Here is a 57,671-nt window from a genome sequence, read left to right as displayed (position 1 = left end):
ACCATAAAGACCAGGCAACGCTTCTAAGGGCAGTGGCTAAAATCAAAACCGAAGTCCCCTTTCTCTTTTTTATAGTCGGTGCCGGTGAATTAGAAAAAGCTTTAAAACAGACTGCGAAAGAACTCGGAATTGAAGACAGGGTTCTGTTTACCGGATACAGAGAAGATGTATTAGCTTTTTTTGCTTTATTTGATGTATTTACTCTGACTTCCAAGGAAGAAGGACTCGGAACTTCTGTCTTAGATGCAATGGCTTCCCACTTACCCGTGATTGCTACTCGCGGAGGTGGGATTTCAGAAATGCTTATCCACGATAAAGGTGGCTTCTTATCTAATGTGGGAGATGACGAGACCCTTGCAGAGCAATACAGGGCTTTAATTGAAAATCAGGAACTCAGAGAAAGATTTGGAAAATTCAATCGCAACTTCGTTAAGGAGTTTTCGGTTGAAGAGACAATTAAAAAAACTAAAAATATCTATGATATCTTATTGAACCATGAATAAATTAATAGTGATTGATGGACACGCTTTCGCATTTCGTGCCTACTATGCTTTTCAAACAGCGGGATTACGAAATTCTCTTACCGGTGAGCCAAGTGGAGCTGTATTTGGCTTCTTTAGAATGTTATTTAAAGTTTTGAATGATTTCGAGTTTACACACCTTGCACTCACTTTTGATCCGGGAACTCCTCTCGAAAGAAATAAAATTTACAGCGAATACAAAGCAAATCGAAAGCCTATGCCGGAAGACTTAAAACCACAGATTGCAAAAATACTGAGTATGTCTAAAAATTTAGGCTTCCCGGTTCTAAGTATTCCCGGTCACGAAGCAGATGATATTATCGGAACTATAGCTAAAAACTTTTCTGATTCGAAAACAAAAGTTTATATTTTTTCCGGTGATAAGGATATGTATCAACTTTTAGAAAATGAGAATATTCTTATGCTTCGAGGAAAAAAAGGAGTAACCGAGTTTGATCTGATTGATAAAGATCGAGTCAAGGAGCTCATTGGCGTTCCCTACAACCAGGTTACAAATTATATGGGGATAGTGGGAGATAGTTCTGACAATATCCCGGGGGTAAAAGGACTCGGAGAAAAAGGGGCGGTCTCGCTATTTTCTGAGTTTAAAGACCTCGAAGATATTTATGCCAATCTGGATAAAATAAAAAGTAAAGCAACAAAAGAGAAACTGATTACGTATAAAGACAATGCCTTTATGTCGAGAGAACTCGCAACAATCCGTACCGATCTGGATTTAGAATTAAAACTGGAGGATTTAAAACTCAGCGATTATCTCTCCGAAAGAAATGTCCTCTATTTTAAGCAGGAAGGATTCAATGCCCTGCATCGGGACCTGGCAAAGCAGGCGGGTGTCAAAGCTTCCCCGGAAGCTCCAAGTGCTTTAGATATTCAAAATATAGAAACTTCCAAAGCGAACTATACCCGAATTAAAACCCTGAAAGATCTGGAAACCCTGGTTCAAAAACTTTCTAAATCAAAAAAACTTTGCGTAGATACAGAAACAACTTCGGTAGATGCCATGCAGGCAGATTTACTCGGAATTGCCTTGTCTGATGCAGAAGGTAGAGCCTGGTATCTTGCTTTCGAATACGGAGAAACAAATCTTTTTACAGAAAAGTTATTACCCTTAAAAGAAAGCATAAAACTGATAAAGCCTCTATTAGAAGATGAAAAGATACCCAAAATCGGTCAGAATATTAAATATGATATTATGGTTTTAAGAAATCACGGAATAGAGCTTCAAAACATTGCATTTGATACAATGCTGGCTTCTTATAGCATTCAACCGGAAGGCAGGAGGCATAATATGGATGACCTTGCTCTTTCGCACTTAAATTATAAAACTATAAGCTATTCTGATTTGACCGGTACCGGAAAAAATAAGAGAAACCTTTATGAGATTGACCCGGAAGAAGTAAGCCGATATTCCTGTGAAGATGCAGACATTACATATCGCTTATACAAGGTATTAGAGCCACAGCTTAAAGAACATTCGGTTACTAAAATCTTTTCTGAGATCGAGATGCCTCTAATTCCTGTACTGGTTGACATGGAGTCGAAGGGAGTAAAAATTGATGCAGAATATTTTAAAAAACTCTCCGGAAACTTTCAAAAAGAAATTATAAAACTCGAAAAAGAAATCCAACAACTTGCCGGTAAAGAGTTCAATATTGCGTCGACCAGAGAACTGCAACAGGTTCTTTTTGAGGACTTAAACCTTCCGAAACAAAAAAAAACCTCCACCGGTTATTCTACCGATCATAGTGTAATGGAAGCTCTTCTCGGAATGCACCCGATTGTTGAGCATATTTTAAACTATCGTAAATATACAAAATTAAAGTCTACTTATGTAGATTCTCTTCCTGAGTTAATAAACCCTAAGACAGGAAGAATACATACCAGTTTTAACCAGACAATTGCTGCAACCGGTAGATTATCTTCCACAGATCCCAACCTGCAAAACATTCCAATTAAGGATAAAGAAGGCAAGATGATTCGTTCGGGCTTTATTCCGGAAGAAGGAAATTATCTTTTAAGCCTTGATTATTCCCAAATTGAACTTCGTATTATGGCTCATTTTGCAGAAGATAAAAATATGATAGAAGCCTATGAGAAAGGTCTTGATATTCACAGTCGAACTGCTTCGGCACTTTTTTCTGTCCCGGAGGACAAAGTCGATTCAGACATGAGAAGTAAAGCAAAAGCGGTAAACTTTTCCGTGATATACGGAGTGACTCCTTTTGGCCTGAGTAGAAACATAGGTATTTCGACAAAAGAGGCTAAAGAATTTATTGATAAGTATTTTTCAGCCTACCCCGGAGTCAAAGCCTATATGGATAAAGTCTGTAAAGAGGCAGAAACCAGGGGCTATGTTGAAACCTTATCGGGGAGAAGGCGCTACGTACCTGATCTTCGTTCCAGTAATAAGCAGATACAGGAAGCGGCCAAGCGTGTAGCTATTAATAGCCCGATCCAGGGTACTTCAGCAGATATGATAAAACTTGCCATGATAGCCATACATAAAGAAATGAAGCAGAAAAAATATAAATCTAATCTAATATTACAAGTTCATGATGAACTTGTATTTGAAGCAAATGAAAAAGAGAAAGAAAAAATCTATGCTCTTGCGAAAAAAACGATGGAGAATATTTTCTCATTAAAAGTTCCGATTCTTGTAGAAGGAAAATCCGGCAGAAATTGGGATGAAGCACACTGAGGTATTTATGCAACTGGTTAATAAAATTTTACGTCTTTACAGGGATAATAACCTGCACGCAGGAGATGTATTACCCAAAGATAAGCTGAGTGGCCTGATACAGGCTTTGCCTCTTGAAGAAAAAGCACAGCTACGAGATAGTTGGCATGTTCTTATTGGAAATGGAATTTTACAGGATGGAGACCCGAGAGGACCAATTTTAACTGTGAAAGGAGAGCAGCTTGTTTATAATGAAGAATAAGTTTATTCTAATATTCTGGATCTTTATTATGTCTTTTTGCTCGAATCCTATAGAAAAAAAGATGCAGGAGTTGAAGAAATGTGAAATTACACTACAGGATATTCGCGTAGTGAATTACAAAATTCTTTTAATTCCGCCGGTTCCAAAGATCAAATTCAAAGCCGATGTAGAAGTTTATAATACAAACGAAATTCCGGTTACTATCGAAAGGTTTCAATTCCAGATTTTAAAAAAAAGCAAGAAGAAGGATGAAATTATGCTGGCAAATGTAGTTTCTGCTGAAGAAACCCTGATTCCTGCTCTGGAAAGAAAGCTAATTACTCTGGATCTGGAAACAGCCCTGGAGGAAAATAAAAAGTCCGATATTGTTTTTTTTATCAAGGAGTTTTTAAAATCCTGGCTTGTTGATAGAGAAATTGAGCTTATCTTCGATGGCTCTGTAGAGTTTAATACCATCCTCGGCAAAATGAACATTCCGATTCGTGAAACAAAAGTTATTTCGGTAAGAACAAAAAAAGAATAAAAAGCGAACGTTCGCTCGTTTTTTTATTGACAGTTTTCTATTATAAGATAGAATAAGTCCTATTATGGATTTTGCAATTTCAAACAAAATGAAAACTGTTCTGGATATGATTCACACCTTTCTTGAAAAAGAAGTTTACCCACTTGAGCCTTCTTTTTTTAGAAAGGAGTTTAAAGAACTTTTACCCGAATTACAGGCTCTCAGAAACAAAGTAAAACAAATGGGACTCTGGGGGCCAAATTATCCTGAAGAGCTCGGAGGCATGGGTCTGAATCTTGTCGAACACGGACTGGTTTCGGAAGCACTCGGACGCTCTCCATTAGGCCACTATCTATTTGGCTGTCAGGCTCCCGATGCAGGAAATATCGAAATTCTTCACATGTTCGGTACAGAAGAGCAAAAGGAAAAATACCTGAAACCTCTAATAAAAGGGGACATCCGAAGTTGCTTTGCTATGACCGAAGTAAATACGGCGGGTTCCAATCCTTTACTTATGGAAGCTACTGCTGTTAAGGATGGAGATGAGTATGTCCTGAATGGCCACAAATGGTATACAACTGGTGCGGATGGAGCTTCCTTTGCTATTGCCATGATGGTAACGAATCCGAATGCGAACCCTGCCTTGAAAACCAGTATGTTTATCGTTCCCTGCGATAATCCCGGCTTTAATTTAATACGAAACATTTCGATTATGGGTGAAACCGGATCCGATTACAACAGCCATGGAGAAGTCATGTTTCAGTCCTGTCGCATACCTAAAGAAAATCTTTTAGGCAAAGAAGGACACGGTTTTCGTCTGGCTCAAGAAAGACTGGGTCCCGGAAGAATTCATCACTGTATGCGCTGGTTAGGGATTTGTAACCGTTCTTTTGATCTTATGTGTGAAAGAGCCAATGAAAGAATCATTACAGTAGATGGAAAAACTCTGGCCGATAAAGAAGCCGTTCAATACTGGGTGGCAGAATCAAAAGCTGAAATTCAAGCAGCAAGACTTATGACCCTAAAAGCCGCCTGGACAATTGATAACGAAGGAATGAATAAGGCCAGAGAAGAAGTAGCAATGATTAAATTTACTGTGGCAAATACTATGCAAAGAGTAATCGATAGAGCTCTCCAGGTTCACGGTGGACTCGGTATGTCAGATGATACAATCTTAGCTTATTTTTATCGGCATGAAAGAGCAGCCAGGATATATGACGGAGCAGATGAAGTGCATAAATCTTCTCTGGGTTCTCGAATCTTGAAAGAATATAAGAACAAACTGAATAAGAAAAAGTGAATATATCTGAGATAAACTATCAGCAGTTTTTGGATGAATACCCTATTTCTATAGAGGAACTTTGCAGGAATATTTATCTAAATAATGCCGATTCCATTAAAATCAAGAAGGAAGGATTGGCTGTAAAAAACCTTCAACTTATCCTGGAAACGGTTTTTCAGATAAGCCTTAAGAAAGGTTTCCATGCTATGAGTCTACGGGACTTGAGTAAGGAATCGGGTTTAAGTATGGGAGCTTTATATAATTATTTTTCAAGCAAGGAAGAGCTTTTAAAGATGATATTTGCAGAAGGTCAGAGTCTCATACGAGATGTGTTTAAGGAAAATCTGGACTTGCAATTTTCTTGCAGGATCAAATTGAAAAGGGCGATTTGCTACCACCTGTATCTAAGTGAAGCTTTGCAGAAAGTTTTTTATTTTTTGTTTATGGAAGCAAAAAATCTCGAACCGGATGTAAAAAAGAAAACTCTATCCCTCGAACAATCAACTGAAAAGGTATTTGAAGACATTTTAAAACAGGGGATTACAGCAGGAGAGTTTAAAATGAAAGAGCTGAGTTTACACGTAATGGCGATCAAAGCCCTTCTTCAAGACTGGTATTTAAAACGATACAGGTTTTCTCAAAAAAAAATCAATATAGAAACCTATGCCTCTTTTGTAACAGAGTATGTATTTTCTAATTTAGGAAGATGAAATGGACTTACAGGATAAATTAAAACAATACTTAGAAAAAAGACTAAATACTCAGGTTGAAATTCAGGATTTCATTTCCCTGAGCGGAGGTGGTGGAGCCTGCCAGGATAATTATAGTCTTCGTTTGGAGGTTTCATCAGGTGAATGGGAAGGAACGCATGAGCTGGTTATGAGAACGGATAAGGGAGCTTCTCTGTATGCAAGTATTTCCAAGAAAGATGAATTTCGAGTAACTTCTATAGCACATGAAAGAGGAGTGAAAACACCCAGACCCTACTGGCTCGAAGAAGATGGATCTTATACAGGCAATCCCTTTTTTGTTATGCAAAGGATAAACGGAAAGGCCAATGGACGTTATCTGGTAAAAGATAGGACTATTGAGAAAGCGAGAAAAAACCTTCCCCATGAACTAGCTGAAAACCTTGCAAAGATACACTCCATACAACCTACAGATTGTAAAGAAGAGGATTTACATAAAGTCCTTGGTGCCGGTAGAAAGTTGGACAAGGATTACGCGGCAGATGAAATTAAAACTCTAAGAGAAGAAGTTGCAAAGCTTAAAGAACCCCACCCGGCTATAGAGCTAATACTCAATTGGGCAGAAAAGAACAAACCCGAAGTAAACGAAATTGTTCTTGTGCATGGTGATTTTCGAACCGGGAATTTCATGGTTTCCGAGAACGGCCTCGAAGGAATTTTAGACTGGGAATTTGCTCACTGGGGTGAACCTTATGAAGACATAGCCTGGCTCTGTATGCGTGACTGGAGATTTGGTCGTCTTAATAAGGAAGCAGGAGGCATTTGTACAAGAAAAGAGTTTTATGATCTTTATTCTAAATATGCAAAAGAACCGGTAGATGCCAATCGGGTACTTTTTTGGGAAGTAATAGGAAACTTACGCTGGGCCATTGGTTCTGTAGGACAGGCAGAAAGGCATCTCTCAGGAAAAGACAGGGGAATTGAGCTTGCTGCCATTGGAAGGCGTAGCTGTGAAATGGAATTTGAAGCAATGAGGTTGATTGAAAATGCAGGATAGACCGGACGCAATAAATTTGTTGGAAACGATTCAGGCTCTTCTTCTAAAAGAAGTTATGCCGGAAGTTCAGGGCAATGAATTTCTCTCGTATAAAACCCTCGTAAGTTGGAATATGCTGGGTGTAGTAAGCAGAGAATTAAAATATGGAGAAAAGTATCTAAATGAAGAGTTGAAAAGATTGAGCGGGTATTTGAACCAGGATCTCCCTTCTTTAGAATCTACATATATAGAAAAAATGAAATATGCCGAAGATTTAAATCGAAAACTTTCAGAGAAAATACGGATAGAAAAGTTAGATAATACAGATAAGATTTCCTGGGAGATGGTTAAGCAAACATTGAAAGAAAAGCTGGAGATTTCTAATCCGCGTTTTTCTACGGGAAATGAGATAAAAGAATAAGATTCATTTTTCACTCAGCTGCTTATTAGAAGCAGCTGGTTCTGTTTTATTGACAGAGGGAGTTTTATTATCTGTTTTTTCCGCCGGAAGTTCCGCTTTTTTTTCAGGTGGCTTTTGAGGTTTTACTTCAACTTTCTTTTCCTCTTTTTTTTCCGGAATCGGGCTTTGCTTTTCTTCTTTTTTTACGTCTTCGGTTTTATTTTCAAGTTTTACTTCTTTTGTCTCATTAGACTTTGTGACTTGCTCATTTTTTTTAACTTCCGGCTCTATACCTTTACGACCGATAAAGTCCTGGTATTTTTTTTGTGAGAGATACTCACCAAATTCTTTATCAGACAGAGCTTCCTTCCAGTAGCTTTCTTTTTTATCAGCAGCTTTTTTTAAAAATTCTTTTAATTTGTCAAAGTTTTTAAGTGCCGCATAAGATTTAGCTATATAATAAAGAGCTTCTGAGTTATCACTTAGTTTTTCTAAATCCAAAATTGCTCTTGTATAATTTTTCAAATGGAAGTGAACCCTGCCTTTTAAAAATAAATATTCAAGTGAATTTTTATACATTTCTTCAATTGTATATAAGTATTTAGAAGAAGATTCATAATCAGATTTGTAAAAATAGAAATTCGACAAATAGAATAGACTTTCATGGTATTCAGTTGGTATGGAAGTTACAGGGTTATAGCTCTTCAGAACCTTTTCTTCAAAAAGCAAAAGGTTTTTGTATCCTTCCACTTCTTTTTTCATATGAAGCTGGGATAATCCTCTGTACATCAAGGCTGAAGTTTCATCCGGAGTTTCTTTTAGAATTAAATCTGTTGATTTCAATGCGTTTTCATAGCGGGCAGCTGTATAATCAATTTTACAGATAGCAATACGTGCTCCGGAGTGTTCTTTAAACTGCAAGGCTTGTTCAAAATGAGCTCTGGCCATCCCATTATCTTTTAACTCAAAGTAAGTCTTCCCCATATTCAAATGTAAGGAAAAAAGAAGCCTAACATCACTTTCATCGGTTAAACGAAGACTTTTACGAAATTTATCGATAGCTTCTTCGTGTTTACCGAGACGCAACTTAACTACACCATGCTTATATAAATACATTTTATCGGAAGGGTGTTTTTCATTTAGAAAAGAAAGATACTTATCAGCAAGAGTATATTCTTTTTGAACAAAATGGATAAGAGAGATTGACCAGAGAGCACTCTCATCTTCCGGTTTTTGACTTAGTAATTTATTATAATATTCTAAATCTTTAACTTTTACAGATTTCTTTTCTGCTATATGATTCTTTTTTTTATTTACAACTTTCTTAACAGGTTTTTCTTTTTTAATTACTTTTGGTCTCTCTGAAACTTTTTTCTTATTCGTATTAATAACTACCGTTTCTTCCTTCTTTTTTGTTTTGTTTTTTTCTGTTTTTACCGCTAACGAAGTATTTTTATGGCTTGTTTCCTTGCTATGTTCTTTTGTTATCTTCTTATCATCTTTTTTTGTCTCTTCCTTTTTGGTATCTTTATTATATACTAATACCGGAGTATCTTTTCCTCTTTGTGCATAAGCTTTACTTCGTATTTTAATAATATTTTTATTATTCGGACTCATAGTCAGATAACGATTTGAATAATGAATAACATGGTTCCAGGCTCTCAGGTATTTATAAAAGAGAATAATTTTTAAATAACAGGTCAATTTCTTCTTAGCAGGAAGCTTTAAATCAACAGCCCTTTGAAACATTTGAATAGATTGAGGATAGTTTTTTTGTGATTCATATATATATCCCATATACATATAAGGTTCACCCGAAGAAGGATTCGCACTTGAATAACTTTTAAATAATTTAATAGCTTTAGCAAAATTTCGTTTGGAATAAGCAATTTTCGCTTCTTTTATTGTATTAGCTCGGAGTCGATCCTGAAATATAAAGAAAAGCGTTAGAATAAATAGACCTACTATAAATAAATTTGATTTTTTAAGCAATGTGGTTCTCCATCCAATCCAAGAATTCTCTTGATCCAAGAGTCTGTATGTTTTTAACCTATTTTTATAATGTCGAATTTCTTGAAAATCATAATCTTGTTTTTTTTTACAGCCTGCGTAAGTCTTGAACAAAAAGAAAATGCAAAGGTGTTGTTATCGGGGGATAACTATATCATCTACTCCTATCCTGCCAGTTTTCCTCTGTTTAAATCAAAGCTTCAAACTTTTAATGAGAGACAAAGACAGATATTAACTGACTTTATAAAAAATCTTTATAGAACCCAGCAGAAGATGATAGGTGATAATAGAGAGAAGCTTTTTAATTTAACTGAATTATCTTTAATATCGAATGCCTTAAATACAGAAGAAGACAACTTATATTTTTATCATTTTATTTTTCTTCGAGAAGATAAGTTAAATCCATATAAACGTTTTTTTAGAACATCAGTATGGATATTTTATTCTGAGAATAAATGGAATCTTGTATTGGAAGATATATATAAGAACTATATATATGACGATTTATTCAAATTTAAAGATTGGGCCTTACCCGAAGAAAAGAAAATTTATTGTTCAGGAGAAGAACTTATATTCTATGAGGATAAGTGGAAAGACAGTTTTCATTATTCCCAAAATACATCCTGTGAATTAAGAGAAAGTTTTTCTTCTTTATTCAAAGAACAGAAAAAACTTGAAATAAATTATTCCTGGCTTATCCTGTTTCAGGCTCCCCTCGATAAACCGGCAGAAGAAAAGAAAACCGGAACAAACAGCAGTCAAAAACTGAAAGAATTAAAAGAATTACTGGATAAGAAATTAATCACAAAAGAAGAGTATGAAGAATATAAAAGAAAGATTTTGGATTCTTTACTTCAATAAAAATCAGGACTAATATATGTCTCATTAAGTTAAAAAAAAAATAATTAATTTAGTAAATTTTTTTCATTTTTTCTTGTCTTATTATTGATTCTATAATCTACTTAATAGTACAAAGGGACATTCATGAATGTGGATAATATAGATTTTCCAAATCGACAGGACTTAAAAGAACTGGCAATGGAATCCGTACTTACCGAAGAGCAGGCTGAGCTTTTAATTAATAATAAAATCAAGGATGCCTGGCTTCTCAAATTAAAAATCCAGATAGAAAATAAAACCGGCGTAATTGTCGTACTGCTATCAGATTATAAAAAAGAAATACTGGATATTTTCTCGGTTTTTAGTAGTTCTCCTATTCTGAATAAATTAAATACCTATGAAAAATTTCATAACATCCTGAAGAGCATGCTTGATGCGAGTAAATCAGACTTTGACCGGGGGATTTCTGAAACTATTGGTAGAATCATTTACAGAAGTTTTATCAGCTCTGAAATCGAAAGATTGATTCCTTTCTGGAAAAAAGAAAAGAATGCGGATTCCTTTATTGTACTTTTAGATAATGCCTTTCATAAAGAATTGCGGACACCCAATTACAGCATTAAAGCTGATGTAGAAATGGTTTCCAGTTTAAAATTTAGAACGGAAAACATTTTAAATAAGGAGATCCAACCCGTCCGAAGCCCTTTTGAAAAGAAAGTAGAAATTAGGGCCAAGGTTCTAACTGAACCCAGGGTAGCTCTGAGTTCAGCTTCAGTCAATACCCTTTCTGAGTCAACTCCTCCATCCGATATCCCTGCACCTAAATCCGGGACCGAATTAAAAATGGAAGAGATTGAATCGGGCTTTTCCAGCGTAGTTCGTTGCAAGACGGTTTTATCACCTGTTTCCGGAATTGAATTTTCCCGTTTAAGGGAAGGACAGGAAATTCTTATTACCCTGCCCTATAAAACCGATCAGGAAAAAATCTGGGCCAATCGACTGGGGGCTGTAGGAGAAGATGGAATCGTCCATCCACTTATTGTGAAATTTTACCGATATATAGAGATGAGCAAGGGAGAATACTATATCTATGCGAAAGGTCCGGAAAACGTACTCCTAAAAGCTTTTGAGGAGAGAAAAGTAAGAATCGCGGTTCCCAAGGACAAAAAAACAGCTCTTTTTGAGGATGTATCTGATAAACTACAGTTGAACTGGATATTTTTTGTAAGTATTGCCGGCTTACTTCTGACAATAGGAATGATTATTTTATACCTGAGTAAATATAGTTGATATGAAAAAAGGAATATACTGTACCCTGATAGGTCTTCTTATTATTTCCTGTGGAGATAAGGAAGAAATAGAATTAGAAAAAATTATGCGCGAAAAAGACCATTTTGCTGTATCTACTTATTGTGGAGAACATAAGGTCAAGCGCTATGAAAAGGAATGTAAGGAGGCTGCTCTAAAAGCAGAAAAGGAAATTGAAGAAGTCATTTCCCTGAAAGCTGATCTTCCCTATTCCCGCTTAATTATTGAATCAGAAAAAAAAGAGAAAATTGAAAAATTACTTCAAAAAAATGTTCATCTCGACATTAAATATGGAAGTATCTGGAGAGAATTGATACAATAATTAGCCACATAAATTCTGTTATTTCTTCAGAAAGCAAAATTTCTATAGACAAAAATTAGAAATCTTAGAAAATTTTCCTATGAAAGCAATTTTAAAGCTGGAGCAACTCTTAAAAGACGCCGGCCTAAAAGTTACAAGAAATCGTGTGGCTGTATTAAAATTGCTGTCGGTTGCAGAAAAGCCGGTAAATCACTCGGATATTATGCAAAACCTTCCAAGCGAAAAAAACTGGGATAGGGTAACAATTTATCGAACCTTATCTGAATTTGAAGACAAAAGTATTGTAAAATCTTTACATTCTAATAACCGTGTTAAATATTACGAACTACAGGATTCTGGCGTGAAGAGCCATGGACACATTGTTTGTGACTCCTGCGGTAAAATCGATTGCCTTGAAGGAGAGCTGTTTCCAAAAATCAGTTCAGAAATTAAAGGTTATAAGGTTCATAATGTCGAAGTCTTAATAAGGGGACTGTGTAAGCATTGTCAGTAAAAAAAGAAAGAGTTATTAAAATCAACCGTTGGACTGAAGGAATAAAGAATTCCAACGAAAAAAGAGTTCTAAATCATCTGAAAGGTCTTCTTATAGAAAGTCATTATAGATCCATATCCTGGAATAAGGAGAGGTTTCAAAAATTCTTTTCAGATGTTCTCAATAACCTGCCAACAAGGTATAAGCAAAAAAACTCTATTGAGATATCCGGGCGCCTTAGTAATGAAGTAATCATTGATGCTATTCGAGAAAGTTTAAAAGACATTCTGATTTCAGAAGGCCTTCCCCTGCCTCCGGAATCTTCAGAAAAAAAACAGCAGGATGAAATAAAAATCGAAGAGTCTCGGCCTGAAGAAGTCGAAGTGCTTACTTCTACAGAAACAGAAAGTTTTTCCGAATTACATACTGAATCCGAGGAAACTAATACAAGTCCTGTCTTACCTCCTGAATCGGAAGATACCGAAACTGATCCTGTCTTACCTTCTGAACCGGAAGATAGCGAAACTACTCCTGTATCACCATCTGAATCACAAGAAGTAATAGAGGAAGCAAAACCTGCAGAGAATAAAGAAATCGAAGAGGGTTATGATTGAGTCTATTCGTGACGCAATAATTCTAATTCCTCCCAAAAACCTCGAAGATTTGCAATTTATTTCCCGGACTCTAAATGAAGCTGGCTACAAATGCTATCTTGTAGGAGGTTCTGTAAGGGATCTGGCTATAGGAAAAGTTCCGTACGAATACGATCTTACCACTTCAGCCAAACCGGAAGACGTAAAAAAGATATTTCGAAAAGTAGTTGATACCGGAATTAAACACGGAACAGTTACCGTAATTGTAAATGGTGAGGGTTATGAAGTTACAACCTTTCGTCTCGATATAGGATACTCAGATGGAAGAAGACCAGATGCAATTATCTATGGTGAAACCCTGAGTGATGATTTAAAACGCCGTGACTTCACCATGAATGCTCTTGCACTAGATTTACTCACAGAAGAATTTGTTGATGAACATAACGGCTTAGAAGACATTCAGAATAAAATCATTCGAACTATCGGAATACCGGAAGAACGATTCACCGAAGATGGGCTTAGACCCATTCGAGCCCTACGCTTCATTTCTACTCTGGGCTTTTCTATTGAAGAGGCGACTTACCGGGCAATTTATAAAACTCGTTCTATAACAGCAAAGATTTCGGTAGAACGTTTTCATGATGAATTAAATAAAATTTTAAAAGTCGAGAAAAGCTCTCTAAGTATTCGCGAATTAATAAAAAATGAAATATTTCCTCTTTTTACCGGAGTCGCACTAAATATTCAAGCAGATGAGAGATTATTTGATTTGCTTGATTCAGCAAATACTGAAATTCCCGGAATCAAACTCTCAATACTCCTTCATATTATTCTTGGAGAAAATGCCTTTGACTTAAGTATTTCAGAAAGCCTGTTGAAAGATCTCAGATATTCAAAGAAGAACCTGAAAGACTGTATCTTTTTTCTGGATAGGTGGAGAAACTTAAAAGAATTACACACTGAAGAAGACACAAGAAGGTTTTTGAATCACTTTATATCTTATACAGGAAAAGAGAAACATATTGAGTATGTAACCAGCTTTCAGCTTACTTTCTATGGAAAAAATAGCCGGGAGGAATCTCTTATAAAGGAAGTTATAGCTCAAAACCCTCCTTTATCTGTTAAGGATTTACAAATAAATGGGAATGAAGTCGTTCAACTCCTACCCCTTCTTGAAAAAAGAAAAATTGGGGATACTTTAAATAGTTGTATGGACTATGTACTTAAAAATCCGGAAAAGAATACGAAAGAGAGCTTAAGAGATTTTTTATTGCAAAATTATTTATATATATAGATATTTTTAAAAATAGCCCCTACATGGAGATAAAATGAAGTTCCAAATTTATCTGTTTCTTTTCCTGTTATTTCTTATAAACGCCTGTGCAAGTACCGGTTTAAAAAAATCAAATATTTTGTTTTTTGATGCAGTCCGTGCTGGCGAGAAAGAAAAAGTAAAAAAATTTCTAACCGACGGAGTTTCAATAGAAGAAAAGTTACTCTTAGAAGATCGCTTCTCTAAAATAAAAATTCCTTATACAGCCCTGGCTTTTGCTGCGGAAGCAGGAAATGTGCAGATGTTAGAGTTTTTATTAGAAAACAAGGCCCAGGTAACTCCCCTGTCCTTAGAACTTGCTCTAAGGAATAATCACTTTACTGCTGTAAGGTATTTACTTACACATGGTGGAGATCCGGATAAGCTTTTATATTATTCCGTATTGCTCGAAAAAAAGCAGTTCACCTATGAGTTAATAGAAAAGTTTAATGCAAATGTTCATGTGAATGATAAGGATAGATTTCATGATCCGATTCTTGTAACGGCTGCTTTTCGTAACGATGATAAGCTCGTGTCCATAGCCTTAGATAAAGGGGCTGATCCGAATATTAAACGTAAATCTCATGAATCTGCCCTTCATTATGCGGTTAAAAATAAAAATTATAAAATGGTTCAGGAACTGATAAAAAAAGGTTCAAAAGCTGATTTTACAGAAATGATGCCCGCATCTCCTTTGCATTTTGCCAGTATGAATTGCGATGAAAAAATTAGCAAAGCCTTACTGAATGCAGGTGCCAGTATGAACTCAGAACACATGGATTATGAACTTCCCATAGATGATAAAACTCCCCTTCAAATAGCTCAAAAAAAATGTGATACCAAATTTATTAGTTTTCTAAAAAAGCAATCAAAGTAAGAAAGCTTTTCTTCCAATTCAGCCGGACACTGTGCTTCGGCGCGCTTTGCTTGCTCAGCAACCGCATCCGGCCGGGAAAAAACGGGGAAATTCTATCTCATTTATATATTTCTTTTGCCTTTTTTACAAGTCCTAAAAACTCTTCTCTATACCCATATCTATCCTGACCTTTTGCTGCTTTAGCAAGATTGTAAACTTTATCAAAATTCATATCACCGATATATTTTGATTCCCTGAGTAGAAGAGAAAAACTTGCGACTGCAGTTGCAAAACGCATATTTTGTGAACTGTTTTCAAGACTTCTTTCTTCATATTTTACCGGGTATATTAAGAGTTCACTCTTCTTCGCATCAGGCTTTTTATACCGCAGTTTAACAGTCACTGCTTCTGATTGGTTGTTTCCCGGATTTGCTTTTTTCTGGTATTTTAAAGGAATTTTATCAGGAATCTTTGTATTGCTATTTACCGGAATTAATTCATAAAGAGCTGTAACAGAATGCTCGGCACCAATATCACCGGCATCCTTTTTATCATCAGCAAAATCTTTGTCAGCAAGCTTCCTGTTTTCATAACCTATAAGTCTATAAGCCTTAATCAGATTCGGATTAAATTCCACCTGGATTTTAACATCTTTAGCAATAGTAAATAAAGTGCCATTCATCTCACGCACCAAAACTTTTTTTGCTTCATTCAATGTATCAATATAGGCATAATTTCCATTTCCCTTATCTGCAAGTTTTTCCATACTTGAGTCTTTATAATTTCCCATTCCAAAACCAAGAACGGTTAAAAATACACCTGACTTTGCTTTTTTCTGGATCAAATTAACAAGATCACTCTGGGAACTAGGCCCCACATTGAAGTCACCATCCGTAGCAAGAATCACACGGTTAACTCCATTTTTTATAAAATTCTTTTCAGCAAGACTGTAGGCAAGTTCAATTCCGGCACCACCATTGGTACTTCCACCTGCGCTTAACTTTTCAAGTGCATCCAGGATCTTATCTTTTTCACTACCGGGTGTGGGTTTAAGAACCATCCCGCTCGCTCCAGCATAAACAACGATAGAAACCCTGTCATTTTGTGTGAGTCCTTCCGAAAGCAAGCTAAATGCTTTTTTAAGAAGTGGAAGTTTATTGGGACTATCCATAGAACCGGAAACATCTAATAGAAAAACAAGATTCAAAGGTGCTCGTTCTTTATCAATGCCTCGACCTTTTATACCGATCTGCAGAAGTAAGTGCTCCGGGTTCCAGGGAGTCTTTGCCATTTCAGTATGAACCAAAAACGCTTCACTACCGCCGGGAGGTGCGTAATCATAGTTAAAATAATTTACCAGCTCTTCAGTACGAATAGCACCCAGAGGTGGCCTGTTTCCGTAATTGAGATAACGTCTCATATTACTGTAGGAAGCAGTATCTACATCTATAGAAAATGTGGATAATGGCTTATTAGCAACACTTAAAATTCCATTTTCCTCTACGGAGTCGTATTCCTCTGTATTAAAAACCCGTTTCTCTTTTTCCTTAAACCTTGCTATTTTAGGTGATTCACCATCAGATATACCACTTGCACCCGATGAGTAATCATAGTAGTCTTCCTGTTCATAACTCGAACTTTTGAGTTCATAAACCTGTCCACTTCTACCACAATATAAAATAGCAAAGAAAAGAAAAATTAGGGTGATACTTTTATTATTCATATTTATTCCTCAAGATAATAGAGTAGAAAAGAAGATTTTTTTTTGAATTTTACTATCAAAATAAATATTTTATAAGCTACCGATTCACCTACGAGAAAGGAACACTTCCAGCTTTCTTTTCTTGCTAAGAAATGAGCTTTTCTTAGCCTTGATTCCCATGAAGAGTTTATGCCACATTGCATATTTATTACTTCTTTTTTTATCCTTCACTGTATTTTCCGCTCCGATTAAGCAATATAAAATTGTAATCGATCCGGGACATGGAGGAAGTAAGCAAATCCCCTATGAAATGTACGGAGATAAATACGATATCGTGACCGGTAAATACCTCGAAAACTATAAAAGCGGGGCTCAATTTCACGATAGAACAGAAATGGAAATCGTTATGGATCTGGCAAGGGAAGTGCAGTATATCCTTGATTTGACTCGCACCAAAAGAGGGTTCAGGAAATTCAAATCCTATATTAAGCTTTTTTCCCGTTCTGATGCTCCCTGGATCATTCTTCACTCCACCTTAAGTCGCTCAGATAATTTTACTGATAGAAATTTCCGAGAGAAAGATGATAAAAATGCTCCTTATCGTATGTATGATTACCCGGATTTTAAAACCGGTATTCTTCAGAAAGGTAGAATTTCCAAAATCAATGAAGAAAAACCCGAGCTGGTGGTTTCTTTGCATATCAACTCAATCGGAGGCTATTTTCAGGGAATGGGAGTCGTTTTAAGCCCCTCTTATCGTACCTTTGAGCTACTTCGAAAAGTTTCTTCCGGAGAAGAAAGTGTAAAAACTTTCTACAATACAAAGTGGAAGAACTGGATGCGCTTCCAGGCAGGCTGGAATACCATCGAAAATGCCATGGCTGATGCCTGGATATATTTTCACGGTTACTGGTCTGATAAATCCGGTACAAAAGCAGATTTAAAGCGATTTGAAGGTTTTCGCCAAAACATGATCTCCTGGGCCTATAGAGATTCACCGGGCTGGACAAACCGAATTAATACTCCGGGACCTTATGCCATCAAGCACGAGGATTTTGAAGCCACAGGACCTTTCTGGGAAAGAGAAAAAAGCGATCTGGAGCTGATGAGAAGAGAAGATGGACCGGAAGGATTTGGTGGAGACAACCATTATGCCGGTATGGAACTGCTCCGTTTTATTCAATACGGCTTTAGAACCGAAGTCCAACAAAATCCCCACCCCAGTTTTGAATCTCCCGATAAAATTCTTCCTCCCTTTATCTCTACCTACAGCCTTCCGACGTTTATTAATGGAATCAGTGCTTATTTAGAATTGGGAAATATTTCCAGCGATAAAGACATGTACTTTGTCCAGGTAAAAAGAAGAAAAATGGCGATAAGTATTGCTGTAGGAATATATTCTCTTTTTCAGGGCCTGGAAGTAAAAAACCCCGACATTCTTTATGCTCCAAAAGGAAAAAAAATCGACTTCAGCAAGTATATTACTGACAGTGGCGAAAGTTATTTTAAAGTAGTGACAAAAAGCTCAGAGAATTAGAATGGAAAGCCATTTAGACGAACCCGAATTTGCAATTTTAATCGATGCTTACAGGAAATCCCTTGTTAGGCGTTATTCCGTAGAGAATCTTGCTCGTTACCCGGAATTTTCCGGTTTACCCAGAGCTACGGTAGATAAACTCATTCGCTATTTCTTAGAATTACTCTATCCGGAATACGAAATTAGACTGGAATTGGACAATGCTTTTACTTCCCTGGCCGGTTTTGTTAAGTCTCCTCGTAAATTTCTGGGCGTAATCGGCAACATGGGGTATGCTGTCGTAAAATTTGGAAAACACCTCTTTGCCGGTATCAAAGCCGGAATTGCAGCCTTATCTTCCTACCTGACTGCCCATAAATTTGAAAATACCCTGTATTCTTACGCCAAACCTTTAATACAGAAAAAAATCGACATCAGCCAGGAAGACCATTTTAACTCCCTGATAGCCAAGATTCCTTACGAAGAAGCTACTGAGTTCCGGCATGATATTATTAACCTATTCAAAACTCTCGCAAACCGAGAATTACTCAAGAAAATCATTCTTATCAATGATCATGTGATTGAAAAGATGAAAGAGAATCCAAAAGTTTATAATCCCTCGGAAGTAAAAGGCATAGAAATGGGCCTGGATATAATGAAAAAAGGGCGTGAGTTATTCGATGAGCTTACCGATCAGGAAATAACTTTGATTATCAGGGGAATTGATATTATAGAAAAAGATTTTTATGAAAATTCTTTAAGAATAGAAGAGATGAATCGAGCAAAATAAGAAATATACCGACGGCCGGAATCGAACCGGCACGGAGTTGCCCCCGGTGGATTTTGAATCCACTGCGTCTACCTGTTTCACCACGTCGGCTTAATCATTTCTCAGTCACCGGATTCCATGTATTTACCTTTTCCTCTGGCAACTATCTTACCTATCTCATTTTCTATCTCGGCTCTATTTTCAATCACTTTTTTATTCTTTTTTACAAACCATCCCCTGAGGTGAAGAGGCTCATTAACATGGGCAGGTTGGAGGTAGCGAATTGTCAATTCACCAGTAAGAGTGTCAAAGTTCATAGCTTCATTAATTTTCACCATGATCTCATCCAGAATAGTCGCAATAATTCCGGGATGAACCGTGTCCGGTTGGCCCTGAAATTTAACAGGACAGGTATAATCACCATAAGCGGTTTTTGTATCTTCATCGAAAGTTATTCTTAATTGTAGACCATCAGGATTATCAGGACTTGAGCCAAAACTCAGATTTTTCTTCTTGGTAGCCGTTTTCATAGGTTGAATAAGTTCAGAAAAAATCATTCTTGTCAAGAACTTTTTATGCTTGAATTATAAGTAGTAAATTTATATTGGCTTTTGCATACCTTCAAAAAAATCGGGGTTACGGAAAAATCACCAGTGCTTCGCTTCGATCTCCGGAAAAAATGAGGGCTTACTGGCTTTTTAATCCTTAAAACCGATTTTTTCCTTATTCTATATAGACTAATTCCTTAAAATTCTCGATAATAAAGTACTGGAAATTTCCCTATACTCCCAAATAATAAGAGAAACACGTGACGGAATCCGGCTTAACATATAACGCAGAACAAATTTTAGAAGGTTCGAAACGCTTCTCTTTTCACAAAAGAGCCCTTTTAAATGCAGAATCCCTATTTGCAAAGCAGCATTATAAAAGTGCTATAGAAGTCTATACAAGAACCCAGCAGAGGATTCACGACCCGGATATACGTGCCAAAATAGCTAAAAATCTTGAAGATATCCAGAGACTTATCTCGGACTCAAATGCTACCAGCGGTATTGAAGGTATTAGTGCCAGCTCAAGTACTCACAAGAGAAAAGAGAGTTTTGATGTTCAGCAAAAATTGAAAGAGTTAGCTGAAAAACTGGCCAGTTCCTTATCTTTTCCTTCTACATTTCCCGGAGCAGAAAATAGGGAGAAGGAAGAAATCAGGGATAAAACCGAATATAAGGAAAGACCTAAAGATCGTTCTTTACCGGAACGTGATGTAGAATCTGGTTTAAATTCCCCCTTCCTTTATGAATTTAACACTTCTGATGATGCAAATCGAATGTCTCCTATTCGAGAAGGTGAAGGTGGAAAAGAAGCTCATATAGATACAGCTTCCATTAAAAACCTTGATTCTCTCAGTATAGAAGGAGTTAAAGAAAGTCATAATACATTTGAACCGGTTGATTCTTTACAGACAGGCCATTCGGAAACCAGAGACTCTTCGGCTTCTGGCCCGGCAGCAGATTCAAATAGTGCTCGTACACAACAGGCTTACCAGGAAAGTGAACTAAAATCCCCTATGGATTCCGGGTCGGAAAGAATACTGGACTCGCAGTCCCCTTCACAGTCTCAAGATATTCGGGAGGAAACTTCCTCTCCTTCCTCCATCCCGGAAACCTACCGACAGGAGCTGGCAAGGAATAAAAATCTTCCTGAGAATTATAATGTTTATAACCCCATTAATGAGCTTTTAAGCAGCCTGTATTTCTCAAGGGACTTTGAATCTTTTCGGAATCTTCCTTTAAAAGATAGGCGTTCCGGTAAAGAAAGGCGAAGCTACCCGAGTGTACTACCTCCCGGTATTCAAAATCGTAGAAGTGGTGAAGACAGGAGAAAAGTAGATCTATTCAAAAAACGAGATGAATATTTAAATGAATGGGTTCAGCAAAAAAAGACAAATGCTCCGGAAGAAGTTCCTCAGGATATTTTTGAACCCAGAACGGTTCAGGATCTCTTTCCTTCCGGATTGATTAGCCCTTATTCTTACAGCCTTCCCGGTAGTGCAGCTCCTCCTACTACAGAACCACAGGATACTGGAGAGACTGAAAAACCTGAGGCTGAGTCCTCCTCTGTACCTACTTACCCGCCATACTATCCATTTGCCGGTCTGGATTCCAATTCCAGGCATGAAGGAGTTCCCTATACGGGTGCTCCTCCTTCCGGAAAAGCAGGTGCGGCTAATGAAGAGTATATCAAAGATATTGATATTGAAAAGGGCCTAATTAAAATAGGACTACCGGATCCTATAAATGCAGACGATTACGAATTTTCCTCCTTGATGAGCGGTTTTAAAACTATCTCTCTTCCGGACCCGGAAGATATCTTTAGAAAGATAGGAGAAGATGGAAAAGAAGAAATAGACGATTCTACAAAAATTGAAGAAACAGAGGGGCCCGAAGTGGAATTCATGGGCGGCAGTTTGACCGAAAGCCCCTATGCCGATGAATATGAACCGGAAGGAGAAGAGGGAGAAGTTACGGAAGCCGAGGCCCCGCCTGAACCGGAAAGAACCATTCATGGTGTATTAGAATTAAAACCTCCGGAAGAAGACGATGCACCTTTCTTAACCTTAACCTATGATTTTACTAAAATACCTCATTCATTCAGACTTTCTAAGAATTACAGTATAATGGAATATTCCTATTATAAATATAAGCCTATGCTAACAAAAGCACAGGAATTTGCTCGCAGAAAAATGCTAAAAAATGCATTAAATTATTACAGGGTAATAAAATCTCAGAATATTCCTCCTGAATTAAAAAGCATGATAAACCGAAATATCAAAGATATCACTGAATTCCTGGAAAAATTTATCATGGCAAAGGGTAATTAAAGTATTCAATAAAATGCTTAAAAATCAAAACCAAAAACTCAATGCTATTACCTGGTTGATTATTCCGAATGTCCTTCTCTGTTTTTCCCTTGGTTTTATAGGGATTATGCTTTTACGTCAGGCCTATACTGAAATTAAGGCGATTGAAACGGAAGATATTTATTTTTTAAGCTTTAAATTATCCATCCTATTCTTCTTTCTAATTGGCTTTGGAGTTAAGAAATTTGTAAAACATCATCATAAATTCATTATATATACAGAGCTTACAACCATTCTGCTACTATGTTTGCTTATATTAACTTTGAAGTATTTTTCTTCCAGTAGCATACAGGTAGATTATATTTTTTATACAAACTTTTTTTATTTTTTTGTAGCTATCATCTCTTTTGCCTTTGGAATTTTTACGGCGGTTTTACGAAATTTCAGACTCTGGGGATTTTTACTGGGAATACTCAGCTTTCTAAGCTTTCATACATTCAATGAAAATATTATAAGCCTGAAACCGGAAGAGTATATTAATAATTTCTTAATTCTCCTTGCCATTGAAATAGCACTTATCTCTTTTCTATCACGTTTTAAATCTATCTCCTTTCTGAAGCACGAACAAAATAAGCATCCTTTAACAACCATATTTTTCTTTTCAGGAATTGCTTTATTTGTTCTGCATTCGATTTCCTTTTATGTAAATACAGAAAGTGAGTTATTAAATTCTTTAATGGGTTTTTCTATAGGTCTGCTTATCTGCAATATTATATATTCCTATGGGTATTTAAAAGGAAAGATTCGCCTAAAATACTATCTTGGACTCACTCTATTATTTACAAATGTTGTCCTATCTTTGAAACAGGCGACTCAGGAAACCTATCTGCCTTTTCTGTTCTTTATGGATACAGCTTTAATCGCCATTTATTCACCTTACAGAATCAATTATTATAAGCTCGGTTTATCGATTATGAATGGTTTCGCACTTTTTATATCAGCTTTTTATAGTAATCAATACTATGAAATTCGATATATTTTATTATTCATATTTGTGGCTTTAATATTATTACCTATTTTATTACAAAAACTTATTAAGCCATATTATCGAATCTTAGCACTTAGTTCTACCCTTGCTCTTGTTTTTTACTCTTTTACTCCATTACCTATCATACATGATATAGATTTTACGGAAAAAGAAGAAATTTCTCCTGTACCTTTTCTTTTTACAGGGATTCAGTTTAATGAAAAAGACTTTGTATATTACAATACTTCCTTACCCTTTCCCAAAGTAAAAAAATTACCAAAGAAAAATGCTATTCAAAATAAGACTATTGTTCTGGGTTTAAAAAAGAAAGAAAAGCAGGTACTCACTTATGTAAAGCAGCTTGATAAATTCGGTTTTCCTTTTCTTATATTTCAGGAGAAAAAAGATCCTGTTATCAAAACAAACTTAAATTTACGTTACCTGGAATATCCTCTCTTTCGAATTTATTATTCCGAAAAGGGTTATCAAGCCTTAAAGCCAACGAACCTGGATGCCTTACGGCTAAAAAATAAAGAAATTGATTATATAGAATCGAGAATAAATATAATTTCGGAACCTGCTAAAATTTCAGAAGCACTTACAAATATCTATACATACAGTTCCAGTTCTTTTCGTGAAAAAGCAAAAGAGTATCAGAATATTTTCTATAATTCTTATAAAATATACCTTGAATATTATTATGAGCATGAATACTATAATCAAGCTACCGAATTAGCCGGACTCTGCCTGCTCTTTTTTGACAAGGATCCATCTTTTTATAAACTGGCTTATGATTCTTTAATCCATATTTCACCGGAAGAATCTCATATGAACCTGATGAATCGCTTAATTAATAAACCTGAATATAAACTTTCTATATTAAAACGACTTTATCCGCTTTATTTATCTCAACAAAAATATAAAGAAGCTATTTCAATAATAGATACACTTCTACTCATCCTTGAACAAGATAAAAAAAACGAAGAATTAGATAACTTAAAAATAGAAAAAGCAAAAATCTTCCTTCAAAATTCAGATCTCTTAGAAGCCGGCTTACTTATAAAGCGTGAACTTTCCCGGAATCCGGATTCTTTATTATGGAACAAATTACTGGAAAATTTAAATTTCCGGATAGAAGAAAATAGGATTCGTTTTCGAAATTACAACGGCTAAAACCGGAAATAGAAAAAATCCTTCTTATCAAACGAAGCCAGTAGCATATACAAAATTGAAAAAAGAATATATAGTAATATAATTATAATAGGATTCATCTTTGATTTATAGTAAAGTTCTTCCGATTTATTATAAATTCGCAATATATCAAACACAAAGATAGGAAAAGAATATAGTAATAATTTTAAGTATAAGTCTATAGTGTAATCAAATCCCCCCTGAATTCTAAAAAAGTTTACATAATGGGATAGAGAATCTACACGAAATAGTAATATTCCAAAAGCAAATAGATAGAATGTTGTAAGTACCCCTAAAAATTTTAAAACCAATTTTAAATATACATTAGTAAAATTATATATAACAGTTTTTATTGAGTTATAAGCTACCACCTGTACGCCGCAAGATATTCCCCAGAGCAGATAACCGTAAGTACCTCCGTGCCATAGTCCTCCTAACATCCAAACGATCATCAAATTTATATTCTGTCGGAGTAGGCCAATCCGATTACCACCGAGAGGAATATATATATAATCCCTTAACCATGTAGAAAGGCTAATATGCCACCTTCTCCAAAATTCAGAAGGATTAGAAGAAATATAAGGGACATTAAAATTACTGGACAATTCAAAACCTAAAAGGCGGGCAAGGCCTCTTGCCAGATCTGTATAGGCACTAAAGTCAGCATAAAGCTGAATGGCAAATATAGTAGAAACAAGAATGTAAAGTTTTAAAGAGTATTCTTCGGGTACAGATAAACAGGAATCGACCAGTAAAGCCAGATTGTCTGCCACGAAAGCTTTTTTGAAAATCCCTTCGGAAATTAGTAAAAAACCGGAAACGAGCTTATCTCTATCTACTATTCTTTTATTTTCAATCTGAGGTATTAATTTTTCAGCTCTTTCGATGGGACCGGCTAAAAGAAGAGGAAAAAAGATTTCATAAATACTGTAATGTAAGAGATTTTTACATAGAGGAATTTTTTCATGATAAACATCTACGAGATAGCTAATATTATGAAAGGTATAAAAAGATATTCCCACAGGTAATAATAGCTGCAAACTTAAGGGTAGGTTTATACCGGGTTCAAATATATGAATTATATCTTTTACAATAATAGAAAAAAAAATAAAATATTTAAACAGAATAAGAAAGAACAGGTTTAGAAATATTAAAAATGTTAACAGGTGTTTTTTATAAGTAGTTCTTTCTAAACTTCTTAAATAGACAGCTCCATAGAAATTAAAGAATATACTAAATAATAAGATAGGTAAAGTTTTTAAACTCCAGGTTGAATAAAAAAAACAACCAGCCAATAATAATAGAACATTTTGAATACGTAAAGAAGAGAAGTTATATAAGAAAAAGAAGATAATGAAAAAACTAAAAAATTCGAGTGTCTGAAATAACATTCAGGCTTAAGTTTCTTCTAACATTTCAAGGAATTTTCTCTTATCGGTTGTTTGTTCGGGGTATATAAGCAGATATATTTGAATTGAAATATTAAAACCTTTGCTACGAGCATTATCTATAGATAAGGCACCTGTTTTAATCCGATTAATAAACATTTCTGCATCTTTTTTACCAGTGTCACTGAGAATTGTCGCATATTTTCCTATACCAATACGAACTAAAATATCTTTACTGCCAATATTGGAATGTATGATTTCCCATAACTTCCGGTTGTATTCGTTGTAAAAATCCATTCCCAAAAGATTAATGATACGACCTGAGTTTTGTATTTTAACAACTAATAGACTAAATTGAGTACTTCGAACTGAAGCTATTTTTATCTGTTTATCAATAAAGCCTTCAATTAAACCAAATGGGTTAGACATGTATTCAGATTTTTCTTGTTGTAGTATCAAACTTGCAAGTGTGGCTGCTATAACCCCGGAAAGATGTAAGATTTTATCTTTCTTCAAACTGCTCCAATTTTCACCCAGATCATGCAGGGCAATGAAGCCCAAAAGCCAACCTGAATTTATGAGAGGAAATACTTTAAAATCTTTTACATGGGAAATTTCATCATCAGGAATCTGGGCAACGAATTCATCCTGTTCTGAAATGGAAAATTCATATAAATCAATTCCTTTCTGTAATTTTTCCAGAAACTCGGAATCTGAAGAATCTAAAATAAACTTCTCAGAAGTCTTCTCCTGGAATTGATTTGTGTATACAATCTTATAAGAGGTTTCAAAGTTACCGGTATTTAAAATGATAGTAAGGCGTTTAATTTCAAGAACAGAGCTTAAATAACCTGATATAATATCATAAGCATCTTCTAATTTGTTACAAAAAGTAAACTTATCTGTCAGGGTAAATGTTTCAAGACTCGAACGTGCCAGGTCTGTAAGATTTTCGAGAGTCTTATTTTTTTGTTCATATTCAGAAACGTTATTGAAGAAGTTACCGGCAAACTCACAAAAAATCTCTATTATTTCAAAGTCGGAGCCAGTATAATCATCTCCGCTAATCATTTCTCCCATCAAGATTATACAAAAAAGCTTTTCATTCGAAAAGAGAGGTATAATGATCCTGGTATTCGTTTCTTTCATGAAGGAAAATTCAGATTCGTCAATAGAAGAGGAAGATAAAGTTTGAAATTCAATAATACCTTTTTGCTCTGTAAGTAAGTGTTTTAGTTTTCCCTGGTATTTTAACTTGAATGAGATCTCTTCTTCGAGACCATCCTGTTTGATAAGCTGATAATCTTCTTCTAAATTTAGATTTGAGAAGAGCATAAAACTATCAACCCCATATTGACCAAGAATTCCATACATTATGTTTTCGAAATATTCCTCAAAAGAACCGGATTTGATTATTTCTTTTGAAATTTCAATTAAAGCCAAATACTCTTCAATTTGCCTTTGCTTATCTTCTTCTAATTCATTATCCTGTGGGTGGGATGTAGAAACAAATTTTTCCTCGGAATCCGGAGAGGATATTTCCCTTGTACTTAGTTCACTTTTCTTTTCTTCAAACCCCTGTTCTTCAAGGGCCTCTTTTTCCCAATCGTCAAAGGGATCTTTTTCATTTTGTAAATTAGGTTCTTCTCCTGGAATGGGTAGCTCAAATGTTTCCTCATCAAATTGTACAGGTTTTGCATATTCTTTTTCGTAGAACCTGGCTTGAATCTCTTCTAATCTTTCATAGAGTGTTCTTTTTTTTTTAGAAAACGCCTCCGGCGCTTCTTCAATATGAAGTTGTATAAATTTTTCTGCTTTCTGTAGGAGACTAGCCATTTTCCTTCAGTCCCTCTAAAAGCTTTTTGTAGGTTTCAAAATGTTTTGATTTACTAAACTCTAAAATTAGGGCATCGGGTAAATTTGCCAGAAGTTCATCAAGTTGTTCCATTAACTCTTTAGCTTCTATTTTGTTAACCCCAAAAACAAGAGAATTTTTATCAGTAGTTTTATTAGAATCCTCAGACTCAACTAATGCACCGGCTGCAGCGACTCCTGCAATAGCTGCTGTAGTCGGAAGTAGGGATTCTTCCTCTTCTTCCCCTTCTGATAAAATTGGAGCCAGATCTTCGAATGATACCGGTTCCTTTTCATCTTTAGCCAGAATAGCTTCTTCTTCAGGACTGAGCTTTTCTTCTTCAAACTCACCACTTTCTAAGATATTACCCAGTTCGTCTTCAGACAGAGAAATGTTCTCTTCTTCCTCTATATCTTCAGTCAGGGGAAATTCAGGTTCATCGATCCCATCCGGACTTTCTTCTTCGAACTCGCCACTATCTAAGATGTTGCCCAGTTCGTCTTCAGACAGAGAAATGTTCTCTTCTTCCTCTATGTCTTCAGTCAGGGGAAATTCAGGTTCATCGATCCCATCCGGACTTTCTTCTTCGAACTCGCCACTATCTAAGATGTTGCCCAGTTCGTCTTCAGACAGAGAAATGTTCTCTTCTTCCTCTATATCTTCAGTCAGGGAAGATTCAGGCTCATCGATTCCATCCGGACTTTCTTCTTCGAACTCGCCACTATCTAAAATATTGCCCAGTTCATCTTCAGACAGAGATATGTTTTCTTCTTCTATGTCTTCCGACTCTTCAGCTTGATACACGGATTCCTGTGATTCCAGACTTTCTTCACCCGGATCCAGATGCTTTTCTTCTTCAAATGAAGAGGTATCAATATCGGTTACAACACCGAGAGTATCAATTTCTTCGAACTCACCACTTTCTAAGATGTTACCCAGTTCATCTTCAGAGAGAGAAATGTTTTCTTCTTCCTCTATGTCCTCATTCAGGGCAGATTCGGGCTCATCGATTCCATCCGGACTTTCTTCTTCGAACTCGCCACTATCTAAAATATTGCCCAGTTCATCTTCAGACAGAGATATGTTTTCTTCTTCTTCTATGTCTTCCGACTCTTCAGCTTGATACACGGATTCCTGTGATTCCAGACTTTCTTCACCCGGATCCAGATGCTTTTCTTCTTCAAATGAAGAGGTATCAATATCGGTTACAACACCGAGAGTATCAATTTCTTCGAACTCACCACTTTCTAAGATATTACCCAGTTCATCTTCAGAGAGAGAAATGTTTTCTTCTTCCTCTATGTCCTCATTCAGGGCAGATTCGGGCTCATCGATTCCATCCAGACTTTCTTCTTCGAACTCGCCACTTTCTAAGATATTGCCCAGTTCGTCTTCAGAGAGAGAAATGTTATCTTCTTCCTCTATGTCCTCATTCAGGGCAGATTCGGGCTCATTGATTCCATCCAGACTTTCTTCTTCGAACTCACCACTTTCTAAGATATTACCCAGTTCATCTTCAGAGAGAGAAATGTTTTCTTCTTCCTCTATGTCCTCATTCAGGGCAGATTCGGGCTCATCGATTCCATCCAGACTTTCTTCTTCAAACTCACCACTTTCTAAGATATTACCCAGTTCGTCTTCAGACAGAGAAATGTTCTCTTCTTCCTCTATATCTTCAGTCAGGGGAAATTCAGGTTCATCGATCCCATCCGGACTTTCTTCTTCGAACTCGCCACTATCTAAGATGTTGCCCAGTTCGTCTTCAGACAGAGAAATGTTCTCTTCTTCCTCTATGTCTTCAGTCAGGGGAAATTCAGGTTCATCGATCCCATCCGGACTTTCTTCTTCGAACTCGCCACTATCTAAGATGTTGCCCAGTTCGTCTTCAGACAGAGAAATGTTCTCTTCTTCCTCTATATCTTCATTCAGGGCAGATTCGGGCTCTTCCAATCCATCCAGACTTTCTTCTTCGAACTTACCACTTTCTAAGATATTGCCCAGTTCATCTTCAGAGAGAGAAATGTTTTCTTCTTCCTCTATGTCATCATTCAGAGTAGATTCGGGCTCATCGATTCCATCCAGACTTTCTTCTTCGAACCCGCCACTTTCTAAGATATTGCCCAGTTCATCTTCAGAGAGAGAAATGTTTTCTTCTTCCTCTATGTCATCATTCAGAGTAGATTCGGGCTCATCGATTCCATCCAGACTTTCTTCTTCGAACCCGCCACTTTCTAAGATATTGCCCAGCTCGTCTTCAGACAGAGATATGTTCTCTTCTTCGGAAGTATTCGACTCATCTTCTAAAAGTCTATCGAATTCATCCTCTTCTCTATCCGCATTTTCTAAGATATTACCTAATTCTTCATCTGAGAAACCAGTTTCGGTTTCAAAATCATCTTCTTCAACAAACTCCGCACTTTCGAGGATACCACCTAATTCGTCTTCTGAAAGAGATATTTCTTCTTCTTCAGTATCATCATAAGAATCCTCTTCCAGAATATCCCCCAGTTCATCTTCAGAAAGGGATATGGGTTCTTCTTCCTCATCATCCTCTTCCTCATCAAAAACAGAACGATTTTCAAGATCGGTTATCTCTTCCATGCTATGGGCACCGATAATTTCATCGACTTCTTCATCTGAGAGTGATTCTGGTTCATCATCTTCCAGATCATCAAAAACAGATGCACCCAGCTCTTCGTCCTCTAAGTCGGGTTCTTCTTCTACATCTTCTAAAATATTTCCTAATTCTTCATCGGAAAGGGAAACGTCTTCATCGTCTCCAGGTTCAGTGTCTTCGAGAAGGGAAAAGCCTTCTTCTTCGAGATCATCTGAAAGGGACAGGTCTTCATCGTCAATATGGTCTAATTCACCTGTATCAAAAACAGAACGTCCATCCGGTTCATCATCAAACTCAGAATATTCATCTTCGTATTCGAAACTATCGTCCTGTTCAGAATCCGGTTCACTTTCAAATTCATTATCCTCGGTTAACTCCAATGATTCGGGTGATTCTTCAAAATTATCTCCGTCTAAAATATTACCTAATTCTTCTTCGGAAAGAGATATATCAGAATCATCAACTTCGTTTAGCTCCAGGCCATCAGCATTCAAGAGAGAGTGATCTTCATCGCTCAGCTCCTGTTCTTCCTCAGTATCTTCTACCTGAGATGAGGCTTCCTCAGAGTCATCAAACTCTTCATGAAAAGAAGTTTCTTCCGTTTCAAAAAGTTCAAGATCTTCTAATTCCAGATCAAAGTCTAATTCATCAAAAGAGATCTCTTCAAGAGTATCCGGGGAGGAAAGAAAATCAATATCTTCCACCCGAGTTGAAATTTTGGATTGCTTGTCTGTATGTTTATTTTCTGACATTTATTTTACCTGAGCCAAGAAATATTACCTGGCCATCCACTAAGGTAGCTTCTGGATTATAGTTCAACTTATCATTAGCATCTAACAATCCACCAGCTTTGTCAACTAAATGATGCAATAAACTCCCTTTAATCAGGAGATAAATTCCGGGATTCTTTACGTTCCCGGAAATTTTTACGTGGATTTGCTGTGAGGGATAAATTTTGTATATGAGGGGTCGATACAGGTATAGTAATAAACCCGTTATAAGAAAGACCAGCAGGTACATAAGCCTGGATTTTACAACTTTTTCGAAAATCGGATTACCCTCTGGGAAAATATCGGCTTCTTACTGGCTTTCGATTAATTTAATTCTGGTATTTGCTTTTCTTATTTCTAGGTTTTTTTCTTCCAGATCTGCAATATTTCTGGCATTTTCCAGCAATTTGCGGGCTTCCTCTTTACTAATTTTGTCCTTGCTGGCTCCGCCATTAGCCAGAACATTGACTCGATTCGCTCTCACTTCAACAAAGCCCCCATCGATAACCATCTTAACCACGGAACTCCCTTTTTTTACTTCAAGAATCCCTACATCAAGACTTGCGAGCATAGGAGCATGGTTTTTCATAACTCCAAAGGAACCTTCTGTACCCGGAAGCTTTATATAATCCGCTTCTCCGGAGAAAAGAACTCTCTCCGGAGAAATAACCTGTATTGTTAAGCTATTCTGTGCCATTGTTGTCTACTTATTTCAGGTTCTTAGCCTTTTCTACTGCTTCTTCTATTGAACCAACCATATAGAAAGCTTGTTCAGGAAGATGGTCATAATTTCCATTAATCACTTCTTTGAAAGAACGAACAGAATCTTCCAGTTTTACATATTTTCCGGGGAAACCTGTAAAGACTTCGGCCACATGGAAAGGTTGAGATAAGAATTTCTCAATTTTTCTTGCACGGGCTACCAGAAGCTTATCATCCTCTGAAAGTTCATCCATACCGAGGATCGCAATAATATCCTGAAGGTCTTTATAACGTTGTAGAACTCTCTGTACTTCCCTGGCTACACTATAGTGTTCTTCACCCAGAACATCCGGACTCATCACACGAGAGGTTGAATCCAGAGGGTCAACTGCAGGATAAATACCTTTTTCAGAAATGGCCCTGGAGAGTACGGTTGTTGCATCAAGGTGAGTAAAAGCAGTAGCCGGAGCAGGGTCAGTTAAGTCGTCAGCAGGAACGTAAATTGCCTGAACGGAAGTAATAGATCCTCTTTTTGTAGATGTAATCCTTTCCTGAAGAGCACCCATTTCGGTAGAAAGAGTAGGCTGGTATCCCACAGCGCTCGGCATACGACCTAAAAGGGCGGATACTTCAGAACCTGCTTGAGAGAAACGGAAGATATTATCTACGAAAAGGAGAATATCACTTCCGGTACTATCACGGAAATATTCAGCCATAGTTAGAGCACTCAGAGCTACCCTTAGCCTTGCACCGGGAGGCTCGTTCATCTGACCGTAACAAAGAACAGTTTTGTCAATAACTCCTGACTCTTTCATTTCTAACCAGAGGTCATTACCTTCCCGCGTTCTTTCGCCCACTCCGGCAAATACAGAGTATCCTCCGTGCTGTTTGGCGATGTTATTAATCAATTCCATGATGATAACAGTTTTTCCCACTCCCGCACCACCAAAGAGACCGGTTTTTCCCCCTTTGATATAAGGAGCCAGTAAGTCGATAACCTTAATTCCGGTTTCGAAAACCTCTGTTTTGGGCTCGAGTTCTTCATAAGTAGGAGGGTTACTGTGAATTGGCCTTCTTTCTTTGACCTGAACAGGACCCATTTCATCCACAGTATTCCCGAGAACGTTAAAAATCCTTCCTAAGGTTGGTTCTCCTACAGGAACCTGAATAGCAGCGCCGGTATCTACAACCTTCATCCCTCTGACCATACCATCAGTAGAAGAAAGTGCAACCGCACGTACGGTATTATCACCAAGGTGCTGTTGGACTTCTGCAATTATCTTTTCTACTCCGCCGTCTTTTTGCACTTCAATTTCAAGAGCGTTATAAATCTCAGGGAGTTCTGCCCCTTCAAAAGAAATGTCCAAAACCGAACCAATTACCTGCTTAATTTTTCCTACGTTCATCTATCGATTACTCCAAATAATACTATCTTACTGTAAAGAATCTGCTCCACCCACAATTTCGGAAATTTCCTGGGTGATTTTTGCCTGGCGAACCCTGTTATATCCCCTGGTGAGGAGTTTAATCATTTCAGAAGCTGCATCTGTAGCAGATTTCATTGCAATTCTTCTTGCAATTTGCTCGGAACAAACAGCTTCCATAATTGCCTTATAAAAACCTGTCTTGATTACCAGCGGGAGCAGGGACTCCAGAATTTTTTGAGGATCGGGTTCATAGATTATGCTATCCTGAACCGAAGCACTACTACCTTCTGAGCTTTCAAGAGGAAGAATTTTTGTTAATTCAGGTGTCTGGCTGGATGAGGAATGATAAACTGTAGATACAATCTCTACTGCATCAATCGATTCATCAGCAAAAAGCTTCATAAACTTTTTTGCAAAGAATTCAGCTTCTTTATAACCTGAGTTATCATCTATATTTGTATAACTTTCAACTACGTTCTGTTTGATATATTTGAAGAAAGAAATACCTTTTTTTCCGATTACATACAGATCACAGGTAATTCCTTTCTCAGTAAATTCTTTCAGTCTATTCCGGGCAATCCGGATAGTATTCGAATTGTACCCTCCGCAAAGACCGCGATTCGCAGTGATTACAAGGAGGGCAACTTTTTGAATTTTCTCCGGTTTTCTTAAAAGTGGACTCTGCACCTGAGAGGAAAGAGAGGAAAGTGAACCTACCATCTCCTTAACTTTGTCAGAAAACGGCTTGGAAGCATTTACCTTATCACTCATTTTCTTGGACTTGGCGGTTGCAACCATCTCCATAGTACGGGTAATTTTCTTCGTATTTTTAACCGAATTGATTCTCTTTTTTATTTCTCTGGGTGATGCCACTTTAGAAGTCCTATTCCCTTATTTCTTTTTGAAAGCTTCAACTGCCTCTTTTATTCTGTCAGCCAAGAGGTTCTCATCTTTAATCACTTTTTCATCACGAATCTCTTTCATGTTTTCGGGATGGTGGCTTTTGATATGGTCAATGAGATAAGTTTCAAAAGCCCTGATTTTATCTACTGCAATAGAGTCCATAAGTCCTCTGGTTACTGCAAAAATAGCAATCACTTGCTCTTCTACAGGAATGGGTTTTCCCTGGGCCTGTTTCAGAACTTCTACGATTCTATAACCTCTATCTAACTGAGATTGCGTAGCTGCATCTAATTCAGTTCCTAACTGGGCGAAGGCTTCAAGTTCTCGGAACTGAGCCAGGTTAAGTTTCAGAGGTCCGGCTACTTTTTTCATAGCTTTGATCTGGGCAGCTCCACCCACTCGAGATACGGAAATACCCACATCTACCGCAGGACGAACGCCGGAAGCAAAAAGGTTACTTTGCAGATAAATCTGACCGTCTGTGATGGAAATTACGTTTGTTGGAATATAGGCAGAAACCTCACCTTCCTGGGTTTCAATTACCGGAAGAGCAGTTAAAGAACCTCCACCATTCTTGTCACTCAGTTTGGCAGCTCTTTCAAGAAGCCTTGAGTGAAGGTAGAATACGTCTCCAGGATAAGCTTCACGACCCGGAGGACGTCTGAGAAGTAAACTCATCTGCCTGTAAGCTACAGCCTGCTTGGAGAGGTCATCATAAACTACCAGGGTGGCTTTGCCTTCATCATACATGAAATACTCTGCCATAGTGCATCCGGAGTAAGGAGCAATATACTGCAAGGGAGCCGGATCAGAAGCACTGGCTGAAACCACGATAGTATATTTCATGGCACCTGCATCTTCCAGACGCTTTACTACGCTCGCAATAGTGGATGCTTTTTGTCCGATAGCTACATATACGCAGATAACACCGGTTTCTTTTTGGTTAATAATTGTATCAAGTGCAATAGTCGTTTTACCGGTTCCCCTATCCCCGATGATTAACTCTCTCTGTCCCCTTCCAATCGGGATCATAGAGTCAATCGCTTTGATACCTGTTTGAAGAGGTTCATTCACCGGTTGACGTTTGGAAATACCGGGTGCAACAATCTCTACCGGCCTGGCTTTTTTAGAAGCTATCGGGCCTTTTCCATCAATAGGTTCACCGAGGGGATTTACTACTCTTCCGAGCAGCTCAGGACCTACCGGAACCTCAAAAATCCTTCCGGTCCTCTTGGCAGAGAAGCCTTCTTCGATATGTTTAAACTCACCGAGAATAACCACACCCACAGAGTTCTCTTCAAGGTTAAAGGCCTGTCCTTTGACTCCATTTTCAAACTCAATAAGCTCACCAGCCATTACATTTTTTAAACCATAAATCCTGGCAATCCCATCCCCAATTTCCGTTACGGTTCCGGTCTCATCTATAGATAAGTCCTGCTTATAGTTAACGATTTCTTTTTTAAGTATCGAGGTAATTTCGTCCGTTTTAATTTTCATAGATAGTCCCGTTTTGCAATTTACTCAGCAGTAGGCCTTTTTTAATCTTTTCGAGGTGATTTTTCATCGAACCGTCAATTACAATATCATCATATTTTACAATAAAGCCGCCCACGAGGTCCGGCTTTACCCTGGTTTCCACAATACATTCAGATGAAAGTTGGGTATCCAGGGTTGTTTTAATTTCTTTTAGCACATCCTGTTTAAGCTCTGCAGCAGAGTGTACAAAAACCCTTTTTCTGCCCAGAAGCTTATCATGAGCATAATAGAACTCTTTTACTATTTGCTCTAAATACAAAATTCTGTCATTTTTAATCAAAATCAGCAAAAAATTCAGGATATGATCCGAAACCTTGGATGTAAGGACCTTTTCGGCGATATCTGTTTTATCCTTTTTACTTACTTTTGGGGATAAAAAGAAAGCGAATATATCCTGATTTTTTATAATGATCTCTTCCAGGGTTTTCAGCTCTTCTTCGTACTCGGCCAGCTTTTTCGATTCACTGGCTATTTCTAAAAGAGCTAAAGCGTATACTTTTGCTACGTGTATTTTGTCCATTTTTACAGTTTCGAGTCTTTCAACCTTTTAAGCTCTGCGTTTACAAAAGAAGCATGATCTTCGGCACGAAGCTGCTTTTCCAAAATCTGCCCGGCTATAGCGACAGAGAGGTCTACGACCTTGGTCTGCAGCTCTTCAATTGCTTTCATCTTGGACAGTTCGATGTCTTTTGTTGCCTGCTCTTTCAGAGATTTTATCTCTACCTGGGCTTCATCTAACATCTTCTTCTTGAGGTTTGAAGCATCCGAACTGGCTTCATTTACAATCGCTATAGCTTCTTCTTTCGCCTTTTCTAATTTAGCCTGGTAGGAAGATAGTGTTTCCTCAGCTTCTTTCTTGAGCTTTTCAGCCCTGTCAATATCGCCATGGATCTTTTCCGCTCTTTCATCCAGAGCCTTAACTATTGGTTTCCAGGCGGTAAGCCCGAGAATACCAACAACAATTAGAAAGGTGAGTACGGTCCAAACTAATAACCCCGGATCAACGTGTAATAATCCACCTGCGGCTAATATCAAGTTTCTTTACCTATCTCTCTCGTTTTGCCTTACTTCTTTTCAGCAGGTGCTGTCTGTCCGGCAGGTGCCTGTTGAACTTGAGCAGCCTTGTTAGCAATAGCTTTCGGAAGTTCGTTGTTCAGAGCTCCACCAGCACTGAAAGTAATAACGAGAGCAAACATCGCAGCACCTTCTATCAGGGCGGCAGAGATGATCATAGCCAGCTGAATCGCACCAGCAGCCTCAGGCTGCCTGCTCATACCTTCAACAGCAGAACCACCGATTCTACCGATACCAAGCGCAGCACCAATAATTGCCAGACCAGCTCCAATTCCAACACCAATGTAAGCTAAACCAAATTCCATGTTTTCTCCTATACCTTAGAAAGTTATAATTTCCTAAAAATTAGTGCCTGTGCATTGCAGAACCCACAAATAGGGAAGTAAGCAATGTAAAAATATATGCCTGTAAAAAGGCAACCAGTAACTCTAAAAAGTTAATAGCAACTGCTCCTAAAACAGAAATTGCAGCTACTCCATAATTCATATATTGAAAAATAAAACCTAAAAGGGCAAGGATCACTACGTGCCCTGCTGTCATGTTTGCTAAAAGACGAATGGTAAGCGCAAAACATTTTGCCAGCGGCGAAACCAGAAACTCCAGAGGCCAGAGTAAGGGATAAAGAAGGAATGGAACACCATTAGGAACCACTCCCCAGAGATAAGATACTTTTTGATACGCAAAACCGGTTACAAAAATCAGGAGGAAAGTAAGAGATGCAAGAGCTGCCGTTACGGAAATGTCACCGGTTACTGTCATACCATTCCAGACCATGGCAAGCAGGGAATGGTGGTTTCCACCTGAAAGGATTTCTCCCAGAGGAGGAACCAGACCCAGAAGGTTTGAAAATAGAATAAAAAAGAAAAGAGTAAATAAATAGCTATAATAGGGTTTTCCGTGTCCGTGCATATTGGGATCTATCACATCTTTACGCAGATAGTTCACAAACACTTCGACCATACCGGTAAAACGAGAAGACACCCTGTAGGGGTTTGCTGCGATTTTCCTTGAGGCCGGTATAAAAATAAGCATCATAAGGAATGCCACAATCCACATCATGGAAACACGCTTAGTGATGTGCATATCCAGACCACCCACATAGTGAAACTTCTTATGCGTATTATGGTCCTCAAAAATTGCATGATTACCTTTATCAAAACCTGATTCACCCTCATACACGATCTTTCCTCCTATGTTAAAAGGAAAGTTCGCATGATCCAGAAGGTGGTGGTCGATTACCTCAGATAAGTTAAAAGGCTTATCTTCTCCGCCACTGGCATAGAGCGCACTTGAAAAAGAAAATAATGAAAATACGATCGCGATTAAAATTTTTGTTCTTGAGTTCAAGGGTCTTTGTCCCTAAAAAAAAATGCTGTAAAAACTAATAAAAAAAGAATCTCGTGAAAGGCAACTAAAAAACCCAGTATCGAGCCCAAACTCCCCCCCTGTACCATTATGAGAAATATCACCAGCAGGTTGAGTAGCAGAGAGGAAAACAGAATCACCATCTGACAGGAAATACAGGAAGCTTTCTTACGGGCAAAAAAAACTTTTAGACTAAGAAAAACTCCTTCTATCAGAAACCCAAGGTTAAAACCAAAAAGAAACCCATAAAAAGCTGGGTGAGCCATTTTTAGCTTCCAGAAATAGAAAAGATTTAGAGACAGAAGGTAGAGTATTAAATAATAAATGAGTAATTTTTTTGGAGGGATTTTAACTATATCAAGGGTATTTTTTAGCATACAGTTTCTTCAGAAAAGCATCCTTAGAAGAAATAGAACCCGTTTTCCTGCTCGGTATCCAGTTCTTCGACTTGCTTCAGAAATTTCGGTAGTTCTATTTATGAATTTCCGGATCTTTCGTCAAGGCTATTTCCGGATTGAGTATTTTTAGTCGGGTGATTTTTTGATTTCCTTCAAAACCCAGAACCGAGTTTAAAAGGTCTGCCAGCAAGTGCGGATACTTTATGCAAAATATCTTAAATACAATATCGCTATATAAGAGCCTGTCTGAAAATGATGCTCCAGGCTCTTGCAGCTTGCTTTTCTTTAGCATATAAGCTTATTTTAAGACACGCTGTAAGGGTAAAAGCCCGTTCTGTTTTTCTGCATCTTTTTTTTAAAAGTCACATAAAGTATCCATTTATTGATTTTTATCAATGAAAAAATTTAAAATCTATGAATAGCCTATGATTCAGTATGACTAAAAAATATATAGTTCTCAATTCAGTACTAAGTCTTTTCTTAGTAGCACAGCTATTGAACTGCAAGGGACAGCTAACAGAAGAAACCGCCAAATTAACATTTGCTCCGGAAGTGCCGCCTCCGATTACCAGAAGCGGTCCGGCCCGTGTTAAAGTGGAAATCGAGACGGTGGAAAAAGTTATGAAACTGGCAGATGGAGTGGAGTATACATTCTGAACTTATGGTGGTAAAGTTCCGGGGCCATTCATCAGGGTACGAGAGGGAGATATTGTTGACTTTAAGTTGAGTAATCATCCTGATAGTAAGATGCCGCATAACATCGACCTCCATGCGGTAACCGGCCCGGGAGGAGGAGCTGCCTCTTCTTTTACTTCACCCGGTCACTCATCCAAATTTTCTTTTCAAGTTCTAAATCCGGGTTTGTATGTATATCATTGTGCAACTGCACCGGTGGGTATGCATATAGCAAATGGAATGTATGGTCTTATATTAGTAGAACCTAAAGGAGGCTTACCTAAAGTAGATAAAGAATACTATGTAATGCAGGGTGAGTTTTATACCAAAGGTAAACATGGTGAAACCGGTAGACAACCTTTTGATATGGATAAAGCTTTTCACGAACAACCTGAATACGTAGTTTTTAATGGAGCGGTAGGTGCACTTGCCGGTGATAATGCTATCACAGCTAAAGTGGGGGATAACGTAAGGTTATATGTCGGAAACGGTGGGCCGAATTTAGTATCATCGTTTCATGTGATTGGAGAAATCTTTGATACGGTCTATCCGGAAGGTGGTGATACTATAAATAAAAACGTACAAACCACTATAGTTCCAGCAGGAGGTTCTACGATTGTTGATTTTAAACTTCAGGTTCCGGGAACTTTTATCATTGTAGATCATTCAATTTTCCGTACCTTTAATAAAGGTGCCCTCGGTATGTTAAAAGTAGAAGGACCCGATGACAAGCAGGTTTATTCAGGTAAAACAGAAGACCAGGTATATCTTCCTGAAGGTGCAGCTAACCAATCTCTTGAAGATAAGGTGGAGAAAACTACTAAAGTCTTCACTTTTGAAGAGCAGTTAACAGATGGAAAAAGGGTATTTACACAAAACTGTATGGCCTGTCATCAATCAGATGGAAATGGTATCAAGGGTTCATTTCCCCCTCTCGCCAAATCTGATTTCTTAATGAAAGACAAGAAACGTTCCATTCAGGTAATCTTAAATGGATTAAACGGTGAAATAGCTGTAAATGGAGAAAAGTATAATGGAGTAATGCCGGCACAAAGATTAAATGATAACGATATTGCAAACGTATTAACTTATATCCGTAATTCCTGGGGAAATAAAGGAGAAGCGGTAAAACCGGAGGAAGTGAAAGCACTTAGAAAATAAACCATTTAAATGAAAATACAAAGATTTCTATATATTCTATTATATCTTCTGTCGGATGTCCGCTTGCCCGCTAAATCTCCGACAGAAGGTATGATTTTTATCAAAGGAGGTAAGTTTAAACCTCTTTTTTTTGATAAATCAAAAAGAGAACAGGTAATCGTCGAAAGTTTCTACATTGATAAATATCCTGTAAGTAATTTAGAATATATGAATTTTATAAAAGAAGAATCAAAATGGTCTTTAGAAAATGCGAAATCCATTTTTGTAGAGAAAGCTTACCTTTCTCATTGGAAAGGAAATACTCCCGATAAATCCATACACAATGCAGCCGTAGTCAATGTGTCATGGTTTGCAGCAAGAGCCTATTGTCATTGGAAGGGAAAAAGACTTCCTTCTACAGCCGAATGGGAATTTGTAGCTTTAGCCGATGAAACACAAAGAGATGCCAGTTATAAAAAAGATTATTCCGCAAGAATATTAAAGTGGTATTCGAGACCGGGAGGAGTGAATCGTTCAGAAGTAGGTTCTACATATAAGAACTTTTACGGAGTTTATGATATGCACGGTTTAATCTGGGAATGGGTGGAAGATTTTAGTACGGCCATGGTTACGGGAGATTCGAGAGGGGATTCAAGTCTCGATAAAGGTTTATTTTGCGGAAGCGGAAGCCTCGGTGCTTCCAATTTTAATGATTACGCTGCTTTCATGAGATATGGCTTTCGTAGCAGTCTTGATGCCAAATATACCGTTAATAACCTCGGCTTTCGATGTGCCTATAATAACTGAATAATTATGGAGAAGAAAGAATGAAAAAAAGTATGTTAATTATTTTGCTTCTTGTTATGAATGCTTGCAAGGAGCAACAGGATCACTCAAAGCATGCTCATCATGAGCATCACAAAATGGAATCCGGAAAAGTTAGCGGAGAGTCCGTGTATAATTTGGAAGGAAAATCACTAAAAAATCAAAACGCTGAAGCTATCAGCCTGAGCGATTTCAAAAACTCTAAGGTATTAGTGAGCATGATCTTTTCGACCTGTAAAGATATCTGTCCTCGCCTGGTTGCTGATATGCAAAACATTGAAAGAAAATTAGAAAAAGATTCTATTCAGGATGTGAAATATGTTCTTATTTCTTTTGATTCCGATAAAGATACTCCGAATGTATTAAAAGAGTATGCAGTCAAAATGAAATTTGACTTGAAACGTTGGACTTTGATTCATGCCAGTGCTTCTGATATCGCCGAGATTGCAGCTGTATTGGGAGTGAAGTACAAAAAGATGGAAGACGGAACATTTTCTCATTCTAATTTGATAAGTCTTTTAAATGCGAAAGGAGAAATCGTGTACAGGCTGGAAGGCTTAGGACAAAATCCGGATGCTTTGATTGAAAAACTAAAGAGTCTTTAAAATGGGATTTATAAATAGCTGAACTACCAACGGTTCGCACTCTAACGAAATACCCTCGAATATATATCTGCCATGGCCTGTGGCAGTTTTTTGGGATGATTGAGTATTTGGAACCTACCTTCTCCCAACATCGGTGGCAAGTAATCTTTAGCCGATTTCTCTATGGCCAGGGCAAAAAGATGAATATTCGATTTTTCACATTCCTGCACCGCCTTTTTTACATCTTCAATCCCATATTTACCTTCATATCTGTCATAATCATTCGGTTTTCCGTCAGAAAGTAAAAGTATCCATTTCTTACGCGAAACTTCTTTTTCTAATATACTTTTTGCATGCCGAATGGCCGGACCGATGCGCGTATAGCCCCTGGGTTCTAAAGCACCAATAAAGTGTTTTTTGGAATCCCAGGTGTCCGAGAAAGATTTTACATTAATGTATTCGCAATCATTTCGAGTTTTCGAGGAAAAGCAATCTATTCGGAAACGATCTTCATATTCATTACAAAGTTCCCCCAAAAGGATTACAGATTCCTTTTCTACATCAAGGATGCGATTATTGGATACATATCCATCAGTAGACAAACTGAGATCAATCAATAGCAATAAAGACATATCCCTCTTTTGTTTGCGCTTTGATACATATACTCTTTCATTCGGACTGGAATGACTTAATAATTGAACTGTATAATCAAGAAGAGAATCCATGTCCAACTCTTCCCCATATTCTTGATGTCTTACACTCTCAAGTTGGTTAGCGAGACGATTCATCTTTTCTTTTAATTGCTTTAAAGTTAAAGCATTCTTATTTAAACATTCTGAATAATAGGAAGAATGTTTTTGGGTAAAAGGATATTCCAGTACCGAACAATAGTTCTTTCTATATCCTTTTTTCTTATAATTCCATTCATCATACAAGAAACGATTTTCAGTATAAATTACATCTTTTGCTTCAAGAGGAATGTCGGCTCTAAGGACATCACTTTTATACAGAGAGGAACTGGATTCTTCCGTCCGTATTAAATGACGTAAGTCTAATTCATTGAGTGCCTCTTCATGTGTATCTAACTCATCCTCTCCATCCAGAGTTCTCCAGTCACCTTTGAATTCTTCTACTGTTTCTATCTTCTCAAAATTATGGTTTAAGGTATATTCTCGCGTTTTTTCTTTATTTTCCTCTAAGACAATGACTTCTTCCTTAGGCTTTCCTTCTTTTTCGGTTGAATAGGATTGAAGTTTTCTATCTGAGTCCCGTAGTGACATAGAACTTGAGTCCTCTCTTTTTTCGGGACTCATAAATACTCCATGGAGATAGGAAAGAGGAAATGTCTTATTGGATAATTGTTCCTGAAAGGTAGACTCATGTTTACAGATATTCTGAATCCATTCTTTTGTTTCCGGAAAATGTTTATGAATTTCTTCTAATACTCCAGGAAAAGCATTTTTAGCTTTTTGTAAAGAATGTGTACGATTATAGATTCCTTCTTTTTCCCAGTTTAATTGTAGTTTTTTCTGAAAAGTTAAATACAAAACTCGAAATATATAAAAGTCCGTATTGTCCTTCAAGCTTGGGCCGTGATAGTAGGAAGTCGGAAGATAAAACACGTTTCCTCTGTATCCACCTTCTTTTTCGGCTTCCTGTATACGAATTGTCTCACCGCTTATGAGACAGGCAAAAATACTTAATCTTTGCTTAAGAGAGGAAAGCTCTACCGTTCTTTCAATTAGTTCAGGTGATTTTTTTTTGGCTAGTAAGTTTTTTATCGGGTGGTAAAGTTTTTTAAAAACCCACTGATCAATTTCCATACTCTAAAACACCAGAGAAATCATATCTCTCAGAGCAAAGATGGTATCCGGATCATCCGAAAGAGGCTGGGCAATAGCCACTTCGCAGGCCATACGTGGGGAAATTCCTGAAGCAATTAATTTCGCTGCATCCACCAGCAGTCGTGTAGATACCGTCTCAGAAAGGCTTAAGTCATAGGAAGCTCTGATTCGATGTGCAATTTGCACCAGTCGCTTTGCAATACTATCTTCAATACCGGACTCTTTTTGTAATATTTCTTTTTCCAGGTCAAAGGAAGGATAGGAAAATTGAATACTTACAAATCTTTGTCGGGTTGAAGGCTTTAATTCCTTCCATCCACGCTGATAACCCGGATTAAAAGAAGCAATCAACATAAAAGAATCTTTCGCATATATCGTTTCGTTTAACCTGTCTAAAAATAACTCTCTTCTGTGGTCAGTGAGAGGATGTATGGCTACAATTACATCGGGTCTGGCTTCAGCAATTTCATCTAAATAGAGAATTGCTCCATTTCGAACAGCCCTCGTGAGAGGGCCATCCTGCCATATTGTTTCTGCACCCTTTATCAGGTGTCTCCCCAGTAAGTCAACTGCCGAAGTTTCTTCATGACAGGAAACGGTAATTAATTCTAATTGCAATTTCGAGGCCATGTATTCAATGAATCTCGTTTTTCCTGCACCCGTTGGTCCTTTCAAAAGCAAGGGTAACTTGTTTTTGAAGCAGGATTCGAAGATTTCAATTTCCTTACCTGTGGGTTTGTAAAACACCGATGGAGAGTGAGAAGACATTTTTATACTCCCTGCTTGGAAAAGTAGGCAAGGTCATCCTGAGAGTTTTCCGGAATCAGGGTTTCATCATTAGGAAATCCAAATTTTATAAAATTATAAATATATAAGATTATTCCTATAGTAAACAGACTCGCAGCCAGTAAAAGTCCTACGAAGTGAACCTCCACTTCTTTTTGAACTGCAAGAAAATCCAGACCCAGTATTCGTTCCAGGTAAACCTGGGCAATACCCGCAACCGCAAAGGCTCCTGTCATTCCGAGCATGCCTATATTAGAAATCCAGAATGCAAGTAAACCGGACATGTTATTCCAGAGTTTACGCCCCGTAAGAAGTGGCATTGCATAGGAAATAATAGCCAGAACCATCATGGCATAGGCTCCCCAGAACGCCATATGTCCGTGCATAGCTGTAACCAGGGTTCCGTGTGTATAAAGGTTTACTTGAGGAAGAGTATGAGCAAAACCTAAAAATCCTGCACCCACAAAGGACATGATGGCACATCCAATTGTCCAATAAAGGGAAATTTTGTTCGGATGCGTTCTTTCACTTTTTCTGTACATGTTAATGGCAAACAGAGCCATTCCTAAAAATGCAAGAGGTTCTAAAGCAGAGAACAATCCTCCCACCCATAACCAATAAGAAGGTGTTCCGATATAATAGTAATGGTGACCGGTTCCTAATATTCCTGAAAGAAATGTAAGACCCACGATCACATAAAGCCACTTTTCAATAACTTCTCTATCAACACCGGTAAGCTTAATCAAGAGATAGGCAAGGATAGAACCCATGATAAGTTCCCATACACCTTCTACCCATAAGTGAACCACCCACCATCTAAAAAAGGAATCAAGGGTATGGTTATGGAAATAAATCATCCCCGGTAAATACAGAAGGGCGGCCGCCAAAAGACCAAAATAAAGTACAAGAGCTGTAGTTGTATGCTTTTTACCATTCCAAACAGTCATTCCTATGTTGAATAAGAAGGTTAGAACATTCACAACTACTAAAAAATCAAGAGGTCTGGGAATTTCTAAAAACTTTCTTCCTTCCCACCAATTTAAGTGAAAGCCTATAATTGCAACCACTCCCACTACAACCAGCGAACCCAGTTGCAAAAAGGCTAACTTTTCGGAATAGATTTCGCGTCCGGCTTCGTCCGGGATAATGAAGTGCGCCGCTCCCATAAAGCCGCATAATAACCATACTACAAGAAGATTTGTATGAGTAGCTCTTGCTGCATTAAAAGGAATCCAATCGTGTAATCCATCGAGACCAATATGGGCAAAACCCATTATAAAACCATAAATTAGCTGCAAGCTAAGTAGTAGCATACAAACTGCAAAGAAATAATAAGCTATCTTCTGTGATCGATATTTCATGTACCCTGACTCCTTTTATTTTTGTTCCCCGAGAAAATTAACGATCTCTTTAAGTTCTGTATCAGAGAGAGGTAATTTGGGCATATTTGTTCCCGGCTTAATCGATGCGGGATTTGCGATCCATTTTTCAAGATATTGAGAATCATACTTCTTTGCTACTCCATCTAAGGCCGGACCGGTATTTCCACCTTTTCCCCCCAGAGCATGGCAGGCTCTACAAAGCTGAGTAAATTTAAGAGGTTCTTTTTGTGTTATACCCGCATTTGTATTTGCACTTGCAGAGGAAGAAAGTAAGGTTTTAGGTTTCGCCGGAAATCCGTTCAGATTCATATTTCCTATCCATTTAAAGAAAGCGATAAGGTCATCAATTTCCTTATCGGTAAAGTTGTATTTTATCATTTTCCTTTCATTCGGATACATCGCCTGTGGATCTTTTATAAATAATTTCATCCATTCCGGGCCTCTCCTTTCATATACTTTTGTGAGTTCCGGTGCATAATATGCTCCTTCTCCCAAAAGTGTATGACAGCCCATACAATTATTCTTGTCCCAGATTTCTTTTCCTCTTTTCACTTCTTCACTCATATTGGCTTCATTTGTTTGTGAGGGAACTTTTTTCATTGAGTCCACAGTCAAACCAAGAAACGCAAGAGCAAAAATTAAAGTTCCCAATAGGAAAAATAACCTTGCCTGTGATTTTGATAACATCTTGCCCCCAAAATATTTTTATCTTTTTGTTATATTATAAAAATAAAATTGTCATTGATATAAATCAATAAAACTGTAAAAATATCAGAAAAAGGAATATAATTGTATTGTTATTTTATGAATAAACTGTCTAAGAACTTTGTATAAATAAATATTTCAAAAAGGATTGGAAAAGTAAATATGTATGCATGGATTTTGAGTCTTCATGTTCTTGCGGCTACTGTTTGGACAGGAGGTCATTTGATTCTCTCCCTTACTATTTTGCCAGGAGTTTTAAAGAATAAAGATATTGAATTTATAAGAAGGTTTGAATCTTCTTATGAAACTATTGGAATACCTGCACTTATTATTCAAATCTTTAGTGGTCTCTGGATGGCTGGTATCAGTCTGGGCGGACGAGATTGGTTTGATTTTTCCAATCCTGTATCGAGGCTCGTTTCCTATAAACTTCTTTTACTTTTTCTTACCTTTGTCCTGGCAATAGATGCAAGACTCCGAATTATACCCAGATTAAATAAGGAAAATCTAATATCTTTAGCTTTTCATATTGTACCGGTAACTATTCTATCTGTTTTATATGTCTTCCTGGGTGTGCTGTATCGGTATGGATATTTGTGATGATAAAACAAATTATTATTCCTCAACCTCCCGTACCCCGCGTTGAAACGTGGGGTTAAGAGATAGATTCTTCTAATATTATGACAATCTAAAAATACGAGGTATAGCTGTTATCGTAAGGAATGGTCGCGACCATTCCTATTCAGCCCGTTCTTTTCACCCGATGACGTGGTTAAACCCACGCCCTCGGGAAACGACATAAATCATAAGACTTATCTAATAGACTGTTCTTGAAATACTTTTTGTATATAAGAAAACCCTTTCTTATCGGGCTATACTTCGACTCGCCGTTGGCTCGCTCAGTAACCGGTTGCATTGAAGCAACTCAAAAGGAAATCGCCGGCTGAGCGATGACGTAAGTCTGAGCCGAAGCCAAGCGAATTAGGAAAGGGGCTGGGGGATAGGTAAAAAGCTGACGGCTGCTTAGCTAATAGTATTTAGATATTAGGGATTAGTAATAGTTCCAGAGCTTGTTTTTCTTTTGGAAATCCATGCTACCAAATAAAGCCACTAATCCCAAACCTCTAATCACCAATTCCTAATTTCTGGCAGCTGAAACCAATTCTCTTTAGCGAGCCAATACCCATCACTACAAGTACAGTAAAACCATATTAGAGTCATTTAATCATTTCCCTTTCTAAATATAAATATCAGTAGTCCCATTATGCCACCAGTAACTCCTATAAATATTACAAACAAATCGACATAAAAGCGAAGGTCTTTATCTACTGCAAAATACGCTGCCAATAGTCCAGAGACTATTGATACATACATGATGAGCAAATCCCTATTGCTCAATCTTTACCGCTTTTAGTTGTTTTTGTAACGTCTATATAAAGCTTTACCAATAGTTTCAATAATACGAAAACCATGATTGAGACCGAAGCCCAGGTCATAAAAAATCTGATTATTTCCTTTTCCATAGCAATGTATTAGACAACATGAATCGACCCTTTACAAGCTCTTTTCATGTCGTCGATCTTCAATAAGGGTAAAAAATTCGGAGATTTGTACCGCTACGATTGGGAGTTGAAACGAGAGGAGGCATGGCAACCATAACCCCAACAAACAGAGAAGCCCCGGATTACCTCCGCGGCTTTTGTAATTCAATGCTCTGAGTCGAGCCTTTTTAGCTAACAGCTTTCAGCCCGCTCGTCGGTTGTTTCCCTTCGAACTCTCTATCGTTCGCTCAGTAACCGGTTGCATTGAAGCAACGCAAAAGGAAATCGCCGGCTGAGCGATGACGTAAGTCTGAGCCGAAGTCAGGCGAATTAGGAAAGGGGCCGGGGGATAGGTAAACTTAGTGATTAGTATTTAGATATTAGGGATTAGTAATAATTCCACCCCTCATTCCTCACCCCTAATCGCTTTCCGAAAAAACTTCTCCAAATAAGCTTCCGGGAGTTCGGTAGCAATGGAAATGGCCTGAATGGAAAGATTCATTTTCATCAAATTTATCGCAGTCCTGAGTTTACTTTTATGCTCGGCTCTTTTTCGTTCTTTTTCAATTTGTCTCTCGGCCAGCAGGCGTTCCTTTTCCATTCCTTCTTTGAGTCCTTGATGATAGGCATAATGTCTCATCGCCATAAAATCCCGTTCCGATTTCAAGCGCATTTCGTAATAAGCCCTGGTCTTCTCGTCGAGGGATATATCCTTTAAAGCTTCTATCGCTTCTTCCATGACCGGGTTTCTTTCTTGCAACTCTTTCATCTCTTTTTCCTGCAAATGCTCGGCTTTTCCAAGGAAATACAACCAGTTTTCCAGCTCGGTATCCAGTTCCTCTACCTGTTTTAGAAACTTTGGTAGTTCTATTATATGAATTTCCAGATCTTTCGTCAAGGCTATTTCCGGATTCTCTTTTTCCAATAGCTGGAAAGTCGAATGAAAGTTGTCTATTTGCAGCAGGTTAAAATTCAAGAAAGAAACGGAATACACAGGTTTCAACTGAACGTATGTAGCTCCTTTTTTAATTTGCTGTGAATAGAGCTTGGCCCAGTAATACAGAACCCTTTTTCCAAAATAATCCTGTGGGAAGCCCTGCATTTCTACTCCAAAATGCTCGCTGCGTTTATTTACAGCGTGTATATCCAGAATGGACAATTTATCATTCCGGGTGTCACCAGGTATTTCCGGATTGAGTATTTGCAGGCTTTCGATTTTATCAGTTCCCTTGAATCCGAGTACGGCATCCAAAAGTTTTGCTAAGAGATGAGGTTTCTTTATGCAAAATATCTTAAATACAATATCGCTATGTAAGGGTAAAAGTCCGCTCTGTTTTTCTGTATCTTTCTGTTTCATTTTACGATCTCCTACTATAAAGGGTTTGAAAATGCACAGAAGGAACAAAAATTTTCTATAGAAGGGAAGCCGAAACTGGACTTTTGGGATACTTTTTGAAACTTTTTTTCCCAGCCGGATGTGGTTGCTGAGCGTAAGCCGAAGCACAGCGTCCGGCTGAACGGACAACAAAGACCACCAAATAAGACCTCCCCCTGCTCTGTGAATGAGCGAAGCGAGAGAACGAATTAGGGAAGGGGGAAAGAGGGGGTTAGGTAAAAAGCTGATCGTTGCTTCCCTTCGAACTCTATGTAAAATTTTGTCAACCAGTTTTAAAATTTTTTGGATGAATTGAGACAAAGTTTTTAATATAGGGTTTGTTTGATTTAATAAGAGCTATAATTATTTTTAATAATTTATTTCCTATGTTATTAAGAACCAGTTTTTTGTTTTTTCCTTCCGCCACTTTCCTTAGAAAATATTTTTCCATGTTTTTATCATACTTTCTGGAAGCCATAGAAACTAAATATATTACTCGTCGCAAGTTACCCGGCCCGATTCCGCTGGAAGAAGTTTTTCGTCTTATTGATTTTCCACTTTCATATTGCAATGGTACAATACCCATATAAGAAGCAAGCTTCCTGTAATCCAAATGTTCTTTGAAACCATTAGTAGTTACTAATAAATAATATGTAAAAATATTTCCCACTCCGGGAATAGTCTTGATATTGTCCATTGTCTGTTTCAGTTCCGGTTCTGATTCAATTAGAGTTTTTATTTTATCTTCAATTTTACTTATCATATTCTTACAGTTTAAAATCATTTCTTCATATATCATCATCGCTTCATTGACCTGGTAATGTTTCTTTTTTAATGCTTTCAGTGCATTCGTATTACTTGTTTTTTGTTTGGTTATTTATTCCCTCTGTACAAGCAAAACACTGATTTCTTCAAGAATTTCACTATTAGGAGTCCATTTAGTAAGTTCATCTAAAAATCTGAAAGCATATTCTGCTATCTTCCTACTATCTACCTCATCAGTTTTATGTTGTGATATTTCAAAAACCCTTTTGACTTTTAAAGGATTTTCTACAGCAATAAAAAAACCTAAACCAGAAAAATAATAAGCTAATTGTTCCCCATATACACCTGTTGCTTCCATACAAATAACTGAATTTTTATTTGTAATTTTAGGACTTGCTTTCTTGAAATCTTTGATTAGCAATAAATATCCATCAGGGTTATTGTTATAATTTCCCAATGATATATACGTTTCCTCTTTCTTTGAATAATAAGAAACAGTAATAAATTCAGAAGAGATATCGATCCCAATAAAATACTTTACATTTTTCATCATCTGTATCCTCTTAAAGTAACATGTATTTTAAGTGCCGAACCGGTGTGATTGAACTTTGCCCATAATTAATGAGTTCTAAACTCAAAAGCTCTATTTAGTTTTATCACATACAGAAATGGGGCCTTATTCGAAGGATGGATTTAATATCCTGGCTCGCTGATAGGCTTCTTCCATTTCTGGTTCGGTGCTACTTTTTCAGAAAAAGAAATCCTTAAAAAATAGCCACTTATTTACTAATGGGCTCTCTATCGTTCGCTCAGGGGTCGCATCAGCACCTGTGCTGAGCAAAGGCGTAAGCCTGAGTCGAAGCATAGCTATCAGCTCTTTAATAGTTAAGCATTCCTTTATAAGAAAAATCTTACCTACCACAAAAGCTGACGGCTGTTTAGCTGATTGCTGGCAGCTGAACCCAATGCTCTCAAACGAGCCAGACTAATTCCCACAGTACAGGTACAAGAGCAAAAGTTTTCTCTAATAAAGATTGTCGCAATGCTCTCAAACGAGCCAGACTAATTCCCACCCGGCTGAACAGGCACCGGCTGAACAGGAAACAATTATTGTCGCAATGCTCTCAAACGAGCCAGACTAATTCCCACTTCCCGATATTTAAACCGTTTGAAGACGTTCAATCCGGAATGTCGCAATGCTCTCAAACGAGCCAGACTAATTCCCACATGAAACGTAATTTGAACCCAAGAACAGTTTACTACATAAGTCGCAATGCTCTCAAACGAGCCAGACTAATTCCCACATACAAAAAACACTAAAGAAGTCGTAAAGGCCAAGTTCAGTCGCAATGCTCTCAAACGAGCCAGACTAATTCCCACAATGTGGGCTGAAACTCCGGATACAAAAGGTGAAACCTGGGTCGCAATGCTCTCAAACGAGCCAGACTAATTCCCACACACGAAACATCATTTTGATAGTGTGCCTGTAATTTAGTCGCAATGCTCTCAAACGAGCCAGACTAATTCCCACGTATGCAGAAGAAGCCGTTAGCGAGAAGGATGATGTGAGGTCGCAATGCTCTCAAACGAGCCAGACTAATTCCCACAATGGACACTACAAAATTAACACTCGAAGATTTACTGTCGCAATGCTCTCAAACGAGCCAGACTAATTCCCACTTTCTCTATTTTGCATATTAGAATCTCCTTATGATGAAAACATGTCGCAATGCTCTCAAACGAGCCAGACTAATTCCCACAAATTTTCTCTAAATTTTCTCTAATGATCTCTATTATGTCGCAATGCTCTCAAACGAGCCAGACTAATTCCCACACAATCAAAAAGGTTATTTTACGCATACAGAAACATTAGTCGCAATGCTCTCAAACGAGCCAGACTAATTCCCACTGGCTACTTGACTCTTATCTGAGAGAGTGGGAGCTAAGTGGTCGCAATGCTCTCAAACGAGCCAGACTAATTCCCACTAAAAGCCTTAGGCGTTCATTCCCCGTAAGGTTTTCAAGTCGCAATGCTCTCAAACGAGCCAGACTAATTCCCACCAGATAATTACACATTATAAAGGAGTCATAGAGATAATAGTCGCAATGCTCTCAAACGAGCCAGACTAATTCCCACATAAAGAAAAGCGAATAAAGCTCCTTTCACAGGGAATTATGTCGCAATGCTCTCAAACGAGCCAGACTAATTCCCACCAAAAGATGCATTTGAAAAATTAGTTTCAATTCTTAAGTCGCAATGCTCTCAAACGAGCCAGACTAATTCCCACACAATCAAAAAGGTTATTTTACGCATACAGAAACATTAGTCGCAATGCTCTCAAACGAGCCAGACTAATTCCCACTGATAAAAAGTTGAAATCACTAAACCTTGGAGCTGTAGGTCGCAATGCTCTCAAACGAGCCAGACTAATTCCCACTTTCTTGTTCCCATGCTGCTTTCGCAGCTTTCACTGAGTCGTCGCAATGCTCTCAAACGAGCCAGACTAATTCCCACGGTTCACTTCAGGGTGTCACCCCTGAAGATGTAACACAACGTCGCAATGCTCTCAAACGAGCCAGACTAATTCCCACTTACTAAGGAGAAGCTTCAAGCGTTAAGTAGTCAAACATGTCGCAATGCTCTCAAACGAGCCAGACTAATTCCCACTGCATTAATCTACACCGTAATCAGTAACGGAAAAAATTGTCGCAATGCTCTCAAACGAGCCAGACTAATTCCCACAGCCTCTTTTCAGGTACCATTCTGTAGCATTCTCAGGTAGCTTACAAGTAATTTTTCTAATATTTTCCTGTAACCTACCCCTTTTTTGGCCCGAAAAACGGTTACAGGAATTTGCTTAAAAATTCTACGCCAAAATGGCAGGTTTTGCTTAAATGATAGGCAGAAAAAGCCCTTTTTTACTATTTCGTATAACGTGTTTTCCTGTAACCTCCCGGAAAAATGGCCATTTTCGGTGGAGCAATCGGAAATTTCTTGACTGGAAATTCTACTCATGACTTGTTTAGGTTTAAATTCAACCTTTCTACCACTCCTTTTTTGATGCAGGACTTGAGCCAATCGCTGAGGTAATAAATCAGCTCATCAAGGTTTCCGGTGATTAATTTGTAATTTCTTTCTGCTTTTATCTCTTCATTATAAAACCGAAGGAATTTTAATTGGCTACTTTGCTTCAAATAAACCCCGCCCCCCTTCACCGATTCAAAGTCTTCTTTTTGCAGAATTTTAAGGGTAAAAAGTTTAACAGTGACTCTTTCACAAAAAAGGGGACGCAAAGGTTCTACAAGGTCAAAAGAAAGACTTTTTCTGCCGTAGCGGGTTCCGTGCAGGTAGCCAAGATAAGGGTCCAGACCCTTGCCCTCAATCAAGGAACCGAGTCGGTTAGAAACCAGCACACTCAAAAAAGAAAGAATCGCATTTCCCTCGTCTTTTGGAGGTCTTCGACTTCGTCCTTTAAACAAATCTTCTGAGGGAAAAAGTTTTTTATAGCAGGGATAATAGGCTGAAGCAAAACTTCCTTCAAAACCCATCAGGCTTGCGATGTCCTCTGCTTGCAGGACTTTCTGTTTCCATTTTTTTAATGCTGAAAGTTTATCTTTGAATACTAATTCAGGATGATTAATCTGTGCATCTTCTAGAAGCTTAATACTAAAAATAATTTTGGAAAAAACAATTTGCTTACTAATATCCAGACGGAACTTTTCGTCTTTTTGCAGGTTTACCTGTTGAACTCGAAGGTCTATATTTTTCGGAAAGGGAGGAAGGGCCTGACCGAGAAGGTTTCCTTTCTGTGTATAAAAAGAAAAGGACACATTTCGTTTCAGCATTTCCAGAAGAAACTGGGTGGAAAACTGCACATTACCGAATAGTTGTAAAGAGTCTATATCTTTAAAAGGAATTCTCGCAAGGGTTTCTCCCTTAAACTTTACAAGAAGAGTGTCCCCCTCTTTATGCAGGTAGGTTCCGTGTCTTGTTACATAAATATCTGTCATAGTACTATACCATTGGGTTCATCATCCCCTGATTGACGAAAACCTGCCATCCTGTATCGAAGAATTTGCGTAAGTTCAGTTTGTATATAATCATATAAGGGTTTATACATATAGTCTTTTTTACTCAGTTTATACTGATTTCTCCAGGATTCCAGACGTTCCAGGACTATTTCTAAAAGTTCAGGAATGTCTGCATTTTTATAGGTATCATATAAGAGTACAGACAGTCTTTCTTTTTCCTTTTCAATGGCTGAGTTAGCAGGAGAAATTTGAATAGAAGAATGAGAATTTTTATCAGAAAGAGAAATAGAATATCCTAAAAAATTAACCCTTTCTCCTTCCTGTTTTAGATTTACAAGCCTTGTTTTATCCGGATGTATATCCAGTAATAATTCATTATTCAAATAGTCGTTTATTAGCTTAATTTGTTCCTCTGTATGATGTCTCGAAGCTACAACAAAATCATCTGCATAACGAAGCATTCTGGAATGTGTAGCTTTTAAAACTGCATTCTTGCTGTAAAAAAAATTATCAAATTCATGTAAATAGATATTCGCGAGTAAGGGAGATAGAATGCCACCCTGAGGAATGCCCCTGCTGAGCTCTCTTTTCTCCATGCTAAATTCATTTTCTCTCTTTGGAGCAGCTAAGATAGTTTCTAAAACTTCCAAAACATGCTTATCGGCGATTCGCTTATTAGTAATATTTACCAGAGGTTTATGAGGAATGCTATCAAAGCAGGAACGAATATCTGCATCATAGATAAAGGTATGACCCGAACGGATATATTTTTTTAAGCTTAAGGCCGCATCATCTCTCGTTCGCCCTGAACGAAAACCATAGGAACAATCTAAAAACTTTGCTTCAAACAGGGGCTCTAAAACAAGGTAGAAGGAAGTCTGGATCACCTTATCTTTCAAATCATACAGGCTAATTTCTCGGAAAGCTCCTTCTTCTTTTTTTGGAAAAAAAATTTGCTTTGAGAATTGAGGTTTATATTTCCTGCTTTCTAATTCCTGTTTAATCTCTGAAAGGAAATCTCTGTAGGTTTTTGATTGGATTTCTTTTGCTACTTTTGCACCGGAATGTTTGAAAAAAATTCGTTCTAAAGAAGCTTTCAGGATATCCGGGTTGTGGAGAAATCTATAAAGTCCATCAAAGGCCCTGTCCGGGTATTTCTTTGCTTCAAAAAAAAGCTGATTACGTATATTCGCAACTGTTCGGGGGAGTTTCTCATTGGAGATAAAGGGAGGATTTTTCATCTGAAGAGTAGAAGCATATAAGTTATCAATAGAGTAAATTTTCTTACTGGAAATCTGGATCTTTTTGGGTTTTTCAGAACTTATTTTTATATTTTTCCCTCTTCCGGCAGGTATAACAATTTCTTTATCAGAAAGTGCTAATTTTAGAATTTCCTCAAAATTCTTTTCTGCATATTCCAGACTAAATTGTATCATTTGCTTATAAGTGTTAAAAGGGCAGAAGGTAGATTTTTTAGACCTTCAGTTCCTTCTACGGACTCGAGTCGATAATCTTTCATTCTTTTTTTCTGCCATTCAGAAAGGGTTCGAAGAGAAACCAGTAAGCCCTTACCGTAGAGTCCGCCGGAAAAATCTTTAAGAGTATTCAATTTATAAATAATATTATCAGGTTTAATACTTTTAGAACTTATGATAGCTGTTTTGCATTCAATCAGATACAGGCGATTATGATAAGTGAATACTACATCATATTCATTTTTATTGACCTGGGAATTTTCATTCAACATACCAACTTTGGCATTACAGAAAACATTTGTGCCGGGTATATTTTTTACTTCATTATATACATAGGCTTCGAGCCAGCCGCCATGTAGAAAAGAATGAATATCTGCATTTTCAAAAGTGATTTTTCTTCCGGACAAACGAAGAAGACCTGAGTTTGTAAATAAATGAATTAAGCTCATGAAATCTCTATCTCGAAAATCATCTTCAGTTATCTCTACTATTGCCGGAAAATAATTACGATGATTAAAATAACAATACTGATTAAAGCGCGGGATGGAGGATAAATAATTTTTATCAGATTTAATAAGTTCGGTAAATAAACTGTGAAGCCTGGGTGTGTATCTATCGAAAAAATCATTAGAATGAGAGTTAATACACTGTCCGTAGGCATTCAGGTAAGATTCGACATCTAACCAGTGATGATAGGGTATTCTTAAATCATAATTGATTCCCTGTATAAGTTTATCCTGAGTGTCTACATAGAAGATGTGTTTATTGTAAGAATTGAATACATCATAAGCAGCAAAGGCCATAATTTTTGTGCCACCCGTAGCATTAAGGAGGATTTCCGAATCTTTATATTTATCTAAAATCTTCAAACAGGGTTTCTTTGCTTCCTGCAAGTTGTAGGCATCAATTGAAAAAGACTCTACGGATATCCCCCAGCGGTGAACAATCTTCTCTAAGTAAGAGGCTTTGGCTTTCATTTTGTCTGAAACCAGAAGGATGAGCCTGTCCGGTCTGAGAGAATCCTCTTTAAGGGGTATCAGGTTAGGAATGGGTTGGTCAGAAACCAGGGAAACGATGATTTTCATGTAAAGAACCTTTTACCATTTTCAGATACTGGGGAATGAAAAACAAGCAGTTTTTAGATTATCCGAATCCGCGAATCTCCCGTACCCCGCGTTGAAACGTGGAGGTAAGAGAATGCTTCTTCTAACATAAGGATAATCTAAAATCTGAGGTATAACTGTTATCGTAAGGAACGGTCGCGACCGTTCCCTTTCAGACCGTTCCCTTTCAGACCGTTCCATCTCTGATCGCTTCTTTCTCACAAGCGAAGCCTGCTTTTGTTCTCCGATGACGTGGCTTTCCCAGGGCAGCCGTAAACGACCGCCCTTGGGAAACGACATAAATTATAAGACTTATCTAATGGACTGTTCTCGAAATGCTTTTTGTATATAAGAAAACCCTTTCTTATCGGGCTATACTTCGACTCGCCTTTGGCTCGCTCAGTAACCGGTTGCATTGAAGCAACGCAAAAGGAAATCGCCGGCTGAGCGATGACGTAAGTCTGAGCCGAAGCCAAGCGAACTAGGAAAGGGGCCGGGGGTTAGGTAAACTTAGTGATTAGTAATGATCAGAAAACCGGTTCTCCTTTTGGAAAGCCATGTATACAAGTAAAAACCATATTAGAGTCATTTAATCATTTCCCTTTCTAAATATAAATTTCAGTAGTCCCATTATACCACCAGTAACCCCTATAAATATTACAAACAAATCGACATAAAAGCGAAGGTCTTTATCTACTGCAAAATACGCTGCCAATAGTCCAGAGACTATTGATACATACATGATGAGCAAATCCCTATTGCTCAATCTTTACCGCTTTTAGTTGTTTTTGTAACGTCTATATAAAGCTTTACCAATAGTTTCAATAATACGAAAACCATGATTGAGACCGAAGCCCAGGTCATAAAAAATCTGATTATTTCCTTTTCCATAGCAATGTATTAGACAACATGAATCGACTCTTTACAAGCTCTTTTCATGTCGTCGATCTTCAATAAGGGTAAAAAAAACCGGAGATTTGTACCGCTACGATTGGGAGTTGAAACGAGAGGAGGCATGGCAACCATAACCCCAACAAACAGAGAAGCCTCGGATTACCTCCGCGGCTTTTGTAATTCAATGCTCTCAAACGAGCCGTTTAGTGATTAGTATTTAGATATTAGGGATTAGTAATAGTTCCACCCCTCATTCCTCACCCCTAATCGCTTTCCGAAAAAACTTCTCCAAATAAGCTTCCGGGAGTTCGGTAATACGGGAAATAAATTTTAACTCAGCTCCTT

48 protein-coding genes, 1 tRNA gene, 1 pseudogene and 1 CRISPR repeat array (2 of these 51 only partly in view) are annotated in these 57,671 nt (G+C 37.6%); of the genes and pseudogenes, 23 read left to right on the top strand and 27 right to left on the bottom strand.

Annotation, left to right across the window (positions count from 1 at the left end; genetic code table 11):
• The 8 genes from H7A25_01920 to H7A25_01885 all read left to right on the top strand — a co-directional run.
• Positions 1-503: the final stretch of a glycosyltransferase gene (locus tag H7A25_01920; protein ID MCP5498633.1), read on the top strand. The gene continues 583 nt to the left of window position 1, outside the view; 503 of the gene's 1,086 nt are visible here — the last part of the coding sequence; its start codon lies off the left edge, out of view; it ends in the stop codon at positions 501-503.
• The gene (gene polA, locus H7A25_01915; GenBank protein MCP5498632.1) at positions 496-3,240 is read left to right on the top strand and encodes a DNA polymerase I; all 2,745 of its coding nucleotides are present in this window, start codon (positions 496-498) and stop codon (positions 3,238-3,240) included. Before H7A25_01920 ends, polA begins: the two co-directional genes overlap by 8 nt.
• A 7-nt stretch (positions 3,241-3,247) precedes the next feature.
• The gene (locus H7A25_01910; protein MCP5498631.1) at positions 3,248-3,481 is read left to right on the top strand and encodes a hypothetical protein; all 234 of its coding nucleotides are present in this window, start codon (positions 3,248-3,250) and stop codon (positions 3,479-3,481) included.
• Positions 3,471-4,004, top strand: coding sequence for an LEA type 2 family protein (locus H7A25_01905; protein MCP5498630.1), 534 nt, complete (start codon positions 3,471-3,473; stop codon positions 4,002-4,004). Before H7A25_01910 ends, H7A25_01905 begins: the two co-directional genes overlap by 11 nt.
• A 64-nt stretch (positions 4,005-4,068) precedes the next feature.
• Positions 4,069-5,283 carry an acyl-CoA dehydrogenase family protein gene (locus H7A25_01900; protein MCP5498629.1) on the top strand — a complete coding sequence of 405 codons (1,215 nt, stop codon included), beginning with the start codon at positions 4,069-4,071 and terminating at the stop codon, positions 5,281-5,283.
• Positions 5,280-5,975 carry a TetR/AcrR family transcriptional regulator gene (locus H7A25_01895; GenBank protein MCP5498628.1) on the top strand — a complete coding sequence of 232 codons (696 nt, stop codon included), beginning with the start codon at positions 5,280-5,282 and terminating at the stop codon, positions 5,973-5,975. Before H7A25_01900 ends, H7A25_01895 begins: the two co-directional genes overlap by 4 nt.
• A gap of 1 nt (position 5,976) precedes the next feature.
• Positions 5,977-7,011: a phosphotransferase family protein gene (locus H7A25_01890; protein MCP5498627.1), complete on the top strand. Its 1,035-nt coding sequence runs from the start codon at positions 5,977-5,979 to the stop codon at positions 7,009-7,011.
• The gene (locus tag H7A25_01885) at positions 7,001-7,411 is read left to right on the top strand and encodes a hypothetical protein (GenBank protein ID MCP5498626.1); all 411 of its coding nucleotides are present in this window, start codon (positions 7,001-7,003) and stop codon (positions 7,409-7,411) included. The genes H7A25_01890 and H7A25_01885 overlap by 11 nt, the downstream gene beginning before the upstream one ends.
• A 3-nt stretch (positions 7,412-7,414) precedes the next feature.
• On the opposite strand, the gene H7A25_01880 is transcribed toward H7A25_01885, so the two are convergent.
• Positions 7,415-9,382 carry a tetratricopeptide repeat protein gene (locus H7A25_01880; GenBank protein MCP5498625.1) on the bottom strand — a complete coding sequence of 656 codons (1,968 nt, stop codon included), beginning with the start codon at positions 9,380-9,382 and terminating at the stop codon, positions 7,415-7,417.
• 96 nt (positions 9,383-9,478) lie between these two features.
• On the opposite strand from H7A25_01880, the gene H7A25_01875 reads away from it, so the two are divergent.
• The 7 genes from H7A25_01875 (at position 9,479) to H7A25_01845 (ending at position 15,124) form a co-directional block, all read left to right on the top strand.
• On the top strand, positions 9,479-10,261 hold the full coding sequence (locus H7A25_01875) for an SHOCT domain-containing protein (protein ID MCP5498624.1): 783 nt from the start codon (positions 9,479-9,481) through the stop codon (positions 10,259-10,261).
• 123 nt (positions 10,262-10,384) lie between these two features.
• Entirely contained in the window at positions 10,385-11,530 is a 1,146-nt protein-coding gene (locus H7A25_01870; protein ID MCP5498623.1) for a hypothetical protein, read from the top strand.
• A gap of 1 nt (position 11,531) precedes the next feature.
• Entirely contained in the window at positions 11,532-11,870 is a 339-nt protein-coding gene (locus H7A25_01865; GenBank protein MCP5498622.1) for a hypothetical protein, read from the top strand.
• 79 nt (positions 11,871-11,949) lie between these two features.
• Positions 11,950-12,363, top strand: coding sequence for a transcriptional repressor (locus H7A25_01860; GenBank protein MCP5498621.1), 414 nt, complete (start codon positions 11,950-11,952; stop codon positions 12,361-12,363).
• Positions 12,354-12,956: a hypothetical protein gene (locus tag H7A25_01855; protein ID MCP5498620.1), complete on the top strand. Its 603-nt coding sequence runs from the start codon at positions 12,354-12,356 to the stop codon at positions 12,954-12,956. Before H7A25_01860 ends, H7A25_01855 begins: the two co-directional genes overlap by 10 nt.
• Positions 12,949-14,229 (top strand): CCA tRNA nucleotidyltransferase, encoded by a 1,281-nt coding sequence (locus H7A25_01850; protein MCP5498619.1) that lies wholly within the window; start codon positions 12,949-12,951, stop codon positions 14,227-14,229. Before H7A25_01855 ends, H7A25_01850 begins: the two co-directional genes overlap by 8 nt.
• Positions 14,230-14,263: 34 nt before the next feature.
• Positions 14,264-15,124: an ankyrin repeat domain-containing protein gene (locus H7A25_01845; protein ID MCP5498618.1), complete on the top strand. Its 861-nt coding sequence runs from the start codon at positions 14,264-14,266 to the stop codon at positions 15,122-15,124.
• Positions 15,125-15,221: 97 nt separating this feature from the next.
• Here the strand turns inward: H7A25_01845 and H7A25_01840 are convergent, their stop codons facing one another.
• Positions 15,222-16,826, bottom strand: a complete 1,605-nt coding sequence (locus tag H7A25_01840) for a VWA domain-containing protein (GenBank protein MCP5498617.1) — start codon at positions 16,824-16,826, stop codon at positions 15,222-15,224.
• Positions 16,827-16,983: 157 nt separating this feature from the next.
• Between H7A25_01840 and H7A25_01835 the strand changes: the two genes are divergently transcribed.
• On the top strand, positions 16,984-18,342 hold the full coding sequence (locus H7A25_01835) for an N-acetylmuramoyl-L-alanine amidase (protein ID MCP5498616.1): 1,359 nt from the start codon (positions 16,984-16,986) through the stop codon (positions 18,340-18,342).
• A 1-nt stretch (position 18,343) separates the two neighbouring features.
• Positions 18,344-19,111, top strand: a complete 768-nt coding sequence (locus H7A25_01830; protein ID MCP5498615.1) for a hypothetical protein — start codon at positions 18,344-18,346, stop codon at positions 19,109-19,111.
• A 6-nt stretch (positions 19,112-19,117) separates the two neighbouring features.
• Here H7A25_01830 and H7A25_01825 read toward each other — a convergent pair.
• Both H7A25_01825 and H7A25_01820 read right to left on the bottom strand, forming a co-directional pair.
• Positions 19,118-19,201: transfer RNA gene (locus H7A25_01825), tRNA-Leu, on the bottom strand.
• A gap of 11 nt (positions 19,202-19,212) precedes the next feature.
• Positions 19,213-19,620 carry a PaaI family thioesterase gene (locus tag H7A25_01820; GenBank protein MCP5498614.1) on the bottom strand — a complete coding sequence of 136 codons (408 nt, stop codon included), beginning with the start codon at positions 19,618-19,620 and terminating at the stop codon, positions 19,213-19,215.
• Positions 19,621-19,898: 278 nt separating this feature from the next.
• Between H7A25_01820 and H7A25_01815 the strand changes: the two genes are divergently transcribed.
• Together H7A25_01815 and H7A25_01810 are read left to right on the top strand one after the other, a co-directional pair.
• Positions 19,899-21,968 (top strand): hypothetical protein, encoded by a 2,070-nt coding sequence (locus H7A25_01815; protein ID MCP5498613.1) that lies wholly within the window; start codon positions 19,899-19,901, stop codon positions 21,966-21,968.
• Positions 21,969-21,981: 13 nt separating this feature from the next.
• On the top strand, positions 21,982-24,147 hold the full coding sequence (locus H7A25_01810; protein MCP5498612.1) for a hypothetical protein: 2,166 nt from the start codon (positions 21,982-21,984) through the stop codon (positions 24,145-24,147).
• On the opposite strand, the gene H7A25_01805 is transcribed toward H7A25_01810, so the two are convergent.
• Genes H7A25_01805 through atpB form a run of 12 tightly spaced genes read right to left on the bottom strand, consistent with a single transcriptional unit; the run spans position 24,144 to position 37,784 of the window.
• Complete coding sequence (locus H7A25_01805) at positions 24,144-25,556, bottom strand: MBOAT family protein (GenBank protein MCP5498611.1); 1,413 nt, start codon at positions 25,554-25,556, stop codon at positions 24,144-24,146. The two genes, H7A25_01810 and H7A25_01805, sit on opposite strands and share 4 nt — an antisense overlap.
• A gap of 6 nt (positions 25,557-25,562) precedes the next feature.
• The gene (locus H7A25_01800) at positions 25,563-27,389 is read right to left on the bottom strand and encodes a diguanylate cyclase (protein MCP5498610.1); all 1,827 of its coding nucleotides are present in this window, start codon (positions 27,387-27,389) and stop codon (positions 25,563-25,565) included.
• The gene (locus H7A25_01795; protein ID MCP5498609.1) at positions 27,382-30,777 is read right to left on the bottom strand and encodes a hypothetical protein; all 3,396 of its coding nucleotides are present in this window, start codon (positions 30,775-30,777) and stop codon (positions 27,382-27,384) included. Before H7A25_01795 ends, H7A25_01800 begins: the two co-directional genes overlap by 8 nt.
• The gene (locus tag H7A25_01790; protein ID MCP5498608.1) at positions 30,764-31,045 is read right to left on the bottom strand and encodes an SLBB domain-containing protein; all 282 of its coding nucleotides are present in this window, start codon (positions 31,043-31,045) and stop codon (positions 30,764-30,766) included. The genes H7A25_01795 and H7A25_01790 overlap by 14 nt, the downstream gene beginning before the upstream one ends.
• Before the next feature lie 60 nt (positions 31,046-31,105).
• Positions 31,106-31,492 carry an ATP synthase F1 subunit epsilon gene (gene atpC, locus H7A25_01785; protein ID MCP5498607.1) on the bottom strand — a complete coding sequence of 129 codons (387 nt, stop codon included), beginning with the start codon at positions 31,490-31,492 and terminating at the stop codon, positions 31,106-31,108.
• Between the two features lie 10 nt (positions 31,493-31,502).
• Positions 31,503-32,903, bottom strand: a complete 1,401-nt coding sequence (gene atpD / locus H7A25_01780) for a F0F1 ATP synthase subunit beta (protein ID MCP5498606.1) — start codon at positions 32,901-32,903, stop codon at positions 31,503-31,505.
• Between the two features lie 27 nt (positions 32,904-32,930).
• On the bottom strand, positions 32,931-33,797 hold the full coding sequence (gene atpG, locus H7A25_01775) for an ATP synthase F1 subunit gamma (protein ID MCP5498605.1): 867 nt from the start codon (positions 33,795-33,797) through the stop codon (positions 32,931-32,933).
• Positions 33,798-33,815: 18 nt separating this feature from the next.
• Positions 33,816-35,324, bottom strand: coding sequence for a F0F1 ATP synthase subunit alpha (locus H7A25_01770; protein ID MCP5498604.1), 1,509 nt, complete (start codon positions 35,322-35,324; stop codon positions 33,816-33,818).
• Positions 35,314-35,883: an ATP synthase F1 subunit delta gene (gene atpH / locus H7A25_01765; GenBank protein ID MCP5498603.1), complete on the bottom strand. Its 570-nt coding sequence runs from the start codon at positions 35,881-35,883 to the stop codon at positions 35,314-35,316. Before atpH ends, H7A25_01770 begins: the two co-directional genes overlap by 11 nt.
• Before the next feature lie 2 nt (positions 35,884-35,885).
• On the bottom strand, positions 35,886-36,398 hold the full coding sequence (locus H7A25_01760) for a F0F1 ATP synthase subunit B (protein MCP5498602.1): 513 nt from the start codon (positions 36,396-36,398) through the stop codon (positions 35,886-35,888).
• A gap of 29 nt (positions 36,399-36,427) precedes the next feature.
• Entirely contained in the window at positions 36,428-36,742 is a 315-nt protein-coding gene (gene atpE / locus H7A25_01755; protein MCP5498601.1) for an ATP synthase F0 subunit C, read from the bottom strand.
• Positions 36,743-36,782: 40 nt separating this feature from the next.
• Positions 36,783-37,784, bottom strand: a complete 1,002-nt coding sequence (gene atpB / locus H7A25_01750; protein MCP5498600.1) for a F0F1 ATP synthase subunit A — start codon at positions 37,782-37,784, stop codon at positions 36,783-36,785.
• Between the two features lie 851 nt (positions 37,785-38,635).
• Here atpB and nirK point away from each other — a divergent pair.
• The 3 genes and pseudogenes from nirK (at position 38,636) to H7A25_01735 (ending at position 41,445) form a co-directional block, all read left to right on the top strand.
• Positions 38,636-40,036 (top strand): annotated as a pseudogene (nirK, locus tag H7A25_01745) (nitrite reductase, copper-containing).
• Positions 40,037-40,126: 90 nt separating this feature from the next.
• A complete protein-coding gene (locus H7A25_01740) occupies positions 40,127-40,822 on the top strand; it encodes a formylglycine-generating enzyme family protein (GenBank protein MCP5498599.1) in 696 nt (231 codons plus the stop codon).
• A gap of 20 nt (positions 40,823-40,842) precedes the next feature.
• Positions 40,843-41,445 (top strand): SCO family protein, encoded by a 603-nt coding sequence (locus H7A25_01735; GenBank protein MCP5498598.1) that lies wholly within the window; start codon positions 40,843-40,845, stop codon positions 41,443-41,445.
• A 41-nt stretch (positions 41,446-41,486) separates the two neighbouring features.
• Here H7A25_01735 and H7A25_01730 read toward each other — a convergent pair whose 3' ends face one another.
• The 4 genes from H7A25_01730 to H7A25_01715 are packed head-to-tail and all read right to left on the bottom strand — an operon-like array spanning position 41,487 to position 46,123.
• Positions 41,487-43,247, bottom strand: a complete 1,761-nt coding sequence (locus tag H7A25_01730) for a VWA domain-containing protein (GenBank protein ID MCP5498597.1) — start codon at positions 43,245-43,247, stop codon at positions 41,487-41,489.
• A 3-nt stretch (positions 43,248-43,250) separates the two neighbouring features.
• Positions 43,251-44,036: a CbbQ/NirQ/NorQ/GpvN family protein gene (locus H7A25_01725; GenBank protein MCP5498596.1), complete on the bottom strand. Its 786-nt coding sequence runs from the start codon at positions 44,034-44,036 to the stop codon at positions 43,251-43,253.
• Positions 44,037-44,038: 2 nt separating this feature from the next.
• A complete protein-coding gene (locus H7A25_01720) occupies positions 44,039-45,415 on the bottom strand; it encodes a cbb3-type cytochrome c oxidase subunit I (protein MCP5498595.1) in 1,377 nt (458 codons plus the stop codon).
• A 15-nt stretch (positions 45,416-45,430) separates the two neighbouring features.
• Positions 45,431-46,123, bottom strand: coding sequence for a c-type cytochrome (locus H7A25_01715; protein ID MCP5498594.1), 693 nt, complete (start codon positions 46,121-46,123; stop codon positions 45,431-45,433).
• A gap of 180 nt (positions 46,124-46,303) precedes the next feature.
• Between H7A25_01715 and H7A25_01710 the strand changes: the two genes are divergently transcribed.
• Positions 46,304-46,741 carry a CopD family protein gene (locus tag H7A25_01710; protein MCP5498593.1) on the top strand — a complete coding sequence of 146 codons (438 nt, stop codon included), beginning with the start codon at positions 46,304-46,306 and terminating at the stop codon, positions 46,739-46,741.
• 1,347 nt (positions 46,742-48,088) lie between these two features.
• On the opposite strand, the gene H7A25_01705 is transcribed toward H7A25_01710, so the two are convergent.
• From H7A25_01705 to H7A25_01675, 7 genes are all read right to left on the bottom strand, one after another.
• Complete coding sequence (locus H7A25_01705; protein ID MCP5498592.1) at positions 48,089-49,039, bottom strand: PD-(D/E)XK nuclease family transposase; 951 nt, start codon at positions 49,037-49,039, stop codon at positions 48,089-48,091.
• Positions 49,040-49,340: 301 nt separating this feature from the next.
• The gene (locus H7A25_01700; protein ID MCP5498591.1) at positions 49,341-49,859 is read right to left on the bottom strand and encodes an IS110 family transposase; all 519 of its coding nucleotides are present in this window, start codon (positions 49,857-49,859) and stop codon (positions 49,341-49,343) included.
• A 75-nt stretch (positions 49,860-49,934) separates the two neighbouring features.
• A complete protein-coding gene (locus H7A25_01695; GenBank protein ID MCP5498590.1) occupies positions 49,935-50,372 on the bottom strand; it encodes a transposase in 438 nt (145 codons plus the stop codon).
• Positions 50,373-50,781: 409 nt separating this feature from the next.
• Positions 50,782-52,565: direct repeats of the CRISPR family, unit length 37 nt; unit sequence GTCGCAATGCTCTCAAACGAGCCAGACTAATTCCCAC.
• A gap of 269 nt (positions 52,566-52,834) precedes the next feature.
• Positions 52,835-53,833, bottom strand: a complete 999-nt coding sequence (cas1, locus tag H7A25_01690) for a CRISPR-associated endonuclease Cas1 (GenBank protein MCP5498589.1) — start codon at positions 53,831-53,833, stop codon at positions 52,835-52,837.
• On the bottom strand, positions 53,830-55,290 hold the full coding sequence (locus tag H7A25_01685; protein MCP5498588.1) for a hypothetical protein: 1,461 nt from the start codon (positions 55,288-55,290) through the stop codon (positions 53,830-53,832). Before H7A25_01685 ends, cas1 begins: the two co-directional genes overlap by 4 nt.
• A complete protein-coding gene (locus H7A25_01680) occupies positions 55,287-56,414 on the bottom strand; it encodes a DUF1887 family protein (protein MCP5498587.1) in 1,128 nt (375 codons plus the stop codon). Before H7A25_01680 ends, H7A25_01685 begins: the two co-directional genes overlap by 4 nt.
• A gap of 1,162 nt (positions 56,415-57,576) precedes the next feature.
• Positions 57,577-57,671, bottom strand: the end of a protein-coding gene (locus H7A25_01675; GenBank protein MCP5498586.1) for a hypothetical protein. The gene runs 820 nt beyond the window's last position; the window shows 95 of its 915 coding nt (coding positions 821-915); its start codon lies beyond the right edge, outside the window — the gene reads right to left on this strand; its stop codon occupies positions 57,577-57,579.

The organism is Leptospiraceae bacterium, assembly GCA_024233835.1.
In the GTDB taxonomy this organism is placed as follows: domain Bacteria; phylum Spirochaetota; class Leptospiria; order Leptospirales; family Leptospiraceae; genus JACKPC01.
Note: the sequence above shows the minus strand (reverse complement) of the source record. Positions and strands in the feature narration are given on the sequence as shown.

Excerpts from the sequence above, each read along its gene's own strand:
- polA (MCP5498632.1), top strand. The coding sequence starts at position 496 with ATGAATAAATTAATAGTGATTGATGGACACGCTTTCGCATTTCGTGCC.
- H7A25_01910 (MCP5498631.1), top strand. The coding sequence starts at position 3,248 with ATGCAACTGGTTAATAAAATTTTACGTCTTTACAGGGATAATAACCTG.
- H7A25_01905 (MCP5498630.1), top strand. The coding sequence starts at position 3,471 with ATGAAGAATAAGTTTATTCTAATATTCTGGATCTTTATTATGTCTTTT.
- H7A25_01900 (MCP5498629.1), top strand. The coding sequence starts at position 4,069 with ATGGATTTTGCAATTTCAAACAAAATGAAAACTGTTCTGGATATGATT.
- H7A25_01890 (MCP5498627.1), top strand. The coding sequence starts at position 5,977 with ATGGACTTACAGGATAAATTAAAACAATACTTAGAAAAAAGACTAAAT.
- H7A25_01885 (MCP5498626.1), top strand. The coding sequence starts at position 7,001 with ATGCAGGATAGACCGGACGCAATAAATTTGTTGGAAACGATTCAGGCT.
- H7A25_01870 (MCP5498623.1), top strand. The coding sequence starts at position 10,385 with ATGAATGTGGATAATATAGATTTTCCAAATCGACAGGACTTAAAAGAA.
- H7A25_01865 (MCP5498622.1), top strand. The coding sequence starts at position 11,532 with ATGAAAAAAGGAATATACTGTACCCTGATAGGTCTTCTTATTATTTCC.
- H7A25_01860 (MCP5498621.1), top strand. The coding sequence starts at position 11,950 with ATGAAAGCAATTTTAAAGCTGGAGCAACTCTTAAAAGACGCCGGCCTA.
- H7A25_01850 (MCP5498619.1), top strand. The coding sequence starts at position 12,949 with ATGATTGAGTCTATTCGTGACGCAATAATTCTAATTCCTCCCAAAAAC.
- H7A25_01845 (MCP5498618.1), top strand. The coding sequence starts at position 14,264 with ATGAAGTTCCAAATTTATCTGTTTCTTTTCCTGTTATTTCTTATAAAC.
- H7A25_01840 (MCP5498617.1), bottom strand. The coding sequence starts at position 16,826 with ATGAATAATAAAAGTATCACCCTAATTTTTCTTTTCTTTGCTATTTTA.
- H7A25_01835 (MCP5498616.1), top strand. The coding sequence starts at position 16,984 with ATGAAGAGTTTATGCCACATTGCATATTTATTACTTCTTTTTTTATCC.
- H7A25_01830 (MCP5498615.1), top strand. The coding sequence starts at position 18,344 with ATGGAAAGCCATTTAGACGAACCCGAATTTGCAATTTTAATCGATGCT.
- H7A25_01820 (MCP5498614.1), bottom strand. The coding sequence starts at position 19,620 with ATGAAAACGGCTACCAAGAAGAAAAATCTGAGTTTTGGCTCAAGTCCT.
- H7A25_01810 (MCP5498612.1), top strand. The coding sequence starts at position 21,982 with ATGCTTAAAAATCAAAACCAAAAACTCAATGCTATTACCTGGTTGATT.
- H7A25_01805 (MCP5498611.1), bottom strand. The coding sequence starts at position 25,556 with ATGTTATTTCAGACACTCGAATTTTTTAGTTTTTTCATTATCTTCTTT.
- H7A25_01800 (MCP5498610.1), bottom strand. The coding sequence starts at position 27,389 with ATGGCTAGTCTCCTACAGAAAGCAGAAAAATTTATACAACTTCATATT.
- H7A25_01795 (MCP5498609.1), bottom strand. The coding sequence starts at position 30,777 with ATGTCAGAAAATAAACATACAGACAAGCAATCCAAAATTTCAACTCGG.
- H7A25_01790 (MCP5498608.1), bottom strand. The coding sequence starts at position 31,045 with ATGTACCTGCTGGTCTTTCTTATAACGGGTTTATTACTATACCTGTAT.
- atpC (MCP5498607.1), bottom strand. The coding sequence starts at position 31,492 with ATGGCACAGAATAGCTTAACAATACAGGTTATTTCTCCGGAGAGAGTT.
- atpD (MCP5498606.1), bottom strand. The coding sequence starts at position 32,903 with ATGAACGTAGGAAAAATTAAGCAGGTAATTGGTTCGGTTTTGGACATT.
- H7A25_01770 (MCP5498604.1), bottom strand. The coding sequence starts at position 35,324 with ATGAAAATTAAAACGGACGAAATTACCTCGATACTTAAAAAAGAAATC.
- atpH (MCP5498603.1), bottom strand. The coding sequence starts at position 35,883 with ATGGACAAAATACACGTAGCAAAAGTATACGCTTTAGCTCTTTTAGAA.
- atpE (MCP5498601.1), bottom strand. The coding sequence starts at position 36,742 with ATGGAATTTGGTTTAGCTTACATTGGTGTTGGAATTGGAGCTGGTCTG.
- H7A25_01740 (MCP5498599.1), top strand. The coding sequence starts at position 40,127 with ATGATTTTTATCAAAGGAGGTAAGTTTAAACCTCTTTTTTTTGATAAA.
- H7A25_01735 (MCP5498598.1), top strand. The coding sequence starts at position 40,843 with ATGAAAAAAAGTATGTTAATTATTTTGCTTCTTGTTATGAATGCTTGC.
- H7A25_01730 (MCP5498597.1), bottom strand. The coding sequence starts at position 43,247 with ATGGAAATTGATCAGTGGGTTTTTAAAAAACTTTACCACCCGATAAAA.
- H7A25_01725 (MCP5498596.1), bottom strand. The coding sequence starts at position 44,036 with ATGTCTTCTCACTCTCCATCGGTGTTTTACAAACCCACAGGTAAGGAA.
- H7A25_01720 (MCP5498595.1), bottom strand. The coding sequence starts at position 45,415 with ATGAAATATCGATCACAGAAGATAGCTTATTATTTCTTTGCAGTTTGT.
- H7A25_01715 (MCP5498594.1), bottom strand. The coding sequence starts at position 46,123 with ATGTTATCAAAATCACAGGCAAGGTTATTTTTCCTATTGGGAACTTTA.
- H7A25_01710 (MCP5498593.1), top strand. The coding sequence starts at position 46,304 with ATGTATGCATGGATTTTGAGTCTTCATGTTCTTGCGGCTACTGTTTGG.
- H7A25_01705 (MCP5498592.1), bottom strand. The coding sequence starts at position 49,039 with ATGAAACAGAAAGATACAGAAAAACAGAGCGGACTTTTACCCTTACAT.
- H7A25_01700 (MCP5498591.1), bottom strand. The coding sequence starts at position 49,859 with ATGATGATATATGAAGAAATGATTTTAAACTGTAAGAATATGATAAGT.
- H7A25_01695 (MCP5498590.1), bottom strand. The coding sequence starts at position 50,372 with ATGAAAAATGTAAAGTATTTTATTGGGATCGATATCTCTTCTGAATTT.
- cas1 (MCP5498589.1), bottom strand. The coding sequence starts at position 53,833 with ATGACAGATATTTATGTAACAAGACACGGAACCTACCTGCATAAAGAG.
- H7A25_01685 (MCP5498588.1), bottom strand. The coding sequence starts at position 55,290 with ATGATACAATTTAGTCTGGAATATGCAGAAAAGAATTTTGAGGAAATT.
- H7A25_01680 (MCP5498587.1), bottom strand. The coding sequence starts at position 56,414 with ATGAAAATCATCGTTTCCCTGGTTTCTGACCAACCCATTCCTAACCTG.